This window comes from Mycolicibacter senuensis (genome assembly GCF_002101885.1).
GTDB lineage: Bacteria > Actinomycetota > Actinomycetes > Mycobacteriales > Mycobacteriaceae > Mycobacterium > Mycobacterium senuense.
In genome coordinates, this window is sequence record NZ_LQPS01000039.1 from 285,012 (window position 1) to 341,658 (window position 56,647).

Below are 56,647 nucleotides of genomic sequence, written 5' to 3' on the forward strand. Positions count from 1 at the left end.
GGTCCCAGCCGGCCAGCGGCAGCCCGATCCGGATCGGCCCGGACTCGCCCAGCTGCGCCGCGCAGGCCACCACGGTAGTTTCGGTGGGACCGTAGGTGTTCCACACCTCGCGGCCGTCCATCGCCAGCCGGGCCGCCAGTTCCGGCGGGCACGCCTCACCGCCGAAGATCAGCAGCCGCACCGCTTCCAGCGCCTCGGCCGGCCACAGCGCGGCCAGCGAGGGCACGGTCGACACCACGGTCACGTCCCGAGACACCAGCCACGGCCCCAGGTCCATGCCGCTGCGCACCAGCGAGCGTGGTGCGGGAACCAGGCAGGCGCCGTACCGCCACGCCAGCCACATCTCCTCGCAGGATGCGTCGAAGGCGACCGACAACCCGGCCAGCACTCGGTCGCCGGGGCCGATCGGGCTGTCCTGCAAGAACAGTCGCGCTTCGGCGTCGACGAACGCCGCCGCGTTGCGGTGGGTGATCGCCACGCCCTTGGGGGTGCCGGTGGATCCCGAGGTGAAGATGATCCAGGCGTCGTCGTCCGGCGACGGCGCCGACGCGCGCCCACCGCGAGACGCGCCGGGGCCGCGGCCCAAGCCCTGTTCGGTGAGTATCGCCGCCACCTGCGCCTCGGTGAACACCAGGTCGGCCCGTTCGGCGGGATCGTCGGCGTCGACCGGGACGTAGGCGGCGCCGGTGGCCAGGGTGGCCAGGATCGCCACGTAGAGCGCGTAGCTTCCCGAGGGCATCCGGATGCCGATGCGGTCGCCGCGGCCGAGACCGCGGGCGGCCAGCCAGGCGACGCTCTCCTCGATGTCGGCGATCAGCTCGCCGTAGGTCAACACCACCTCGCCGTCGTCGATCGCGGCGGCGTCGGGATAGCGGGCCGCGGTCTCCTGCAGGATGTCGATCAGGGTGCGCGGTCCGGGGGCCGAGGAGGCGCGCAGGTACTGCGTCGGGACTTGCACCGGGGGCACGTCTGTAGAACGTACCCAGCACCCGGACGTCGTGCAGCGCGCCGCGCGGTCACTTCGGTGCGACGTAGCCGAGCGGCCCCGCCGCGATGCACACCGACAGTGCCGCGGTGTCGGCGCGGGCGGTGAGGTTGTGACCGCTGCCGGGAAGCCGCACGAACACCCGATTGAGCCCCGGTCGCACCCGGACCCGGACGTCGGGTCCGTCTGACAATGACAGCGTGATGGCGCCGTCGACGTTGGCCAGGTAGTTGATCTCGGCAGTCCAGTCGGCCGGCAGCAGCGGACCGTCTAAGCCGAGCGTGACGGGCAGCTCCGGCTGCACCAGATAGCCGCACTGCGGCACCGGCCCGGCAATGATGGACCGTACCCAGGTCACCTGCGCGTCGGTCAGCGTTCCGGCGCTGGTGAGCATCCGCAATCGCGTTGTCGCCGAATCGAACTCGGGCCGGTCGCGAACCAGTGCGAACAGGTGGCCGGCCAGGTTCTCCGGATGGACCACCCGCTGCAACACCAGCGGGTCGACCTCCTGATCGAGCAGCGGCGCGTCGGATTGCGCGCGGGCGGCGGCCAGCGCCGGCAGGGCGTTGTGCAGATACGGCCGGGCCGGGTCGTCGCGCCAGCGGGCCAGGAACGTCGCCGTCGAATACAGGCTGCTGGCGGTGAAGGCCACCGCCAGGCAGCCCACCACCGCGGTGCGCCACGGTGCGGCGTCCAGCCACCGCGACGAGTCCCGGTTGGGGGCGCACAACCCGACGGCGCCCAGGATCGCCAGCACCACGACCAGATCGGCCAGGTACCGCAGGGTCTGGGCAAGTTCCAGCGCGGTGAACGCCGAGGACCGCATGAGATAGATCGGCACCTGGCAGGCCGCCGCGTAGCCGGCCGCGGCCAGCCACACCGGCAGCAGTCGGCGTTTGCGCGCCAGCGACACCGCCAGCAGACCCGCCAGCACCAACCAGCCCAGCGTCATCACCGCCGCGCCCGGCAGCGCCCACGGCGAGGCCGGTGCCCACCGGGCCCACGTCCAGGGGCCGCCGGCCAGGCTCGGCACGATGCCGTGGGTGACCGAGCGCCACAACAGCGCGCGGGTCATGTCCGGGTCCAGGCTCCACCGCTGCTGATCGACCACCGCCAGATAGACCGCGATCCACCCACCGGTCACCGCCAGGCTCGCCGTCCACAACCGGGCCCCGGCCCGCCATGCCTGCGCGAGCGCGTCGGGCACCGTTGCGCCGGAGACATGGCGCAGCAGCGCCGCGGCGGTGAACGCCACGAACGGGATCACCGCGGCCTTCTCGAAGAACAGCAGACCCCCCGCATAGGCCAGCGTGCCGGTCAGCGCGTAGCGCCGATTCCCGGTGCGCGCCAGCAGGATCGCATCGGCGCACACCCAGGCCAGCGCCGCGCACATTGGCAGCGAGTTCAGCGCCGCCGCCCACCACGCGAACGCCGGCAGGCCCAGCGTGCAGAACAGCGCGAACACCAGCGGCACCAGCAGTACCGGCCGCCAACCCAGGATCACCCGCAGCGCCCGCAGCAGCGCCAATGATGCCAGCAGCTGCAACACCACCAGGCTGACCGCCGGGGCGGCCCACTGCAACGGCCACAGCCGGCTCAGCACGCCGGCGAGCAGAAACGCGCCGGGCATCACGTGACCGTCGTGGTCGTCGAACAGATACGACGGCGAGAGCAGATCGTGGGTGCCGGCCCGGCCGATCAGGATCAGATCGTCCCAGTAGAAGAAACCGCCGAACGCCACCACCGCCCGGACCGCCAGCTGCGCGGCGATCAGGGCGAGCGCCGCCCAACAGACCCAGGGCAGGGTCGCCAGTCGGGTGCGCATGCGTCTTTCTTACCGGTCGGTATGGTGGGCCGGTGCGAGCACTGGTCACCGGAGCAGCCGGATTCATCGGATCGACGCTGGTCGACCGCCTGCGGGCGGATGGGCATCCGGTGGTCGGACTGGACAATTTCGCGACCGGGCGGGCCACCAACATCGAGCATCTGGCCGGTGACGCCGATTTCAGCTTCGTCGAGGCCGACATCGTCACCGCCGATCTGGGCGACGTGTTGGCGCAGTACCGCCCGGAGGTCATCTTCCACCTGGCCGCCCAGATCGACGTGCGGCACTCGGTCGCCGACCCCCAGTTCGACGCCTCGGTCAACGTCGTCGGGACGATCCGGCTCGCCGAGGCGGCGCGTGCCGCCGGGGTGCGCAAGATCGTGCACACCTCCTCGGGTGGGTCGATCTACGGCACCCCGCCGCGCTATCCGACCACGGAGGACGACCCCACCGACCCGGCTTCGCCCTACGCCGCCGGCAAGGTGGCCGGTGAGATCTACCTCAACACCTTCCGGCACCTCTACGGCCTGCAGTGCTCGGCCATCGCCCCGGCCAACGTCTACGGCCCGCGGCAGGATCCGCACGGCGAGGCCGGCGTGGTGGCGATCTTCGCCCAGGCGCTGTTGCAGGGCACCACGACCAAGGTGTTCGGCGACGGATCCAACACCCGCGACTACGTGTTCGTCGACGACGTGGTCGACGCCTTCGTGCGGGCGTCGGGTGCGGCCGGCGACGGCCAGCGGTTCAATGTGGGCACCGGCGTGGAAACCTCGGACCGGCAACTGCATTCGGCGGTCGCCACCGCCGTGGGAGCGCCCGACGACCCGGAATTCCATCCGCCCCGGCTGGGCGATCTGAAACGTTCCTGCCTGGACGTCTCCCGGGCGCGGGAGGTGCTGGGCTGGCACCCGCAAGTCGGCCTGGCCGACGGCGTGGCCCGCACCGTGTCGTATTTCCGCCAGGTGAAATCGGCCTGAACGATGTGGCATACTTCCTCGACGGAGGGGAGTATTCCTTCGTCGCAGTGTCGTCATCTCGTCGCCCGTCATCGGACGACCGGTGCTGTGGGCCGGCTACCGGCGGAAGAGACCTCCAGCGCATCACAGACGCTGGAGGCAATCAATGGACGTGTTCTCGATCGGCCGCTTCGGTCTGGAGACCGTCGGCGCGGCGGCATCGTCGGTTCTCGGGGCCAGCCTGGACCTCGCCGCCATCCCGCTGCGCGAAAGCGCCCGAATCCTCGGCGGTGAGCGCTCCGATCTGACCAGCCGGCGCAGCTGGCGCGGTGCCGGACGGGCCTGGATCGAGGTCCGCGGACTCGACGAGGACGGCGGGGCCGACATCGGCGCCGAGGTGCTCGACGCGCTGCGGGCCCGCCCGGACGTGGCCTCGGTGCGGCTGAACCGCCCGCTGTCCCGGGTGATCGTCGAGATCGGTGACGACGCGTCGTTGGCCGAACTGTGCGCCACGGTGGAAGCGGTCGAGAAGTCCGCAGCGCTCAGCGTCAACGAGACCGCCGCACTGCCCGGCGACGGGCTGTTGTTGGCCGCCAAGGGCGCGATGGTGGGCGCGAACGCGGTGGGCTTGGCGATCGCGACGGCGGGCAGCGTGCTGCGCTGGCCGGCGGCGCCCAAGATCTTCGACGCCGCAGCATCGGTAGCGCGCTACCAGCCGTTGGTCCGGAACGCGCTGGAAAGCCGGATCGGGCCCACCCGAACCGATGCGGTGCTGTCGCTGGCCTCGCTCGGCTCACACATCATCACCATGTCGCCGGCGATCCTGGCGGTGGACCTGATGGTGGAGGGCTTGAAAGCGTCCGAGGCCCGCGCCGGGGCGCTGGCCTGGAACCGCTACGAGCCGGAGCTGGCCCGCTGGGCCGAGCACCCGGAAGTGCACCGCGCGCCGCGTCCGGTGCCACGGCCGCACGGGCCGGCCGAACGCTATCTGCGACGGACCGCGGTCGCCCAGGTGCTCGCCACCGGCGTGGTCGGCGCCATCACCCGCAACCTGGACATGACCTCCAGCGCGATCCTGGCGACCTCGCCGAAAGCGGTACGCACCAGCTGCGAGTCGTTCGCCGCGACGCTCGGGCAGGGACTGGCGGACGCGCACGAGGTGCTGCCGCTGCGGCCGGACAGCCTGCGCCGCCTGGACAAGATCGACACCGTGGTCATAGACCCGCGGGTGCTGGCCGGCGAACAGCGCCGGGTGGTGCAGATCCGCGGCGCCACCGAGCACGAGCTGCCGCAGGCCTGGAACAACGCGCAGCGCTTGCTGGACAAGCCCGGACTGCGTCCGGGCTGGCATCGGGTCCGCATGACGGCACGCGACCGCGCCGAAGCGGTGGAGGCGCTGATCCTGCCCACCCACCACGCCCTGGCCTCGGCGGTGGTGCTCGAGGGCCGGGCCTCCGGAGCGGACCTGGTCACCGTGGACACCGACATCCTCGGCGAGCTGCGTCCCGGCTTCGACGACGTCCGCCCGGCGCCGGGCGTGCGTGACCCGGGCGGGATGGACGCCGCACTGGCTGCCGTCGTGACCGATCTGCAACAGTCCGGCCGCACCGTCGCCGTGCTGTCGAGCGCGGCGGCGCAGGCGCTGGCGGCGTCGGACCTGGCGCTCGGGGTCATGCCGGATTCGGAAACCGCCGCGCCGCCTTTTCATGCCGACCTGCTGCTGGCCGATCTGGGTGCGGCATGGCAGCTGCTGCGCGCGCTGCCGGCCGCCCGCGACGCCACCGAGCGCGGTGTGGCGATCTCGATCGGCGCTTCGACCATCGCCGGGCTGCTGCTGGTGCGCGGCGTCCGGGCGACCATTCCCGGGCTCGGGGCGTCACCGGGCCGCGGTCCCGGCCCGGTGACGGTCGGTGCGGGCGCCGGGATGCTGTCGGGGTATCTGCTCGCCCGTCGGGTACTGGGGGCTCGTGCTCCCCAGCCGGCGCCGGCCTATGAGTGGCACGCCATGTCGGTCGAGCAGGTGCGCGAGTTGTTGGGTCCGGATGCGGTGACGCCGCTGGCCGAGCGGGCACCGGTCGACACCGGTCCGCAGGGCATGTTCTGGCCGTACTTCCACGCCGTGCGCGCCGAACTTTCCGACCCGATGACCCCGATCCTGGCGCTGTGCTCGGCGGCGACCGCCATGCTGGGCTCGCCGATCGATGCCGTGATGGTGGGCACCGTGCTCACCGGCAACGCCATGCTGGCCGCCTACCAGCGGCTGCGCGCCGAGAGCCGGCTGAACACGCTGCTGGCGCAGCAGGCCCCGCCGGCCCGGGTGGCCTTGACCGGCGCCGACGGGTCGCGGACCTACCGAGAGATCGTGGCCGAACAACTGCTGCCCGGCGACGTGATCGAGGTGCGCAGCAACGAGGTGGTGCCGGCCGATGCCCGGCTGATCGAGCAGTGCGATGTCGAGGTCGACGAGTCGTCGTTGACCGGTGAGTCGTTGTCGGTCGGCAAGCAACTGGACCCGACGCCCGGTGCGGAACTGGCCGAGCGCAGCTCCATGCTCTATGCGGGCACCACGGTGATCGCCGGGACGGCGCTGGCCATCGTGACCGCGGTGGGCGGCGACACCCAGTCCCGTCGGGCCTCCGAACTGGCCTCCGGGGAGCTGCCCGAGGTGGGCCTGCAGCATCACTTGTCGCAGCTGATGCACCGGACGTTCCCCTACAGCGCCGCCGGCGGTGTGGCCGTCGGCGCGCTCGGCCTGCTGCGGCAGGGCGGCCTGCGGGTGGCACTGGGCAACGCGATCGCGGTCGCGATCGCCGCGGTCCCGGAGGGGATGCCGCTGATGGCGACCCTGGCCCAGCACGCGTCGTCGCAGCGGTTGAGCAAATCGGGTGCGCTGGTACGGATCCCACGATCGGTGGAGGCGCTGGGCCGGGTCGACGTGGTCTGCTTCGACAAGACCGGAACGCTGTCCGAGAACCGGTTGCGGGTCACCACGGTGCACCCGGTCGGGGGATACTCCGACGACGACGTGCTCGGCACTGCGGCGCAGGCGGCACCGGCTCCCGGCGGTGCGGCGTACGCGCACGCCACCGACCAGGCGATCGTCGAGGGCGCGGCCGCCGCTGCCGGCGCCCGGCCGTGGACCGAACCGGACGCGCACCTGCCGTTCCGGTCCGGTCGCGCGTTCTCGGCCTCGGCGCTGGGATCGGAGCTGGTGGTAAAGGGCGCACCGGAAGTGGTGCTCGAGGCCTGCAAGAACGCCGGCGCGGCCGAGGAACAACAGGTTGCCGAGATGGCCGCTCGCGGGTTGCGGGTCATCGCGGTAGCGCAGCGCAAGCTGACCGCGGCGCAGCAGCGAGCGGTTCGGGAGGACCCCGAAGGCACCGAGCGGATCACCGAGGTGGCCTGCTCCGGGTTGACGCTGATTGGGTTCCTCGGCCTGGCGGACACGCCCCGCGCCGACGCCCCGCGGCTGCTGTCCGATCTGGCGGCCCGCGGCATCGACATCCGGATGATCACCGGCGACCACCCGATCACGGCCACCGCGATCGCGGCCGAGATGGGCGTCACCGTCGGCGCCGAGCAGGTCATCACCGGCTCGGAGTGGAATGCGTTGAACCGCAAGGACCAAGAGCGGGTGGTCTGCGAGCGGGTGATCTTCGCGCGCATGTCGCCGGAGAACAAGGTGCAGATCGTGCAGACCCTCGAGCGGGCCGGGCGCGTCTCGGCGATGGTCGGTGACGGCGCCAACGACGCCGCCGCGATCCGGGCCGCCACGGTGGGGCTGGGGGTGGTGGCGCACGGCAGCGACTCGGCGCACGCCACCGCCGACGTGGTGCTGACCGACGGGAAGATCGGCGCGCTGGTCGACGCGATCGACGAGGGCAGGCGGCTGTGGCGGGGCGTGCAACTCGCCATCTCCGGACTGCTGGGCGGCAATGCCGGCGAGGTGATGTTCTCCGTCATCGGGACGGCGGTCACCGGTGATTCGCCCCTGAACACCCGGCAGTTGCTGCTGATGAACACCTTGACCGACGCGTTGCCGGCCACCGCGGTCGCGGTCAGCACCCCGGCGGGCCCGATCGGCGGCGCCGTGCCCGGCCTCGATGAGAAGAAACTGTGGCGCGCGGTGGCATTCCGGGGCGGGGTTACCGCGGCGGCGGGCACCGCAGCCTGGGTCATGGGGAGGGCGAGCGGCACGCCGCAGCGGGCCTCGACGGTGGCGCTGATCTCGCTGGTGACCACCGAGCTCGGTCAGACCGTGGTCGACTCGCGGGCGCCGTTGGTGCTGGCGACCGCGGCCGGATCCTTCGTGTTGTTCGCCGCGATGGTGTCCACGCCCGGGGTCAGCCAGTTGCTGGGCTGCACTCCGGTCGGCCCGATCGGCTGGGCGCAGGGGGTGGGCACCGCTGCGGTGGCCACCGCAGCGGTGGCCGTGGCGGACCGACGCCCGGCCGCCCTCAAGGAGATCGCTGCGGCCGAGCCCGAGCCGGCGACGGTGGTGGCGCTTCCGGCGGGCAAAGAGGTGGCGGCCAGCAAAGTTCCGGCGAAGAAAGGTCCGGCGGCCAAGAAGCCGGCTGGCAAGAAGCCGGCGGCCAAGAAGGCCCCGGTGAAGAAAGCGCCGGTGAAGAAAGCCTCGGCGAAGAAAGCCCCGGTGAAGAAAGCCCCGGCGAAGAAAGCCCCGGTGAAGAAAGCCCCGGCGAAGAAAGTTTCGGCGGAGAAAGGTCCGGCGGCCAAGAAAGCCTCGGCCAAGAAAGCCGCCGCGAAGAAGCCGGCCCGGAGACTCGAAGTGGTGCGCTGAGGCGGAGCTTCATCACGCCGACCTGAGGAGCTTCGCCGCCGTGGCCGCCGGGGGCGTTGAGCGGCGTTGCTCGACCTCGATCACGCCGGCACGCCAGAGCACCGCGTACAACTCGACGATCGGCACGGTCAGGGCCGTGGCTGTGACTTCGACCAGCGGCTCCGCGAGGACTTCGGTCGCCTTCATAGGCCCCAGGGTGACCGCCGCAGCGAGACGACCGGGAAACCGACTGTTACGAGTCGGCCAACTGTCGCCGAACTACTGTGTTTTTTGCGGCGGTTACAGCTTCGCCTCTCCTTCGTCGAGCCTCGCTGAACCGCGGTGTTGATGCGGCGGTTACAGCTTCGCCTCTCCTTCGTCGAGCCTCGCTGAACCGCCGGGTCCGGGGGGTTGGGCCTGGGCGAGCGCTACTACCCGCGCCAGCCGCGCGTAGCGCAACTCCAGGTCGCGGAACCGCATATAGGTGCTCAAGGTGGTGAACGCGAACACCATGATCAGCACATACAGCATCAGATCGGTGCCGCGGCGCACGCCGAGCCAGTTGGCCAACACGGTGGTGTCATCGGGGCGCAGCACCGCGTAGATGCCGGCCACCACGAACCCCAGATAGCCGACCTTGACCCAGGCCCGGGACTGGGCGGATCCCCGCGACAGCAGCAGGTAGATCAACAATGCCAGCACCGCCGCGATCAGCAGCACTTTGATCCAGTTCACGAGGCGATCCCGGTCATCGCGACATCCTTTTGCGCAGTAGCCCGTCGAACAGGATGTTGACGCCGTTGAGTAACGGCTGGCCCTTCGACTTGGAGTAGTCGGTGTAGAGCACCTCGACCGGCTCTTCGCCTACCCGCCAATGGTTTTCGGCGATCAGAGCGATGAACTCCCCGGCGTGGCTCATCCCGGTCATGGTCAGGTCGAGACGGTCGGCGACCCGCCGGTTGAACACCCGCAGGCCGTTGTGGGCATCGGAGAGCCCGAGGCGGCGGATCCGCGGGTTCAGCCACACCGCGGCCCGCAGCACCAGCCGTTTGAGGGGCGGTACGGCGGCCGCCGCCTCGGCCGCGGCGAACCGCGTGCCGATGACGATGTCGAGGTCGTCGTCATCGAGGCGCTCGATCATGCGTACCACGTCGGCCACCCGGTGCTGACCGTCGGCGTCGAAGGTGGCGAACAGTCGGGCGCCGGGTCGGTTGCGGGCGAACTCGACCCCGGTCTGGATGGCCGCGCCCTGGCCGAGGTTGACCGGATGCCGCACGACATGGGCGCCGGCGCGCCGGGCGATCGCGGCGGTGTCGTCGGCGCTTCCGTCGTCCACGCAGACCACCGCCTCGAAAACGGCGCGGATTCCGGCGATCACGTCGCCGATGACGGCCGCCTCGCCGAAGGCCGGGACGATGATCCAGACGTCGGGGTAGGGCGTTGACCTGGTAGCGATGTCTAAAAAATACACCTGGGCGCGCCGCCGTCGGCGCAGCCGGGCCGGTCGGCGGGTCAGGGAGCGGCGCGCAGCGCGGTCAGGTGAGCCGCGATTCCCACCAGCGGCCCGCACAGCAGTGCCACCACGGTTCGGGTCGGCAGTTCCAGCGGCAGCATCAGCAGCAACGTGGAGGCGACGGTGGCCCCCACCCAGCCCAGCGCGTAGGCGCGATGCAGTGCCGCGGCCACCGTGGCCGCGCCGGTGAGCGTGAGCAGTGCGATCGCGGTCGCCCCCGCCGTCAGCCCGGCCAGCAATGCCCCGCCGGTGTGGTAGTCCGGGCCGAAGACGGTGCGCAGCAGCCACGGGCCGACCAGGCCGGCGGCCACCGCTCCGGCCGCGCCCACCGCGGCGACGGTTGCGGCCGGGATGCTCAGCGCCCGCAGTCGCCGGCCGCGTTGGTCGACGAAGTGGGCGATCAGGTTGCCCTGCAGGGCGGTCAGTGGCACCAGTAGGGGCGCGCGGGTCACGGTCACCGCCAGGATCACCACGCCGCCCTCGGCGCCGAGCTCGCCGTAGGTGGCCTGCAGCAGCACCGGGAAACCCATCACCAGGACGGCGCTGGCACCGGCCGCGGTGATCGAATGCGCGGCGCCGCGCAGGAAGTCGGTGGTGCCCACCGGGGTCAGCAGCCGGGCTGCCGACCGGGCCGCGGGGGAGGCGGCCAGCAGCAGCAGCCAGGCCATCGCGCCGGCGACGGTGGCCCACAGGAACCCGACCAGGCCCCAGCCGACGGCGAACGTCGCGGTGGCCACCGCCACCCGGATGCCGGCGTCGGTCACCATCAACGCCCCGTACTGGGTCCACCGGTTGGTGCCGGCCAGCGTTCCGAGCAGGGTGGCGTGCACCGCGAAGTTGGCCAGCCCGAAGCACAGCAACCCGACGGACAACCAGCGCGCCTCGACGAACACGTGGCCGCTCCACAGCGGCGAGGTCCCCGCCACCAGCCCGGCGGCCACCACGCCGGCCAGCCCGGCCACCCACAGCGGGCGGGTGTGCCGAGGCCGAGTCGATGGGCGGCCCGCGCCGGCCTCGCTGCCGAACCGGACCTCCCGGGTGGTTTCCTGCAGCAAGCCGTTGGTGGCCCCGGCGACCAGGCCGAATGCCCCCCAGAACACGCTGAACACCGAGAAACCGGCCGGATCCAGGTCACGCGCCGCCAGGTAGAGCACCGCATAGCCGCACAGCGCGCTGAGCAGGGTTGCGGTGCCGACCCGGGCCACACTGGCCCGGGTGACGGGACCGGCGGGCAGCCCGCCGCCGGATCGGCGGGGTCCGGTACCACCGATTTCGGTCACCACGGCGAAAATACTAAGCGGGCCGCGCGGTAGGTTCGGGCGGCCCGCTCAACACTGTTGACTTGCCGACCGGAGGCCCACCTTGGACCCGTCGCTGTTGGAATGGCTGGTGACGGTCGCGGGACTGTCCGTGGTGCTCGGATTCGACCTGTTCCTGGTCGCCCGCCGGCTCCACGAGCCGACGATCCGCGAGGTCGCGACGCGGTTGACGTTCTACATCGGTCTGGCGGTGGCGTTCGGCGTCTGGGTGTGGGCGCATCACGGCCCGAAGTACGGCATGCAGTTCTTCGCGGGCTGGCTCACCGAGTACAGCCTGTCGGTGGACAACCTGTTCGTCTTCGTGATCATCATGAACAGCTTCAACGTGCCCAAGAAGTACCGGCAAGAGGCCCTGTTCGTCGGCATCGTGCTGGCGTTGTCGTTCCGCTCGGTGTTCATCGCGGTGGGCGGGGTTGCCGCGCAACGTCTCTCGTGGACGTTCTACCTGTTCGGCGCGTTCATGGCCTACACCGCGATCAAACTGCTGCGACACGGCGACCACGTCGGCGACGGCGGCCAGGGCAACAACGTCGTGGTGCGGTTCGCCCGCACCCACTTCAATGTCACGAATCGCTGGGCCGGTGTGCGGTTCTTCACCCGGGACGATGCCGGAGCCTGGGCCATCACCCCGATGTTCCTGGTGGCGCTGGCGCTGGGCACCACCGACCTGGTGTTCGCCATGGATTCCATCCCGGCCATCTACGGCCTGACCCGCGAGCCCTACCTGGTGTTCGCCGCCACCGTGTTCGCCCTGATGGGTTTGCGGCAGCTCTACTTCATCCTTGGCAAACTGTTGAACCGGTTCGTGTATCTGTCCCGCGGGCTGGCCCTGATCCTGGGCTTCATCGGGGTGCGGATGGTGTTGCACGCGCTGCGCACCAACGAGGTGTGGTTCATCAACTCCGGCCGCAACTTCAACGTCCCGGAGATTCCCACGCCGGTGAGTCTGGCGGTCGTCGCCGGGGTGCTGGTGCTGACGACGATGGCCAGCCTGTACCGGACCCGCGGCGGCGCCGAGACCGTCGGGTCACCCGAGTGAGAAGACCGGGATCGCCGGTGCCGCGGACCGCAGTTCGTCGTCGCCGGAGTCCGGTGTCACCCCGGACATGAACCCCTTGACCTGCCAGTGCCACCGTCGCAGGTACTGGCGCAGCACCACCGGTTTGTCGTCGTGGGAGACTTCGGTGACCCGGGTCGGGGTCCGGCGCCAACGCGGTCCGAGCAGCACCTCCCCGGCGGCTCGTGCGTTGCGTACCCACTCGGTTTCGCCGCGGGGCGCCACCAGGTAGTCCACCCCGTCGACGGACAGCAGATTGATCACGACGCCGCGCAGTTCGCCGCTCTTGCGGCCCCGCACGGCGAGTGCGCGGGTGCCGGCGATGCTGATGCCGGCCTCGGCGAGCCGGCGGATCAGCGCATTGCCGAACCGGGCGGGTGCGCTCGGTCGGTCGTATCGGGTGGTCATGCCGCACCCCTTCCGTTATGAGAGCACTGCTCTCGCTTAAAGGTGATCCTGACACGGCGTGCCGGCAAAAGCAAGAGCGGTGCTCTCGAATCTGTCAGACTCACCGCATGGGCAAACGGCAGGAGTCGCGGGAACGCATCGAGGCGAAGATCATCGAGGTCGGCCGGCGCCATCTGCTGGCGCACGGGGGCGCAGGGCTGTCACTGCGTGCCGTCGCCCGAGACCTCGGGATGGTCTCCTCGGCGGTCTACCGCTATGTGGCCGGCCGCGACGAGTTGCTCACCCTGCTGGTAGTCGACGCCTATTCCGACCTCGCCGACACGGTGGACCGGGCCCGCGCGCCGGCGACCTCGTGGCGCGGCGAGTTCCGGGTTATCGCCCATGCGGTGCGCGACTGGGCGTTGGCGCACCCGGCCCGGTGGGCATTGCTGTACGGCAGTCCGGTGCCGGGCTATCACGCGCCCGCCGAACGGACCGTCGTCCCCGGCACCCGGGTGATCGCGGCAACACTGGAGGTGGTCGCGGCGGGGATCGCTGCCGGCGACATCGCTGTCACCGAACAGCTTGCCCCGCAGCCGGTCTCGTCGGACTCCGATCGTGTTCGCGAGGAGTTCGGTTTCACCGGCGACGACGGCGTCGTCGCGAAATGCTTCCTGGTGTGGGCCGCCGTGGTCGGCGCGATCAGCCTGGAAGTCTTCGGCGGCTACGGCGCAGACACCTTGTCGGCGCCCCGGCAGATGTTCGATCTGCAGCTCGGCCTGCTGCTGGAGCTGCTGTCCGGCGGCGTCAGTGACCGGAGGTCTTGAACCGCTCGATCGACCGGGTGATCTCGGCCTCGGCCTCGGCGCGGCCCACCCAGTCGGCGGCCTTGACGAACTTGCCCGGCTCCAGGTCCTTGTAGTGCACGAAGAAGTGCTTGATGGCTTCCAGTTCGTGGTCCGGCACGTCGCCGATGTCGGCGATGTGGTCCCAGCGGTGGTCGCCGGCCGGCACGCACAGCACCTTGTCGTCGCCGCCGGCCTCGTCGGTCATCCGGAACATCCCCACCGCGCGGGCCTCGACGAGCACGCCGGGGAACACCGACTGCGGCAGCAGCACCATCGCGTCCAGCGGGTCGCCGTCCTCGCCGAGAGTGTCCTCGATGAAGCCGTAGTCGGCGGGGTAGCCCATCGGCGTGTAGAGGTAGCGGTCGAGCTTGACCCGCCCGGTGGCGTGGTCGATCTCGTACTTGTTGCGCTGGCCCTTGGGGATTTCGATGGTCACGTCGAATTGCACGCCGCACAGTCTAAGGCGGCCGGAGTCATGCCCCGACCCCGCCCTTCCGGCACAATTGGCCCCGACAGGCAGGGAGGGACATGGACTCCACTCGGTGGCGGCACAGCAGCACCCATCTGGGGATCGCGGGAGCGGTACTGGCATTGGCCGCCGCCGTGGTGGTGGTGGCCGCGGTGGTGCTCCCCGACGAGTCCGGCGCAGGTGCCCACGTCGTCGCGCCGGCGCCGACGGCGACCGCCGAGCCGGGGGTCGTCCCGGTCGCCGACGACGCCCCGGTTCCCACCGGCAGCGCCCTGGCCGCCGCCATGTCGGCCGCGCTGGCCGACCCCAACCTGGGCCGCCTCACCGGGCGCATCACCGACGCGCTGACGGGCAAGGCGCTGTGGACGCAGCAGGAAGATCTGCCGATGCAGCCGGCGTCGACCAACAAGGTGCTCACCGCGGCCGCCGCACTGCTGGCGCTGGATCTGAGCACCCGCGTCACCACCCGGGTGACCGCCGGTGATCAGCCCGGCGTGGTGGTGCTGGTCGGCGCGGGTGACCCGACGCTGTCGACGGCCGAGGTCGGCCAGGACACCTGGTACCGCGACGCCGCCCGGATCAGCGACCTGGCCGACCAGGTCCGCCGCAGCGGTGTGACGCCCACCGAGGTCCGGGTCGACGTGTCGGCGTTCAGCGGCCCGGCCATGGCGCCGGGCTGGGACCCGGACGACATCGAAGGCGGCGACATCGCCCCGATCGAGGCGGTGATGGTCGACGGCGGCCGGATCCAGCCGACCACCGTCGAGTCCCGGCGGTCGCGGACCCCGGCCCTGGACGCCGGCGAGGCGCTGGCCGCCGAACTGGGGGTCGATGCCGACAAGGTCAGCATCGCGACCGCGTCGGTGACCGGACGGGAACTGGGCGCGGTCTCCTCGGCGCCGCTGGTGGTGCGCCTGGCCGAGATGATGAACGCCTCGGACAACGTGATGGCCGAATGCATCGGCCGGGAGGTGGCCGCGGCGATGGGCCGGCCGCGATCCTTCGCCGGCGCGGTCGACGCGGTGACCAACCGGCTGGCCACCGCCCACATCGCGGTCAGCGGCGCCACCCTGTACGACTCCAGCGGGCTGTCCGTCGACAACCGGTTGTCCGCCCGCAACCTCGACGCGGTGGTGCAGGCGGCCGCCGGTCCGGATCAGCCGGAGTTGCGGCCGCTGTTGGACATGCTGCCGGTTGCCGGTGGCAGCGGCACGCTGTCCGATCGTTTCCTCAACCCCAAGACGGGGCGCGGTGCGGCCGGCTGGCTGCGCGCCAAGACGGGTTCGCTGACCCGCACCAATGCGCTGGCCGGCATCGTCACCGACCGGGACCGCCGGGTGCTGACGTTCGCGCTCATCTCCAATGACGCCGGGCCGACCGGCCGGACCTCGATCGATGCGCTGGCCGCGGTGCTGCGGACGTGCGGATGCGGATGACCGAGCTCGATGTCGGCCGCGCGGTGGACTGGGGGTTCGCCGCCACGGTCGGCGGCTGGCTGGTGCGCCCGGCGCCGCCGATGACCGACTACACCCGACGCCAGGTGATCGACGATCTGCACCGCAGCGCCCGGGCCGCCGAACCACTGGTGCGGGAGGTCACCGGGTTGGGCCCTGAAGTCTCGGACGGGTCGGTGCCCGAAGCGCGCGTCATCGACCGGCCGCAGTGGATCGCCGCCGCCGCCGACTCGATGCGGGTGATGACGGGCGGCACCGAGAAGCCGGTCGGGTTCCTCAGCGGCCGGCTGGCCGGGGCGCAGACCGGCGCGCTGCTGGCCTTCGTCTCCGCCGGCATCCTGGGCCAGTACGACCCGTTCTGCGCCGACGACGGGCACGGGACGGGGCAGCTGCTGCTGGTCTACCCCAACGTGGTTGCCGTCGAGCGGCAACTGCGGGTCTCACCGGCCGACTTCCGGCTCTGGGTGTGCCTGCACGAGGTGACTCACCGGGTGCAGTTCTCCGTCAACCCCTGGCTGGCCGACTACATGTCGACGTCGCTGGCGGTGCTCACCGGCGACAGCAGCCCGGATCTCACCCAGGTGGTGGGCAGGTTGGCCGATTACGTGCGGGGCCGCCACGCCGCCGACGTTTCAGCCGGACCCTCGGGAATCCTGGGTCTGGTGCGGGCGGTGCAGTCCGAGGAGCAGCGCACCGCGCTGGACCAACTGCTGACGCTGGGCACGCTGCTCGAGGGCCACGCCGACCACGTGATGGACGCGGTCGGGCCGGTGGCGGTGCCCTCGGTGGCGACGATCCGGAACCGCTTCGAGGAACGTCGCCAGCGCAGCCAGCCGCCGCTGCAACGGTTGTTGCGCGCGCTGATGGGCCTCGACGCCAAGCTCAGCCAGTACACCCGCGGCAAGGCGTTCGTCGACGCCGTGGTCGGCCGGGTCGGCATGGACCGGTTCAACGCGGTGTGGTCGAGCCCGCAGCATCTGCCGTTGCCCGCCGAGATCGAAGAGCCGCAGCAGTGGATCGATCGGGTGCTGTAGCCCGGCTGCGCGCCGCGCTGTCGGTGTTCGCCGAGCACCATCTGCCCGAGGCGGCGCCGTGGTGCGTGGCGCTGTCGGGCGGTCCGGACTCGCTGGCCCTGACCGCCGTCGCGGCGCGGCTGCGGCCCACCACGGCGCTGATCGTCGACCACGGCCTGCAAGCCGGCTCGGCGCAGGTCGCGGATCGTGCGCGCAGCCAGGCAATCGAGCTGGGATGCGTTGATGCGCAGGTCATCCCGGTGACGGTCGGCAGCAAAGGTTTTCGAGGCGGCCCCGAGGCGGCGGCCCGCAGCGCCCGTTACGCCGCGCTGGACGTGGCCCGCGATCAGGCCTCGGTGCTACTGGGTCACACCCTTGACGACCAGGCGGAGACCGTGCTGCTGGGGCTGGGGCGCGGATCGGGGCCCCGGTCGCTGGCCGGGATGCGGCCCCATGACCCGCCGTGGTGCCGGCCGCTGCTCGGGGTGCGGCGCGCGGCGACCCGGGAGGCCTGCACCGAGCTGGCACTGACGCCCTGGATCGATCCGCACAACAGTGATAAGCGCTTCACCCGGGTGCGGCTGCGCTCCGAGGTGCTGCCACTGCTGGAGGACGTGCTGGGCGGCGGGGTGGCCGAGGCGCTGGCCCGCAGCGCGATCGCACTGCGGGAGAACACCGAGCTGATCGACGCCCTGGCCGACCAAGCCGCGCCGGAGCTCGCGGACGCCCCCGGTGCGGCCGACGCCGGGCTGGACACCGCGCATCTTGCCGGGCTGGCCGGCCCGGTCCGGCGGACGCTGATCCGCCGCTGGCTGCTCGCCGGTGGCGGCCGCGGGCTGACCGACCTGCAGATTCGCGCGGTGGAACGGCTGGTCACCCAGTGGCGCGGCCAGGGCGGGGTGGCGGTCGGATCGGAGCTGCGCGGTGAGCGGCTCTTCGCCGTCCGCGGCGATGGCGTGCTGCGGCTGCGCCGCGAGCCGGTCTGAGCATCGGGGGTGATTTGTGCGTTGGGAGTTGGTTGTCGAACATCGCGCATGGCACGCTGTGCTGGTGGCTGCGTTCTCGCCGGGAGAGACACCCGAGTCGTACGCGGGGGACATCAAATCGGTGCTGCTGACCGAGCAGCAGATTCGTGCCCGCACCGCCGAACTGGGCGCGCAGATCGCGGCCGACTACACCGACGGCTCGAAGCCGGCCGTGCAGGGTGAGAGCGCAGATCTGCTGCTGATCACCGTGCTCAAGGGCGCGGTGCTGTTCGTCACCGACCTGGCCCGGGCGATCCCGCTGCCCACCCAGTTCGAGTTCATGGCGGTCAGCTCCTACGGCTCCTCCACGTCGTCGTCGGGGGTGGTGCGCATCCTCAAGGACCTGGACCGCGACATCAGCGACCGCGACGTGCTGATCGTCGAGGACGTCGTCGACTCCGGCCTGACCCTGTCATGGCTGCTGCGCAATCTGGCCGCCCGCCGGCCCCGGTCACTGCGGGTCTGCACGCTGTTGCGCAAACCCGACGCGGTTCGCGCCGGAGTCGACATCGCCTACGTGGGCTTCGACATCCCGAATGACTTCGTGGTCGGCTACGGGCTGGACTACATCGAGCGCTACCGCGACCTGCCCTACATCGGCACCCTGGATCCGCGGATCTATCAGAGCTGATCGCCGTCAGCTCAGCTCCCACACCGCGGTCACCGAGAAACCCACCGTCTGCTGGCCGGGCTCCACCGGGGGCGGGGCGGCCATCGCGCGGGGCATCGGCATCCCCCCCGCCTCCCGGTGCTCGGTTGCGCCGGCCACCTCGGAAATCGACAGCACGCGGCCCAGGTTCAGGCCGGACAGCTGTGCGTACTGCTCCGCGCGGTCCTTGGCGTCGTTGAAGGCCCTTTCCCGGGCGTCGCGCACCAGCTGCGAATCGTCCTCGATGGAGTAGCTGACCCCGTTGATCCGGGTGGCGTCGCCGCCGGCCCGCACGATCACGGCCAGTACCTGGGAGGCGGAATCCCGTTCGACCTTGACCCGGATCGTGTTGCCGGCCCGGTACCCGGTGATGTTCGCCGAACCGCCGGGCTCGGCGTTGCTGTACTGCGGCTGCAGGCTGACTCCGGTGGTGCTGATGTCCTTGCGGTCCACCCCGGCGTCGATCAGCGCGTCGATCACCGCCTGCTGGCGCTCGCTGGTCTGATTCATCGCGGTGGTGACGTCGGCGGCGACGAACTCGATGCCCGCCTCGGTGGTCAAGGTGTCCGGGATGCCTTGCACCTCACCGGATCCGATGACAGTCACCTGTCGGGGCAGGTCCGCGCCGTCGGTGCCGGGCACGGCGTCGCAGCCGGCCAGCGCGGCGGTGGTCAGGCCCGCCAGGGCCAGCGTCGTCGACCAGCGGAGCATGACCCGGGCGCGGCGTGTCGGCATGACTGGCACCCTATCGGAGTCAAGGACCGGGGCTTGTCAAAAGCCGGATGCGGCACACTGGGGTGATGACCGTTGCGCCCTCGAGAGCATTGTCCAACGCCATCGAAGCCTTCGCCGGGCAGGTGTATTTCGCGCCGGAATGTCACCGCGGTTACGCGGCGCTCGGTTTCGGGCCCAGTCCGGCGACCTCCGGCGGCGTCGAAATGCCCGACGGGCCGGCCTACTTCTGCAGTCGCGGCTCGGCGCTCGGGCAGGCCTCCGGGCAGGTGATCGCCGCGACCTTCGGGGTGTTCAACCCGGCGGTGGTGGTTCCGGCGGTCGACTACGGCTGGACGCTCACCGACGCCCCGGCCATCCGCACGGCCCGCACCGAGGGCTCGGTGGCCCAACTGCGACGCGTCCTCGGCGACGCACCGGACGGCCTCGATCGGGCGGTGGGACTGCTGGGCCGGGCCGCCGACGGGCTGTCGGTGGCGGGCAAGCCGCTGTTCGCCGGGCTGGTCGCCGACGGGTTGGTGGGCGACCCGCTCACCGACGCCTGGCTGCTGGCCGACCAGTTGCGGGAGTTCCGCGGTGACGCGCACGTGAACGCCTGGGTCGCAGCGGGTTTCGATGCCGTCGAGATCGGCTTGATCACCGAGCTGTACCGCGGGTTGCCGCCGCGCAGCTATGTGCGCAGCAGGGCCTGGAGTGAGGACGAGCTGAGTGCCGGCGAGGCCCGGCTCGCCGAGCGGGGTCTGGCCCGCCAGGGCGTACTCAGTGACGCCGGGCGCGCGGCCCGTGAGTCGGTCGAGACGGCGACCGATGCGGCGTGTGAACCGATCGTGGCCCGGCTCGGCGACGAGTTGGCCGACTTGGTCGAGCTGGTGGGCGGCTGGTCCAAGCGGCTGCGCGAGGCCGGCGCCTTCCCCTCCTGAACCTGGTTCAGGGCGTGACCAGGATCTTGCAGTGCCGGTCCGGGTCGGCCAGATCGTCGAATGCCGCCCCCACGCCATCGAGTCCGACTTCGCCGGTGATCAGCGGTGCCACGTCGATGCGGCCCTCGGCGATCGCCTGTAGTGAGGCGGTGAACTCCGCGGGCTCGTAGGCCAACACGAACTGCACGTTGATCTCCTTGGCGACGCCGAAGAACGGGTGCACGGTGTCGGGCTGCATGCACACCCCGGCGACCACCAGTCGGCTGCCGGCCGGTGCGCGCCGCAGCACGTCGTCGATGATCCCGGGCACGCCGACCGCTTCGAAGATCACCTTCGGGGTGGCCGCGTCGAACGGGGAACCAGCGGCCGGGTCCAGTGACCGATGCGCGCCCATCGCCGTCGCGAGATCGCGCCGGGCATGTGAATAGTCAGCTGCCACAATGTGTTCCACACCGCACATTCGCAGCGCCGCGATGATCGCGATCCCGATCGGGCCGCAGCCCAGCACCAGTGCCGTATCGCCGGGCGCGATGCCGGACTTGTTGACCGCGTGCAGACCCACCGCCATCGGCTCGGTCAGCGCGGCGTACCGGGGGTCCAGCCCGTTCGGGATCGGCAGCAGCAACGGGGCCGACAACAACATCTTCTCGGCGTAGCCGCCCATGGTGGTGTTGGAGTAGACGATCGGTTCGATGCCTTTGGCGGCCAGCAGAACCGGAATCGACGTGACCGGCGTGCCGGCGGGAAAGGTATCGGTGCCGGGTCCGCCCTGCAGCACCCGGGCGCTGAACTCGTGGCCCATGAAGATGTCGGCGCCCAGATCGACTGCGGTCTCGGCGGCGGGAGTCCCGGCCATCGACCTCGTCGCGGCCAGTACCTGTTCACCGTGCGCGGCGAAGTGCAGATCGGATCCGCAGATGCCGCAGGCCAACACCTCGACCAGCACCTGACCCGGGCCGGGCGTCGGCTCCGGCACGTCGTCGCGGTAGACCATCCGCCCGTCGCGCAGCACTGCGGCGCGCATCACCGCGGTCCGGTTTCGCCCGCGTGCTCGGCGGCGTGCTCCACCACGGCGTTCTTGATCGCCTCGCCGGCCCGGCCGAACAAGGTGTCGCGCATGCCCTTGGCCCACTCGTGTGACGCCCGCGGCGCGACGAGTTGCCCCTTGAAGTGAGGAATCACCTTGCGGGCCAACAACTCATAGCTGTGGTAGGTCGCCTCCGGCGATGCCCAGTCGTGCCCCAGGAACAGCAGGGTGCCGAACCCGCCGGAGCGCTCCAGCAGGTCGGTGATGTGCTCGATCGCATCGTCGGGGGTGCCGATGCAGCAGCTGCCCGCCGCGGCGTAGGCCTCGACGAACTCGGTCGGGGTCTGCGGCGAGCCCTCGACCTCGCTGGCCAGCGGGACGAACCCGGCCGCGCCGAAGTAGTTCGCGAAATCCTGCAGGCCGTAAGTGCAGTCGGCTACCGCCTGTTCGCGGGTGTCGGCGATGTGCATGATGCTCAACACCCGCCAGCCGGCACGATCGGGCTCGTCGCGGCCGGCCTTGGCGGCTTGGCCGCAAACCACCTGCCAGGCGGTTTCCAGCGCGGCGAAGCCGCCCGGCACCGACATCGACAGCGACAGCAGCGAGGTGCCCAGGGTGCCGGCCAGGCGCGGTCCGGACGGCGAGATCATCGCCGCTGTCGAGATCTCCGGATAGGGCCAGGTGTAGGGCCGGATGTGCAACGAGGCGTCCCGCAGGGTGAACCAGTCCGAGTGGCGGGTGACCAATTCGCCGGGCTCGGCGCGGAACAGCGCGAGGATCGCCTCCAGCGACTCCTGCATCATCCGGCGCTGCTCGACGGGATCGATGCCCATCATGTGGGCGTCGGTGGGCAGCGCACCCGGCCCGGTGCCGAACATCACCCGGCCCCGGGTCAGGTGGTCGAGCAGCACCCAGCGGTCGGCCACCATCAGCGGGTGGTGATAGGGCAGCGAGACCACGCCGGTGCCCAGCCGGATGTGCTTGGTGCGTTCGGCGGCCGCCGCGATGAACACCTCGGGGCAGGCGATCAGCTCGTAGCCACCCGAGTGGTGCTCGCCGAACCAGGCCTCGTCGAACCCCAGCCGGTCCAGCGCGACCACCCGTTCCAGGTCGTACTCCAGTGCGACCGTCGGGGACTGGCCCAGCGCGTGAAACGGCGTGATGAACACCCCGAAGCGCAGCGGCGCGGCCATCACGACCACCGCTCGGCCGGCAGGGTCGCCAGGAACTCCAGCAGCGCCGCGTTGACCTCGTCGGGCCGCTCCTGTTGCAGCCAGTGGCCGGCGCCGTCGATCATCACCTCGCGGTAGGGGCCGGTCACCAGTTCGGTGGCCCGGTCGCGTCGGGTGAAGCTCAGCACCGGGTCGGCGGTTCCGGCGACGAACAGTGCTGGAACGTCGATGGTGGCGGCGGGTGGATTGGCCATGATCTCCCAATTGCGGTCGAGGTTGCGGTACCAGTTGAGCCCGCCGGTGAAACCGGTACGGGTGAACTCGGCGATGTAGTGGTCGAGTTCGTCGGCGCTGATCCAGTCCGGCCGTGCGGCCGGCTCGGCCAGCCGTTCGATGAAGCCCGCCGGGCCGGGGGCGGTCATCCGCACCGCCGAGTCACGATCGGCCGGACTCAGGCTGCCCATCATCCGGCGCATGGTGCGAGCCGTATCGGAGCCCAATTCCGCGTCGGCGACACCGGGCTGCTGGAAATAGAGCATGTAGAAGAAGTTCTCGCCGAAGATCTTGCCGAACGCCTCGGTGGGAGCGACCTGCGGGCGCGGTACCGGCGGCACGCTGAGGCCCACCACGCCGGCCACCCGCTCGGGGTGTAGTTGCGCGGCGCTCCACACCACCGGCCCACCCCAGTCGTGGCCGATCCAGACCGCGCGCTGCGCCCCGACGTCGTCGAGCAGGCCGACCAGGTCGCCGGTGAGTGCCGCGATGTCGTAGGCCGCGATCTCCTCCGGGCGCGTCGAACCCCCGTAGCCGCGCTGATCGGGGGCCAGCACATGAAAGCCCGCATCGGCCAGCGCCGGGATCTGATGCCGCCACGAATAGGCCAGTTCCGGGAAACCGTGCGCCAATAGAACAACCGGGGCGCCGGGACCGTTGTGGTCGCCCGCCTCGGTGACCCGCAGCGTCACGCCGTTGGTGTCGATGAGGCGTTCGGTTTGGTTGGCCACCGTCTCACCAAAGCACAACCGGACCCGGGCGGAGAAGGGATTGCCGGGTCCGGCCAGCTCCAACCCATGCCGGGCGACCGGGGCGGTAGCCTGAACATGCCCAGCTGCATGTACTGGAAGGATTTGGGCCGAGTTCGGCCGAATGTCTGATGAATCGCAAAAACGTGATCCGCACCGTCACCGCGATCGCCGTGGTGCTGTTGCTCGGTTGGTCGTTCTTCTATTTCAGTGACGACACCCGCGGATACAAACCCGTCGACACCTCGGTCGCGGTGGCCCAGATCCACAGCGGCAACGTCAAGAGCGCCCAGCTCGACGACCGCGAGCAACAGTTGCGGCTGGTCCTGAAGGACCCGCTCCCCGGCGCCGAGCTCTCCGACAAGGACGACAAGACCGCCAAATCGGGCAAGTCCGAGCCGGTCGACAAGCTGATCACGAAGTACCCGACCGGGTACGCGGTGCCGCTCTACACGGCGCTGACCAAGAAGAAGGCGGAGATCAACACCGTCGTCAACCAGGGCAGCATGCTGGGCACGCTGCTGATCTACATGCTGCCGATGCTGCTGCTGATCGGGCTGTTCGTGATGTTCTCCCGGATGCAGGGCGGTGCCCGGATGGGCTTCGGGATGGGCAAATCCCGGGCCAAACAGCTGGGCAAGGACATGCCCAAGACCACCTTCGCCGATGTCGCCGGCGTCGACGAGGCGGTCGAAGAGCTCTACGAGATCAAGGACTTTCTGCAGAACCCGGGCCGCTACCAGGCGCTGGGCGCCAAGATCCCCAAAGGCGTGCTGCTCTACGGCCCGCCGGGCACCGGCAAGACGCTGCTGGCCCGCGCGGTGGCCGGCGAGGCGGGCGTGCCCTTCTTCACCATCTCCGGCTCGGACTTCGTCGAGATGTTCGTCGGGGTCGGCGCCTCCCGGGTGCGGGACCTGTTCGAACAGGCCAAACAGAACAGCCCGTGCATCATCTTCGTCGACGAGATCGACGCCGTCGGACGCCAGCGCGGCGCCGGGATGGGCGGCGGCCACGACGAGCGTGAGCAGACGCTGAACCAATTGCTGGTCGAGATGGACGGCTTCGGTGAACGGGCCGGTGTCATCTTGATCGCAGCCACCAACCGCCCCGACATCCTCGACCCGGCGCTGCTGCGGCCCGGCCGGTTCGACCGTCAGATCCCGGTGACCAACCCCGATATCGCGGGGCGGCGCGCGGTGCTGCGGGTGCATTCGGCGGGCAAACCGATCGGGCCGGACGCCGACCTGGACGGGCTGGCCAAGCGCACTGTCGGCATGTCCGGCGCCGATCTGGCCAACGTGATCAACGAGGCGGCGTTGCTGACCGCTCGCGAGAACGGCACCGTCATCACCGGCGCGGCGCTGGAGGAGGCCGTCGACCGGGTGATCGGCGGGCCGCGGCGCAAGAGCCGGATCATCAGCGAGCACGAGAAGAAGATCACCGCCTACCACGAGGGCGGGCACACCCTGGCGGCGTGGGCGATGCCCGATATCGACCCGGTCTACAAGGTCACCATCCTGGCCCGCGGTCGCACCGGCGGGCATGCGGTGGCGGTGCCCGAAGAGGACAAGGGGTTGCGCACCCGCTCGGAGATGATCGCCCAGCTGGTGTTCGCCATGGGTGGGCGCGCCGCCGAGGAACTGGTGTTCCGCGAGCCGACCACCGGCGCGGTCTCCGACATCGAGAAGGCCACCCAGGTCGCCCGGGCGATGGTCACCGAGTACGGCATGAGCGCCAAGCTCGGCGCGGTGCGCTACGGCAGCGAACACGGCGACCCGTTCGTGGGGCGCACCATGGGCACCCAACCGGACTACTCCCACGAGGTGGCTCGCGACATCGACGACGAGGTGCGCAAGCTCATCGAGGCGGCCCACACCGAGGCCTGGGAGATTCTCACCGAATACCGCGACGTGCTCGACACGCTGGCCGGCGAGCTGCTGGAGAAGGAGACGCTGCACCGCGCCGATCTGGAGAAGATCTTCGGTGACGTGGCCAAGCGGCCGCGGCTGACCATGTTCGACGACTTCGGCGGCCGGGTTCCGTCCGACAAGCCGCCGATCAAGACTCCCGGTGAGCTGGCCATCGAGCGCGGTGAGCCGTGGCCGCAGCCGCGGCCCGAGCCGGCGTTCAAGGCCGCCATCGCCCAGGCGAGCCGAGAGGCGGCGGCCCGGGCGGGGGAATCCGGTACCAACGGCAGCAACGGCGTGCCCGCCGGCGACGGCGGGCCGGGAACCCAGCCGGACTACGGCGCCCCGGCAGGCTGGCATGCACCCGGCTGGCCGCCCCCGCCTGCCCAGCAGCAGCCGCCGCCGCAGTCGCCGCAGCAGCAGTCCGGTTACTGGTACCCGCCGCAGCAGTGGCCGCAGCAGGGCTACCCGCCGGCGCAGCCCTACCCGCCGTATCAGCCGTACCCCGCACCCCCGCCGGCACCGGCGGCGCCGCCCGGCGAGGGCGACGGCCACCAGCGCGGCGCTGAGAAGAACAGGTCCGAACCGCCGTCCGGCGACTGAGAGAGTGGGATCGGCGATGACCTCAACAGGTTTCGATCAAGCGCGCGCCGAAGCCGCGGTGCGCGAACTGCTGTACGCGGTCGGCGAAGACCCGGACCGGGCGGGTCTGATGGACACCCCGGCGCGGGTGGCCCGGGCTTATCAGGAGATGTTCGCCGGGCTCTACACCGACCCGGACACGGTGCTGGAGACCACCTTCGACGAACAGCACGATGAAATGGTGCTGGTCAAGGAGATCCCGCTGTACTCGACCTGCGAGCATCACCTGGTCTCCTTTCACGGTGTCGCTCATGTCGGTTACATCCCCGGCGACGACGGCCGGATCACCGGCTTGTCCAAGCTGGCGCGGGTGGTGGACCTCTACGCCAAGCGGCCGCAGGTGCAGGAGCGGCTGACCGGACAGGTCGCCGACGCCCTGATGCGCAAACTGAACCCGCGCGGGGTCATCGTGGTGGTCGAGGCCGAGCACCTGTGCATGGCGATGCGGGGGGTGCGCAAGCCCGGTGCGATCACCACGACGTCGGCGGTGCGCGGTCAGTTCAAATCCGACAGCGCGTCGCGCGCCGAAGCCCTGGAACTCATCCGGCGCAAGTGAACCCGACATGCGCCCAAGTCGTCGGGGTGGTCAACGTCACCGCCGACTCGTTCTCCGATGGCGGGCGCTACCTGAACCCCGACCGGGCCGTGGAACACGGACTGGAATTGGTGGCCGAGGGGGCGGCGATCATCGACGTCGGGGGTGAATCGACCCGGCCCGGCGCGGTGCGCGCCGATCCGCGGGCTGAAGCGCAACGGGTAGTTCCTGTTGTGAAAGAACTGGCCGCCCACGGTATTACCGTCAGCATCGACACGATGAACGCAGCCGTCGCCGGGGCCGCACTGGACTGCGGAGCCGAGATCGTCAACGACGTCTCCGGCGGGCGGGCCGATCCGGCGATGGCGCCGCTGCTGGCTGCCTCGGGTGCCCGCTGGGTGCTGATGCACTGGCGCCCGGTCGATCCCGAATATTCGCATCGCGTTCCCGGCTACCGTGACGTCGTCGTCGAAGTTCGTGCCGACCTGCTCGCCTCGGTCGACGCTGCGGTCGCCGCCGGTGTGGACCCGGCGAAGTTGATCATCGATCCGGGGTTGGGATTCGCCAAAACGGCGCAACACAATTGGGCCCTGCTGAAGGCACTGCCGGAGCTGGTCGGCATCGGGATGCCGGTGCTCGTCGGGGCCTCCCGAAAGCGGTTCCTCGGTACGCTGCTGTCCGGAGCGGACGGCGCGCCGCGACCGCCCGACGAGCGGGAGACGGCCACCGCGGTCGTCTCGGCGCTCGCCGGTCTGCACGGCGCCTGGGGTGTGCGGGTGCACGACGTGCGGGCCTCGGTCGACGCGCTCCGGGTCGTCGAAGCCTGGACCTCAACCGGGGAACAAGGAGGCACGAGCGATGACTGACCGGATCGAATTGCGCGGCTTGAAGGTTCGCGGCAACCACGGCGTGTTCGCCCACGAGCGGGCCGACGGACAGGACTTCATCGTCGACATCACGGTGTGGATGGACCTGTCGGTGGCGGCGGCTAGCGACGCGCTGGCCGACACCTACGACTACGGGGTACTGGCCCAGCGTGCCGCCGGCATCATCGCCGGGCCGGCCCGCGACCTCATCGAGACCGTCGCCACCGAGATAGCCGACGAGGTCATGGCCGATATGCGGGTGCAGGCGGTGGAGGTGACGCTGCACAAGCCGCACGCCCCGATCCCACTGACCTTCGCCGACGTCGCGGTGGTGGTGCGGCGATCACGGCGCGACCGGCGCGGCACGGTGGTTCCGGCATGACAGCGATGAGGAGGGGGTGGCGCCGATGACTGAAGCGGTGCTTTCCATCGGATCCAACCTGGGTGATCGGCTGGCCAGGTTGCAGTCGGCCGTCGACGGCTTCGGCGCGGCGGTGCGCGAGGTGTCCGGGGTGTACGAGAGCGAGGCGTGGGGCGGGGTCGACCAGGGTCGCTTCCTCAACGCGGTGCTGATCGTGGAGGATCCGGCCGTCGACAAACACGGGTGGCTGCACCGCGCCCAGGAACTGGAGCAGGCGGCGGACCGGGTCCGCGGCGAACGCTGGGGTCCGCGGACCCTCGACGTCGACGTGATCAGCTGCCGCGAACAGCCCGGGGGCACGGAGCTGTTCTCCCGCGACGACGGGCTGACCCTGCCGCATCCGCTGGCGCATCTGCGCGCGTTCGTCATGGTTCCGTGGCTGGCGGTCGAGCCGGATGCGCAGTTGACGGTGGCCGGCCGGCAGTGCGCGGTGGCCGGCCTGCTGGAGGAACTGGAACCCGCCGACCGCACCTCGCTGCGGCTGACCGACCAGGTGCTACAGCGCTGATGGGTCCGACCCGTAAACGAGACGTCTCCGCAGGGGTGGTCGCCGCCGCGGTGCTCAGCTATCTGGCGGTGCAGCTGCTGTACCGCTGGTTCCCGCCGATCACCGCGTGGACCGGGATATCGCTGCTGGTGGTAGCGATCGCCGAGGCGGCCTGGGGCCGGTACGTCCGGGAGAAGATCGACGACGGCCAGATCGGCGACGGGCCCGGGTGGGTGCACCCGCTGGCCGTGGCCCGCACCGTGGTGGTCGCCAAGGCCTCGGCCTGGATGGGTGCGCTGGTGCTGGGCTTCTGGCTCGGTGTGCTGGGTTACCTGTTGCCGCGCCGCGCCACGCTGCACGTCGCCGCCGAGGACACCGGCGGCGCGGTGGTCGCCGCGGCCAGCGCGCTGGCGCTGCTCATCGCCGCACTGTGGTTGCAGAACTGCTGCAAGTCGCCGCAGGACCCCGGACAGCCCGGACAGCTGACCGGAGATCAACCGGGGTGAGAATCGCCGACGCAGCGCGACACGCGGAGTGACCTCGTACAGGTACAGTCGGGCAATGCGTGTCGGCAACGATGCGGACGCGCTGGGGCGCCCCCGCCTGCGTAGCGGCGAGGGGGACGAGGCGACGAGGTGGAGCGGCGCAGATGAATTCGGTCCTGTCCCGCGCCCCGGGTCGGCGCGGCGGTCGCAGGCCGGGCTGGACGCTGATGACGGCCTTGCTGATTCTCGCCATCGCATCGAGTTCGGCGCTGGTGTTCACCAGCCGGGTGGAACTGCTGAAGCTCGCGGTCATCGTGGCGCTGTGGGCCGCGGTCGCGGCGGCGTTCGTGTCGGTGATCTATCGGCGGCAGAGCGACGTCGACCAGGCCCGGGCCCGGGATCTGAAACTGGTCTACGACCTGCAGTTGGACCGCGAGATCTCGGCGCGGCGGGAATACGAACTGACGGTGGAGTCGCAGCTGCGCCGTGAGTTGGCGTCGGAGCTGCGGGCGCAGGCCGCCGACGAGGTCGCCGCGCTGCGAACCGAGTTGGCCGCGCTGCGGACCAACCTGGAAATCCTCTTCGACTCCGATCTGAGTCACCGGCCGGCGCTGGAGACTGATTCCGCTGCGCGCACGACTATTCGCGCCTACAGCGACTGGGCCCGCTCGGGCGGGGAGTCCGTCGGTGCGCGGGCCACACCGGCCGCTGCGGCGTACTACCCCGAGGACCCGGTCACTCAGACCACCGAGAACCCGATCATCGACGTTCCGGAGGTGCGGATTCCGACCGGTGGAATCGCCACGCCGGCGGCGCCGCAGACTCATCAGACCCCTGAGCCGCCCCAGACCTCACAGCCGCCGCACGCCGAGACGGCCTATCGCGGTTCGCATCGCCGTGCCGCCGACGAGACCCCGCGCAGCGCCGCGGAGGACGGCGGCGCCCGCCGTGCCGCGGGGGACATCCGGCGCCCACCGGCGGAGGAAGCCCAGAAACCCGCAGGGCGTTGGGCACAACCGCCGCAACCGTTCGTCCCGCCCGAGCCCCGCAGGGAATCCGAGGCCCGGCGCGAGCCCGAACCGCCGCCGCCACCTCCGAGCGCGCCACCGCCGCCACCCTGGGTCACGGGACCGCCGGCTTCGGCACCGGCTTCGACACCGGGATGGAAACCGGTTGGCGCCGAGGGAGAATGGCTGCCACCGGGCGCGCCGGGCAGCAACTGGGCCGCCGAGACTCCGCCCGCTCCCGCGGGATCGGGCCGGCACGGCGCCACCGAACCCCGGCATTCCGGCGATGACGCGGCGGCCGCAGCCGAACACGGCGCTGAAGCGTCGCGACACGGCCGTCACGCGGGGCCGGGCGCACCGGACGACGGCCCGGTGTACGGCGCCGAGCGGGCCCGCCACGACGGGGAGGGGCGCCGGCGGCGCTCCCGGCACTCGGCGGACCCGGTCGGCAGCCATGCCCAACCGGAGCCGGAGCCCGCGGGCGCCCCCGGTCCGGCGACACGGCATTCCGCCGGTGCCGAGCCGGGAACCGAGGCCGCCCCGAACACCGGCGGGCAGTCGGTCGCCGAACTGCTGGCCCGCCTGCAGGCCACCCCCACCGAGGGGCGCCGGCGCCGCCGCCGCGCGGAATAGCGGTCGCCGCTGCGACCAACGTCACTCTCCGGGCCAGCGGCGGTCGGGATAGAATCTGCCCGACCGTCCGGTACCCGCAACGCGGGACTGGAACGAACCAAGAGAACCTGTGAGGTCGTCTGCATGGTGCAGTTCGACGGACTGCGGCCCGCTCGACTCAAGGTGGGAGTCATCTCGGCTGGCCGGGTCGGCACCGCGTTGGGTGTCGCGCTGGAGCGCGCCGACCACGTCGTGGTGGCATGCAGCGCCATCTCCGAGGCCTCGCGGCAACGCGCCGCCCGGCGACTGCCCGACACCTTGGTGCGTCCGGCCCACGACGTCGCCGGTGATGCCGAATTGCTGCTGCTGGCGGTGCCCGACACCGAACTGGCCGACATCGTGTCCGGCCTCGCGACCACCGGCGCGGTGCGCGCGGGCACCATCGTCGTGCACACCTCCGGTGCCATCGGGATCGGCGTGCTGACGCCGCTGACCGAGCAGGGCTGCCTGCCGCTGGCGATTCACCCCGCGATGACGTTCACCGGCGCCGACGAGGACATCGACCGGCTCACCGACAGCTGTTTCGGCATCACCGCCGCCGACGAGATCGGCTACGCCATCGGCGAGTCGCTGACCCTGGAGATCGGCGCCGAGCCGTTCCGGGTCGACGAAACCGCCCGCACGCTCTATCACGCCGCGCTCTGTCACGGCGGCAATCACGTCGTCACCGTGATCGACGACGCGCTGGCGGCGTTGCGGGCGGCGCTGCCCGGCCGCCTGGGCGCCACCGAGGTGGCCGACCCCGACGGCGTCGCCGAACGGGTGCTGGGGCCGTTGGTGCGGGCCGCGCTGGCCAACACCCTGCGGGACGGCCGGGCCGCGCTGACCGGGCCGGTGGCCCGCGGCGACTCGGCGACCCTGGCCCGCCACCTGGAAGCACTGTCCGGCGTGGATCCCGATCTGGCCGAGGCCTACCGCAGCAATGCGCTGCGCACCGCGCACCGCGCCGGCGCCGCCGAGGACGTGCTGACGGTGCTGGCCCGGTGATCACCAACGCCGCCCGGGGCGGGCAGCCCACCTTCACCGCCGGCGAGCTCAACGTCTACGCCGGGCCGGACGAGATCGCCCGCGTCACCCGGGCGCTGCGCTCGACCGGCCGCCGGGTGATGCTGGTGCCGACCATGGGTGCCCTGCACGACGGCCACCTGGCGCTGGTGCGCGCCGCGCGCAAGGTGCCCGGTGCCGTTGTGGTGGTGTCGATCTTCGTCAACCCGCTGCAGTTCGGCGCCGGCGAGGACCTCGACGCCTACCCGCGCACCCTGGACGACGACCTGGCCCTTTTACGCGCCGCGGGGGTCGAGCTGGCCTTCACTCCGACCGCCGCTGCGATGTATCCCGCCGGGCCGCGCACCGCCGTGCACCCGGGCCCGCTGGGATCCGAGCTCGAAGGCGCCGCGCGCCCGACGCACTTCGCCGGAATGCTCACGGTGGTGGGCAAATTGCTGTCGATCGTGCGCCCCGACCGGGCCTTCTTCGGCGAGAAGGACTACCAGCAGCTGGTGCTGGTGCGCCAGATGGTCGACGACCTCAATCTCGACGTGACCGTGGTGGGTGTGCCCACGGTGCGTGAACCCGACGGCCTGGCGCTGTCGTCGCGCAACCGCTACCTCGACCCGCTGCAGCGCGAGGCCGCGGCGGCCTTGTCGGCGGCGCTGGCCGCCGGCGAGCGGGCCGCATCGGCCGGGGCGACCGCGGTGCTCGACGCCGCGGGCGCGGTGCTCGCCGCGGTCCCGGCGGTCGAGGTCGACTACCTGCAGGTGCGCGGCGTCGGCCTCGGTCCGGCGCCGGCCGAAGGGCCGGCACGGCTGCTGATCGCCGGTCGGCTCGGGGCGACCCGATTGATCGACAACGCCGCCATAACGCTCGGATTTCCCACCGACGACACGTCGGTCGGTTCGGATGGATGTTCCGTATCAACCGCCCCAACCCGGAGGAATTGATGTTTCGGACGATGCTCAAGTCGAAGATTCACCGTGCCACGGTCACCCACGCCGACCTGCACTACGTCGGATCGGTGACCATCGATGCCGATCTGATGGATGCCGCCGACCTGCTCGAGGGCGAGCAGGTGACCATCGTCGACATCGACAACGGCGCTCGACTGGTCACCTACGCCATCACCGGGGAGCGGGGGACCGGCATCATCGGGATCAACGGTGCCGCAGCGCATCTGGTGCACCCGGGCGATCTGGTGATCCTGATCGCCTACGGCACGATGGAGGACGCCGAGGCCCGCCGGTATCGGCCGCGGATCGTGTTCGTCGACTCCGACAACAAGCAGGTGGATCTGGGTGACGACCCTGCCTTCGTGCCGGATGACGTGGCCGACCTGCTCTCACCGAGAAGCGTGGGATAGCTGTGCTGCTGGCGATCGACGTCCGAAACACCCACACCGTGATCGGTCTGCTGACCGGTTCGGGTGAGCACGGAAACGTCGTGCAGCAGTGGCGGATTCGCACCGAGGCGGAGATCACCGCCGACGAGCTGGCGCTGACCCTGGACGGACTGATCGGGGACGACGGTGAACAGCTCACCGGGGCGGCCGCACTGTCCACCGTGCCGTCGGTGCTGCACGAAGTGCGAGTGATGCTCGATCAGTACTGGCCCTCGGTGCCGTCGGTGCTGATCGAGCCGGGTGTGCGTACCGGGATCCCGCTGTTGGTCGACAATCCCAAAGAGGTCGGTGCCGACCGGATCGTCAACTGCCTGGCCGCCTTCCACAAGTTCAACAAGGCGGCGATCATCGTCGACTTCGGTTCGTCGATCTGCGTCGACGTGGTGTCGGCCAAAGGCGAATTCCTGGGGGGCGCGATAGCCCCCGGTGTCCAGATCTCCTCGGATGCCGCCGCGGCCCGCTCTGCGGGGTTGCGTCGGGTCGAGCTCACCCGGCCCCGCTCGGTGATCGGCAAGAACACCGTCGAATGCATGCAGGCCGGCGCCGTGTTCGGCTTCGCCGGGCTGGTCGACGGGTTGGTTCGCCGGGTCCGCGACGATACGCCGGGCTTGGCCGACACCACGGTGGTGGCGACCGGGCACACCGCCCCGCTGTTGCTCGCCGACCTGGAGACGGTCGATCACTACGACGCCAATCTCACCCTGGACGGTTTGCGCTTGGTGTTCGAGCGCAACCGCGACAGTCAGCGGGGCAGGCTGCGGCCGGCGCGCTGAGTGCCCGCCGGTTGATTAAGCTGGCACGTCGTGAGCTCCGCCGATACCCCCCACACCCCAGGTCTGTCGCACACCGAGGACCCCGATCTTCCCGAGCAGTTCCGGATTCGCCGTGACAAGCGCGCGCGGTTGCTGGCCCAGGGGCGCGATCCCTACCCGGTGGCGGTGGGCCGCACCCACTCGCTCGCCCAGATCCGGGCCGGCTACCCCGACCTCGCCGCCGACACCGCCACCGGCGACGTCGTCGGCGTGGCCGGACGGGTGGTCTTCGCCCGCAACTCCGGGAAGCTGTGTTTCGCCACCCTGCAGGAGGGTGACGGTACCCAGTTGCAGGTGATGGTCAGCCTGGCCAGCGTCGGCGAACAGCTGTTGGAGTCCTGGAAGGTCGATGTCGACCTCGGCGACATCGTCTACGTGCACGGCGAGGTGATCAGTTCCCGCCGCGGCGAGCTGTCGGTGCTGGCCGACTCATGGCAGATGGCGTCGAAATCGCTGCGCCCGCTGCCGGTCGCGCACAAGGAGATGAGCGAGGAGTCGCGGGTCCGGCGGCGCTACGTCGACCTGATCCTCCGCCCGGAGGCGCGGATCGTGGCTCGCCAGCGAATCGCGGTGATTCGCGCGCTGCGCAACGCACTGGAGCGTCGCGGATTCCTCGAAGTCGAAACGCCGATGTTGCAGACATTGGCCGGTGGGGCGGCGGCCCGGCCGTTCGTCACGCATTCGAACGCACTCGACGTCGACCTCTACCTGCGAATCGCTCCTGAGCTTTTCCTGAAACGCTGCGTTGTCGGCGGCTTCGAGCGGGTCTTCGAACTCAATCGGGTGTTCCGAAACGAAGGCGCCGATTCTACGCATTCGCCTGAATTCTCGATGCTGGAGACCTACCAGGCCTATGGCACCTACGATGACTCGGCCGTGGCCACGCGGGAGATTATTCAAGAGGTCGCCGACGAGGTGATCGGAACCCGCCGACTACCACTGCCCGACGGCAGCATCTACGACATTGACGGCGAATGGGCGACGGTCGAGATGTATCCGTCGCTGTCGGACGCGATCGGCGAGGAGATCACCCCGGCGACCTCGGCGGATCGGCTGTGGGCGGTGGCCGACCGACTCGGTGTCGAGATTCCCACCGACCGCGGCTACGGGCACGGCAAGCTGGTCGAGGAATTGTGGGAACACGCCGTCGGCAATGCGCTGAGTGCGCCCACGTTCGTGCGGGACTTCCCGGTCGAGACGACTCCGCTCACCCGCCAGCACCGCAGCATCGATGGCGTCACCGAGAAGTGGGATCTCTACATGCGCGGGGTCGAACTGGCCACCGGCTACTCCGAACTCATCGACCCGGTGGTGCAGCGCGCGCGTTTTGAGGACCAGGCGCGGGCCGCGGCGGCCGGCGACGACGAGGCGATGGCGTTGGACGAGGACTTCCTGGTGGCGATGGAACACGCGATGCCACCCTGCACCGGCACCGGAATGGGCATCGACCGCCTGCTGATGGTCTTGACGGGCCTGTCAATTAGAGAGACCGTTTTGTTCCCGATTGTTCGGCGCCACGGCAACTGAACTCCTGACGACACCTGTTGTGTTGAAGCGGCCGTATTTTTATGGCACATTGGTCCGCGAGGTCGATTACGGCTTTGCGCACAGTTTGCGCGCAGGAAAGCTAACTTAGGGGTACCGATGGCGAAAAAAGTGACCGTCACCTTGATCGATGATTTCGATGGTGAGGGTGCCGCCGACGAAACAGTCGAATTCGGGCTGGACGGGGTGACCTATGAGATCGACCTTTCAAGTAAGAATGCCACGAAACTGCGCGGCGACTTGAAGAAGTGGGCGGACGCGGGCCGTCGGGTCGGCGGTCGGCGGCGCGGACGGGCCGGAGCCGGCCGCCGCGGAGCGATCGACCGTGAACAAAGCGCCGCGATCCGCGAATGGGCTCGCCGCAACGGCCACAACGTGTCGACCCGCGGCCGTATCCCGGCCGACATCATCGACGCATTCCACGCCGCCACTTAGAGCCGCCACCTGACCCCGGCGGATTCGGGTTTCGCTGCTGGCGAACCCGGTGACCCGGCGGAACGGATTCGGGGGTCACAGCGTTGCCCCCTTGCATCAGGTGCCAGGCCTTTCGGGGTCTGGCATCCGCAAGTGGTCGATATCGGTACGCATTGCCCGGCAGGTCACAGCGCGCTCGGCCGCCCACTACAGTGGACGGCAGGTACGCGCAGCCGAGCCGAGGCCGACCAAGTACCGATGGTGAGGGAGAGCAGGTAAACGCCGATGTTCGAAAGATTTACCGACCGGGCCCGCAGGGTTGTCGTCCTCGCGCAGGAAGAGGCGCGGATGCTCAACCACAACTACATCGGGACCGAGCACATCCTGCTGGGCTTGATCCACGAGGGTGAGGGCGTGGCCGCCAAGTCGCTGGAGTCGCTGGGCATCTCCCTGGAGGGGGTGCGCAGCCAGGTCGAGGAGATCATCGGGCAGGGCCAGCAGGCGCCGTCCGGACACATCCCGTTCACCCCGCGCGCCAAGAAGGTGCTCGAGCTGAGCCTGCGTGAGGCGTTGCAGCTCGGCCACAACTACATCGGCACCGAGCACATCCTGCTGGGCCTGATCCGCGAGGGCGAGGGCGTTGCGGCACAGGTGCTGGTCAAGTTGGGCGCCGACCTGACCCGGGTGCGCCAGCAGGTCATCCAGTTGCTCAGCGGCTACCAGGGCAAGGAGACCGCCGAGGCCGGCACCGGTGGCCGCGGCGGGGAATCCGGCTCGCCGTCCACGTCGCTGGTGCTCGACCAGTTCGGCCGCAACCTGACCGCCGCGGCCATGGAGGGCAAGCTCGACCCGGTGATCGGCCGGGAGAAGGAAATCGAGCGGGTCATGCAGGTGCTGTCCCGGCGTACCAAGAACAACCCGGTGCTGATCGGTGAGCCCGGCGTCGGCAAGACCGCTGTGGTCGAGGGCCTGGCGCAGGCGATCGTGGCCGGCGAGGTCCCCGAGACGCTGAAGGACAAGCAGCTCTACACCCTGGACCTGGGTTCGCTGGTGGCCGGCAGCCGTTACCGCGGGGACTTCGAGGAGCGCCTGAAGAAGGTGCTCAAGGAGATCAACACCCGCGGCGACATCATCTTGTTCATCGACGAGCTGCACACCCTGGTGGGTGCCGGTGCGGCCGAGGGCGCGATCGATGCGGCCTCGATCCTCAAGCCGAAGCTGGCTCGCGGTGAACTGCAGACCATCGGCGCCACGACCCTCGACGAGTACCGCAAGTACATCGAGAAGGACGCGGCACTGGAGCGCCGGTTCCAGCCGGTGCAGGTCGGTGAGCCCACGGTGGAGCACACCATCGAGATCCTCAAGGGCCTGCGGGACCGCTACGAGGCCCACCACCGGGTCTCGATCAGCGACTCGGCGATTGTGGCGGCAGCCACCCTGGCCGACCGCTACATCAACGACCGGTTCCTGCCGGACAAGGCGATCGACCTGATCGACGAGGCCGGTGCGCGGATGCGGATCCGCCGGATGACCGCGCCGCCGGACCTGCGTGAGTTCGACGAGAAGATCGCCGACGCGCGCCGGGAGAAGGAGTCCGCGATCGACGCGCAGGACTTCGAGAAGGCCGCCAGCCTGCGGGACCGCGAGAAGCAGCTGGTCGCGCAGCGCGCGGAACGCGAGAAGCAGTGGCGTGCCGGGGATCTCGACGTCGTGGCCGAGGTCGATGACGAGCAGATCGCCGAGGTGCTGGGCAACTGGACCGGCATCCCGGTGTTCAAGCTGACCGAGGCCGAGACCACCCGTCTGCTGCGGATGGAAGACGAGCTGCACAAGCGGATCATCGGGCAGAAGGATGCCGTCAACGCGGTCTCGAAGGCGATCCGCCGTACCCGCGCCGGGTTGAAAGACCCCAAGCGGCCGTCCGGCTCGTTCATCTTCGCCGGCCCGTCCGGTGTCGGTAAGACCGAGCTGTCCAAGGCGCTGGCGGAGTTCCTGTTCGGCGACGACGACGCGCTCATCCAGATCGACATGGGCGAGTTCCACGACCGCTTCACCGCGTCGCGGCTGTTCGGGGCCCCTCCGGGCTACGTCGGCTACGAGGAGGGCGGCCAGCTGACCGAGAAGGTGCGGCGCAAGCCGTTCTCGGTGGTGCTGTTCGACGAGATCGAGAAGGCGCACCAGGAGATCTACAACTCGCTGTTGCAGGTTCTCGAGGACGGTCGGCTCACCGACGGCCAGGGACGCACGGTGGACTTCAAGAACTGCGTGCTGATCTTCACCTCCAACCTGGGCACGTCCGACATCTCCAAGGCTGTCGGCCTCGGGTTCACCCAGGGCGGCGGGGAGAACAACTACGAGCGGATGAAGCTGAAGGTCAACGACGAGCTCAAGAAGCACTTCCGCCCGGAGTTCCTCAACCGCATCGACGACATCATCGTCTTCCACCAGCTCAGCAGGGAAGAGATCATCCAGATGGTCGACTTGATGATCGGTCGGGTGGCCAAGCAGCTCAAGGCCAAGGACATGGACATCGCGATGTCCGACAAGGCCAAGTCACTGCTGGCCAAGCGCGGCTTCGACCCGGTGCTGGGCGCGCGTCCGCTGCGGCGCACCATCCAGCGCGAGATCGAGGACCAGCTGTCGGAGAAGATCCTGTTCGAGGAGATCGGCCCCGGCCAGCTGGTCACCGTCGACGTCGACAACTGGGACGGCGAGGGCGCGACCGAGAACGCGGTGTTCACCTTCGTCGGTAGCCAGAAGCCGACGGAGGAGCCGGCCGACCTGGCTCAGGCGGGCGCACCGACCGCGGAGTAGTCCCGGCGAGAAGGAATCTGGCGACGTCGACCCAGCCAGCGGGTCACGTCGCCAGATTCAGTTTCGCGGCCTAGTGGCGCACCGGCAGGAGTCCGAATGCCTGCTTGGCGACCTGCAGCATCCAGCTGCCGACGCTCTTGCCGTGATCACGCGGCCAGTTGAGCTGGAAGCTGAGCACCCACGGCTGGCCGCTCTTGTCCACGGCGTACCAGCTGAAGGTCAGGTCGCCGGGCAGGCCGCCGGCTTTCGCGCCGATGTAGGGCCACTCGGCGCGGGGCAGGTCGATGCCGCGGACCGCGGACAGGATCTCGCGGACCGGTGCCGCCTCGCCCACCGCACCGGCCTGCAGCGCCACATGCACCCGGCAGATGTCCTCGGCGCTGCCGTACCACTCCGCGCCGTAGGCCGACGCCGGAACGTGCGCGCGGATCGGGTCCGGCTCGTAGGGGCGAGAGTTGGCCTGCTGTAACAGCTTTGCCCGCTCCTGGGGGGAGCCGTGCTGCCACTGCTCGCGCAGGTCGGGTTTGCCCCAGCCCACCGAGAACAACTCGTACATGGTGGGAAACGGCGTCATGCTGGCAGGGTCGTGGTGGCCGGCTGCGACCAGCGCCCGCTCGACGGCATGGGTTCCCACGTGGTCGATCAGCAAGTCGGTCGCCATGTTGTCGCTGGTGGCGATCATCTTCGCGGCGGCCTTGCGCACCGATACGTGCGCGCCGTCGGGCAGCTCCTCCAGACCGGACGAGCCGACCACCTTCGCCCGGCCGGTGATGATCAGCGGGTCGTCCCAGGACACCCGGCCGGCCTTCACCTCGTTGGCGACGGCCAGCAGCACATACAGCTTGAAGATCGATGCCAGCGGCAGCGACTGCCGGGCATTGGTGCCGGCCACCGGTTTGCAGGCGCCGTCCTCGATGCGCGACGCCTGGTAGGAGTAGCGTGCGCCGGTCCGGCTCAGCACCGCGTCGACGTCACCCCAGGAGCGGATCGTGGGTGCCTCGGTGGTCGGTTTGAACAGATCCACCATCCCGTTGTCGTCGGTGCGGATCCGGATGTCCTGGCGGGCACCATAGGAGGTGGTCAGGTGCAGGGTGGCCGCGCCGGCGCGAATGTCGACGCTGTCCAGCTGAAACGGCCGGTCCCACCACAGCGACTCCATGGTGGTGACCACCTGATCGACCTTGTCCGGTGCGGCCAGGGTGGCCACTCCGATCGGGCCGATCGGCCAGTCGGAGTTGAGCATGTCCATGGTCTGCTTGGCGCGCAGACCCGGCGGCGTCTTGGTGGAGATCACCACCTCACCGGTGTCGGCCGGTGAGGCAGGCGAGGGGGCGCAGCCGGCGGCCAGGCTCGCCAGGGCCACGGCGGTCGTGCATGCCGCCAGTCGGCGCCGCACCGAGCTAGGCCTGGGTGGCGGTTCCGGCCACGTCCAGCACGACCTCGAACTCCAGCAACGACGCACCGGTCGCCACCGGCTTGGCCCGCTGTCCGGCATGGGCTTCGACGGCGGGGCCCTGCGCCCACGCCTGGAAGGCCTCGTCGGACTCCCAGTGCGTCACCACGAAGTAGCGGTCCTCACCCTTGACCGGGCGCAGCAGCTGGAAGCCGAGGAAACCGGGCTGGTTCTCCACCGCATGCGCGCGGTTGGCGAACCGGTTCTCCAGCTCGGGGCCGGCGTCGGCGGGCACCTCGATTGCATTGATCTTGACCACGGACATGTGGCCTAGGCTACCGTGCCCCGGGTGGACACCGCGTCGAGCGAGCTGCTGGCCTATCGCGGCGGACACGGTGCCCCGCTGGTCCTGGTGCACGGCCTGATGGGTCGTGGCAGCACCTGGTCGCGGCAACTGCCCTGGCTCACCCGGTTCGGGGCGGTTTACACCTACGACGCGCCGTGGCATCGCGGCCGCGATGTCGCCGACCCGCACCCGATCGCCACCGAACGGTTCGTTTCCGACCTCGCCTCCGCGGTCGAGCAACTGCCCTGCCCGGTCCGCCTGGTCGGCCACTCGATGGGCGCGCTGCACGGCTGGTGCCTGGCGGCCAGCCGGCCCGAGCTGATCTCGGCGCTGGTGGTCGAAGACATGGCGCCGGACTTCCGGGGCCGCACCACCGGGCCGTGGGAACCGTGGGTGCATGCCCTGCCGGTCGAATACACCCGTGCCGAGCAGGTGATCGACGAGTTCGGTGAGATCGCCGGGCGGTATTTTCTGGAGGCCTTCGACCGCACCGAGACCGGCTGGCGGCTGCACGGCCGGCCCGAGCGGTGGGTGCAGATCGCCGCCGAGTGGGGCACCCGCGACTACTGGGAGCAGTGGCGGGAGGTGCGCTGCCCGACCTTGTTGATCGAAGCCGGCAACTCGGTGACACCCGCCGGACAGATGCGTGAGATGCACCGCATCGCCGCCCAGAGCAGCTATCTGCACGTCCCGGACGCCGGGCACCTGGTGCACGATGATGCGCCGCAGGCCTACCGCGAGGCCGTCGAGTCGTTTCTGTCCTGACCGGGCAGCGCAAAGCGGCCGTCGGCGAGCTGTTCCACCAGGCCGTCGTCCAGCAGTGAGGCCAGCGCGCGTTCGCGCTGCACCGCATCCATCGGCCACGCCACGTCGATTTCGGCACGCGTTACCGAAAACTCCTTGTCCCGCAACACATCCAGCAGGCGTCCACGCACCTGCCGATCAGTGCCGGCATAGCGTTGGGCGGGTCGCCTCGGGCCGTCGGCGGACGGTGAGCCGGCCAGCCGCCAGCGGCAGCGCTCGCGCAGCGGACAGCTGTCGCAGCGCGGGCTGCGGGCCGTGCACACAATGGCCCCCAGTTCCATCAGGGCCGCCGAGAACCGGGCTGCCCGAGCGGAATCGGGCAGCAGCGCGGTGACATCGGCGTGGTCACGCTTCGCCGACGGGCCGGCCGCATCGGCACGTCCGTGCACGGCCCTGGCCACCACCCGACGCACGTTGGTGTCGACCACCGGGACCGGTTTGCGGTAGGCGAAACAGGCCACCGCCCGCGCGGTGTAGCTGCCGATCCCGGGCAGTTGCTCCAAGGTCTCGACATCGTCGGGTACCACGTCGGCGAAGTCACGAGCGATCACCGTCGCGCATTCATGGAGCCGTTTGGCCCGGCGCGGATAGCCCAGCTTTCCCCAGGCCCGCAACACATCAGCGGGGGTTGCGGCGGCTGTCGCCGACGGCGTCGGCCAGCGGGCGACCCAGTCTGTCCAGAGCGGCAGCACCCGCGCCACCGGGGTCTGCTGCAACATGAACTCGCTGACCAGGATCTGCCACGGCGTCACACCGGCCGCCCGCCACGGCAGATCGCGTTCGGCGTTGTCGAACCAGCCCAGCAGGTCGCCGGCGTCGATGCTCATCGGCCGACCGTGCACAATGTCGGGTATGCCGAACTCGAACCCGATATCCGCGTGGAAGGCACTCAAGGAGGGTAACGAGCGCTTCGTCGCCGGCGAACCCCTCCATCCCAGCCAGGACGTCGCGCGCCGCGCTGCGCTGGCCGACGGCCAGAAGCCGACCGCGGTGGTGTTCGGTTGCGGTGACAGCCGGGTCGCGGCCGAAATCATCTTCGATCAGGGCCTCGGTGACATGTTCGTGGTCCGCACCGCCGGCCATGTGATCGATGCAGCGGTGCTGGGTTCGATCGAGTTCGGGGTGGCGGTGCTCGACGTGCCGCTGATCGTGGTGCTGGGCCACGACAGCTGCGGGGCGGTCAAGGCCGCGCTGGCCGCTCTCGACGACGGTGCCGTACCAGGCGGCTACCTGCGTGATATCGCCGAACGGGTGGCCTCGTCGATCCTGGTCGGCCGGCGCGAAGGCCTGCGCAGCATCGATGAGTTTGAGACCTTCCACGTCAACGAGACCGTGCGGCAACTAGCGACCCGGTCGACCGTCATCGCCGAGCAGGTCGAGGCCGGGACGCTGGCGATCGTGGGCGCCACCTACCACCTGGCCGACGGGCGGGTGCAGGCCCGCGAGCACCTCGGCGACATCGGCGAAGAGTCGTAGCTCAGCCGGGGACATCTCGGTCGGGCGGGCCACCGGCGGGGCCCGAATACTCGGGCGAGGTCACAATGCGGCAACGACACGCCGTGAAGGGTCGGACAACTCGCGGTGAGCTCGTCCTACCGTGAGAACGTGCTCGATTTAGAACCGCAGGGTCCGCTGCCTTCGCAGATCTACTGGCGACGCCGGGGACTGGCGCTGGGCATCGCGGTCGCGGTGATCGCGGTGGTGGCGGCCATCGTCTTCGCTGTCGTGAACAGCAGCGCGGGCGCCGAGAACGCCGACGGGAAGAAGACGACCGCTACGCAGCACGCCAAGCCACCGGGCGCGCCCGCCGAAGAGGTCAAGACACCCGTGGTGCCGCCCGCCGAGGAGGCGCCCCCGCCGGCGCCGACCCCGACCGCGGCGGTGCTCCCGCCGCCGGTGCTCAAGGAGGGCGACGACTGCCCCGACTCGACGCTGGCCGTCAAGGGCATCACCGGGCCGCAGTACACGCTGGGTGAGCAGCCGCAGTTCACCATGGTGGTCACCAACATCGGGCTGGTCGCCTGCAAGCGGGACGTGGGGGCGGCGGTGCTGGCCGCCTACGTCTACTCGCTGGACAACCAGCGACTGTGGTCGAACCTGGACTGCGCGCCGTCGAACGAGACCCTGGTCAAGACCTTCGATCCCGGTGAGCAGGTGACGACCACAGTGACCTGGACCGGAATGGGTTCGGCGCCGCAATGTCCGCTGCCGCGACAGCCGATCGGTCCGGGCACCTACAACCTGGTGGTCCAACTGGGCAATCTGCGGTCCGCGACGGTGCCGTTCATGCTGACCGAACCCGCACCGGACGCCCCGCCACCGCCGGTCGAACACCTCCCGATGCCGGAAGCGCCACCGGGCAACTAGATCGCGCCGTCGGGCGTCAGGGCCGAAGCAACCGTGGCGGTGCCGGCCGGCTCGCACCCCGGTCGGCGATGTCGACCAGGTGGTGAAGCGCCGCAACGATGTTGGCCGCCGCCACTGTGCGCAGCCCGCCCACGGTGGCCGGGGCGCCGGGAGGTGTCAGCGCGATGGTGAACCCCAGCCGGGCCGCCTCGGCCAGCCGGCGGTCCATCCCGCTGATCGGGCGCAGGTCGCCGGCCAGGCCCACCTCACCGACCACCACCGTGGTCCCCGGCAGCGGCAGCCCCGCGTAGGCCGACGCCAGCGCGATGGCGACGGCCAGATCCGTGGACGGGTCGGTCAGTCGCATACCGCCGACCGTGGACAGGTAGATGTCGGCCGCCCCGACCGGCAGCTTCGCGTGTTTGTCGAGCACCGCGGTGATCATGGCGGCGCGGGCGTGGTCGATGCCGCTGACCGCCCGGCGCGGCGATCCGCCGGCCGGGTTCGCCAGCAGCGCCTGCACCTCGCCGATCAACGGCCGCTTGCCGTCCAGCGCGACGGTGATCGCGGTGCCGGGCACCGGTTCGCTGCGCTGTTCCAGAAATAGCCCGGACGGGTCGGTGACCCCTTCGATGCCGCTGTCTCGCAGCAGAAAACAGCCCACTTCGTCGGTGGCTCCGAAGCGGTTCTTCACGGCCCGCACCATCCGTAGCGCCGAGTTGCGGTCGCCGTCGAAGTGCAGCACCACGTCGACGAGGTGTTCCAGTGAACGCGGGCCGGCGATCGCCCCGTCCTTGGTCACGTGACCGACCAGGATCAGCGCCACGTCACCGGCTTTGGCGGCCGCGGTCAGTGCGGCCGTGACGGCACGCACCTGGGTGACCCCGCCGGCCACCCCGTCGGTGTCGGCGGCGGCGATGGTCTGCACCGAATCGACCACCACCAGCGTCGGCCGGACCGCCTCGATGTGGCCCAGCACGGTCTGCAGGTCTGACTCGGCGGCCAGGTAGATCTCGTCGTGACTGCAGCCGGTGCGTTCGGCACGCAACCGGATCTGTCCGCCGGATTCCTCGCCGGAGACGTACAGTGCCCGCCGCCCCGTGAGCGCCCAGCGGTGGGCGACCTCGAGCAGCAGCGTGGACTTGCCGACGCCGGGGTCACCGGCCAGCAATGTGACCGAGCCGGAGACCACCCCGCCGCCGAGCACCCGGTCGAGTTCGGCCACACCGGTCTGTTGGTGGCGTGCGCTACCGGGTGCGATGGAGCTGATCGGGACCGCGGGCCGGGCCGGTGCGGCCGGTTTCAGGCCGTTCGGCGGCGCCGTCGACTCCGCCACCGGGTCGATGCCGCCCCAGCTACCGCATTCGGGGCAGCGGCCCAACCATTTCGCGCAGGTGTTCCCGCACTCTGAACAGCGATACAGCGAACGCGCCTTGGAGGTTCTGGCCACCCGCTGACGGTATCCGCTGGGTCCGACAGCCAGCGGCGGCGACGCGGTGGGTCAGTGGTGCAACAGCACGCCGGCCGAGATCGGCACGGCCAGGCGGACCGGGCCCGCGTTCTTGAAGTCGAACGTGAAGTCGTAGGTCAGTCCGTTGGAGATCGCCTTGTCGAGTGTCACCGTGGCCGCTGCGGTGCCGGCGTTGCTGACCTCCGACAGTGCCTTGGAGGCGGGCGCCGTGGGCAGATCCGGACCGGCCGGGGCGCTGACCACCAGGACGCCGCCGGCGGGGACCGACCTGCTGCCGATCACCGACACCTTGCCGACCGAGCTGTTGATCCCGGTGAGCTCCTCGCCGGTGTCCGTCGACTGGTTGGTGGCGACGAACACCAGGTCGACCGTCTGGCCGGCCTCGAGCGTGTCACCGGTCTGCACCGCTTGGATGCGCACGTCGCGCAGTGCCAGATCCCCGACGGTGGCCGAGGAGCCGTTGACCGCCGGCGCCTGGTCGGCGGACTGGGAGATCTGCCCGGTGCCGCACCCGGCGAGTGCCGCGGCGACGGCCAACGCGGTGACGACCCTGTTGAACCGGTTCACTTGAGGCCTCCTGCTCGGCGCGGCGGTTTGTGACTATGCACTGTAGTAGCACGCCGATAGCGGCGGTAGTTCAGGGTTGGGGCTCGGCTCAGCGGATACCCCGGGGCGTGATCGAGCGCCCCGAACCGGCCCGTCGTGGCCCACGTCATGCATGGTTTGATCTTGCTGTCAAGCCCCCGCCGGGTGCTGCGATTGCCCCTGACCTGCACCGTTGATCGTCCGGTGTCTGAGCGACGTGTTAGCATGGGGTAGCGAAAGGGGCTCAAATCAGATGATCTTTAAGGTCGGAGACACCGTCGTATATCCACACCACGGTGCAGCGTTAATCGAGGCGATTGAAACCCGGACCATCAAAGGCGAGCAGAAGGAATATTTGGTCCTGAAGGTGGCGCAGGGCGACCTCACCGTTCGAGTTCCCGCTGAGAATGCAGAATATGTCGGCGTGCGCGACGTGGTCGGGCAGGAGGGCCTCGACAAGGTCTTCCAGGTACTGCGCGCCCCGCACACCGAGGAGCCGACCAACTGGTCGCGCCGTTACAAGGCCAACCTGGAAAAACTCGCCTCCGGCGACGTTCACAAGGTAGCTGAAGTCGTTCGCGATCTGTGGCGTCGCGACCAGGAGCGCGGTCTGTCCGCCGGTGAGAAGCGGATGCTGGCCAAGGCACGTCAGATCCTGGTCGGTGAGCTGGCGCTGGCCGAGAACACCGACGACGCCAAGGCGGAGACCATCCTCGACGAGGTGCTGGCCGCGGCCTCCTGACCACCGGAGTATCGGTGGCAAGCACAGTTGCCGTGGTTCCGGCCGCGGGTTCGGGTGTTCGGCTCGGCGCCGGCATCCCCAAGGGGTTTTTTCTGCTCGGCGGGCAGACTCTGGTCGAGCGCACCGTGGCGGTCTTGCGGGAATCCGGCGTCGTCGATCAGGTGGTGGTCGCGGTCCCGCCGGATCGCACCGACGAGGCCAAGCTGATCCTGGGCAGTAAGGCGACCATCGTCGCCGGCGGCGAGAACCGCGTCGATTCGGTTCGGCTGGCGCTGGCCAGTGCCGGCGATCCCGACTTCGTATTGGTCCACGATGCCGCACGACCGTTGACCCCGGTGGCCCTGGTGGTCCGGGTGGTCGAGGCGCTGCACGGCGGCCACCGGGCGGTGGTTCCCGCGCTGCCGGTGCCCGACACCATCAAGGCGGTCGACGCCAACGGGGTGGTGCTGGGAACCCCGGAGCGGGCCGGCCTGCGGGCGGTGCAGACACCGCAGGGATTCGCCGCGGACCTGCTGTTGCGCGCCTATCAACGGGCTGGCGCGGGCACCCAGTTCACCGACGACGCTTCGATGGTCGAGCACATCGGCGGCCAGGTCCAGACCGTCGACGGTGATCCGCTGGCCTTCAAGATCACCACCGCATTGGACGCGGTGCTCGCCGAGGCGGTGCTGAACCGGTGAGCGGGCTGCCGCGGGTCGGGCTGGCCACCGATGTGCATCCGATCGAGCCGGGGCGGCCTTGCTGGCTGCTGGGGTTGCTCTTTGCCGACGCCGACGGCTGCGCCGGGCACTCCGACGGCGATGTGGCCGTACACGCGCTGTGCGACGCGCTGCTGTCGGCGGCAGGGCTGGGGGACCTGGGCGCGGTTTTCGGCGTCGACGAGCCACGCTGGGCAGGGGTAACCGGGGCTGTGATGCTCGGCCACGTGCGCAACCTGCTCGACGGCAGCGGATTCACGGTCGGTAATGCCGCGGTGCAGGTCATCGGGAACCGGCCGAAAGTGGGGCCGCGGCGCGCCGAGGCGCAACAACTGCTGTCGGAACTGCTGGGTGCACCGGTGTCGGTCTCGGCGACCACCACCGACGGGCTCGGGCTGACCGGCCGGGGCGAGGGGCTGGCGGCGGTCGCTACCGCGCTGGTGGTGCCGGGCTAAATAACGCGCAGACGGGTTTCAGCAGACGCCGAAGATGCCGCCGATGATGCCGCAGGCGATCTCGCCACCGACGTTCACGCCGGTTTCGGCGGCGATTCCCGGCAGCTCGCCACCCAGGCTGGCGGCAAGGTCGCCCGCGGTGTCGGCCGCGGCCTGGCCGGCCAAGTCGGCGGCCGCCTGGCCGGCGGCATCGGCCGTAGCGTCGGCAACGTCGGCGCCCAGCATGGCACCGGCGTCCGTGAACGTACCCGTCAGCAAGTCAGGGTCGAGGGTCAGGTCGAGATTGGCCAGGTCACTGGCAACCGGAGCCGCCAGGCCCCAGGCGTCGGTGGCCGCGGCCGAACCGGCGAAATCCGTAGCCGCGGCCGAAGCGGCCTCCGCGCCGGTGGCCGGAGCTCCCCCGGCGAGACTGGTCAGACCCGACATCAGCATCGGCGCGAGCATCATGGGCGCGTACATCGCCATCATCGGGCCCATCATCGCCATCGAGCTGCCGATAGAGGCGCCCATCCCGCCGGCGCCGGCGGTCGTGGCACCCGCCGTGGTGGCCTGGTCGGCCTGGTGCTCAACCTGCTCCCGCTGCTGCTCGGCCTGGGCTTCTTGCATTACCGCCTGCTGCTCGGCGGTCAGCGACGGATCATCGGCGTACGCCACCCCGGTGCCCGCGATTGTGGCCGCAGCCAGGAGCGCACCGGAGACTGCCACCAGACGTTTACTCACTGCCGCAATATATGCCACCCGTAACCACCTGTCCACCGATGCGGTCATGAGTGTCCGTTTCTGGGAAATACCTGGTAGAGGCGGTCGCTCGGGTAGCCCGCCACCGGCCCGGTAAGCTGGCCCGTCGTGACCGATCGCCCCAGCCTGCGACTGCACGACACGGCAACCGGCGCCGTGCGTGACTTTGTGCCGCTGCGGCCCGGTCAGGTGTCGATCTACCTGTGCGGCGCAACCGTTCAAGCGCCGCCGCACATCGGCCACGTCCGCAGCGGAGTCGCGTTCGATGTGCTGCGCCGGTGGCTGACCGCCCGAGGCTACGACGTCGCCTTCGTTCGCAACGTGACCGACATCGACGACAAGATCCTCACCAAGGCCGCCGCGGCCGGTCGGCCCTGGTGGGAGTGGGCCGCCACCCACGAGCGGGCCTTCACTGCCGCCTACGACGCGCTCGGTGTGCTGCCGCCCTCGGTCGAGCCGCGCGCCACCGGGCACATCACCCAGATGGTCGAGCTGATCGAGCGGCTGATCGACTCGAGGCACGCCTATCCCGGCGACGGCGACGTCTATTTCGACGTGCTCAGCTATCCCGAATACGGCCAACTGTCCGGTCACAAGATCGACGACGTGCACCAGGGTGAGGGTGCGGCCACCGGCAAACGTGATCCGCGCGACTTCACGCTGTGGAAGGGCGCCAAGCCCGGCGAACCCAGCTGGCCGACGCCGTGGGGCCCGGGTCGCCCCGGCTGGCACCTGGAGTGCTCGGCGATGGCCCGGACCTACCTCGGTCCCGAGTTCGACATCCATTGCGGGGGCATGGATCTCGTCTTCCCGCACCACGAGAACGAAATCGCCCAGAGTCGTGCCGCCGGTGACGGGTTCGCCAACTATTGGCTGCACAACGGCTGGGTCACGCTCGGTGGCGAGAAGATGAGCAAGTCGCTGGGCAACGTATTGTCGATGTCTGCGGTGCTGCAACGGGTTCGGCCCGCCGAACTGCGCTACTACCTGGGCAGCGCGCACTACCGCTCGATGCTGGAGTTCTCCGAGAACGCCCTGCAGGACGCCGTCAACGCCTACGTCGGCATCGAGGACTTCCTGCACCGGGTGCGCAGCCGGGTGGGCGCGGTGGCCGTCGGCGCCTGGACGCCACGGTTCGCCGCCGCGCTCGACGACGATCTCTCGGTGCCGATCGCGCTGGCCGAGGTACACCGGGCCCGTGCGGAGGGCAACCGGGCCCTCGACGCCGGCGATCACGACGGCGCGCTCGCGTCCGCCGGCGAGATCCGCGCGATGATGGACGTGCTGGGCTGCGACCCGCTCGACGAACGCTGGGAATCGCGCGACGAGACCTCCGCGGCGCTGGCAGCGGTGGACGTGCTGGTGCGTGCCGAACTGCAACGCCGGGAAACCGCCCGCACTGAACGGGATTGGCAGCTGGCCGACGAGATCCGCGGCCGGCTCAAAGACGCCGGCATCGACGTCACCGACACCGGCGACGGCCCGCAGTGGTCGCTGCTGCTCGACGGGGCGGGCTAGATGGCCGGCAACTCCAAGCGCAAGGGTGCGGTGCGCAAGCCCGGCACCAAGAAGGGCCCGACCGTCGGTTCCGGGGGACAGCGTCGTCGCGGGCTCGAGGGCCGCGGCGCCACGCCACCGGCGCACCTGCGCGAGTACCACCCGGCCGCCAAGGCCGCCAAGCGCGCCGCCAAACAGCGCGCCTATCGGACCGCGAAGCGCACCGACGAGAACGAAACCGTGCTGGGCCGCAACCCGGTGCTGGAATGCCTGCGGGCCGGTATCCCGGCCACCGCGCTCTATGTCGCACTCGGCGCTGAAGCAGACGAGCGCTTCACCGAATCGGTAACCCGGGCAGCCGATTCCGGGCTGCCGATCCTGGAGGTCCCGCGGTCAGACCTGGACAAGATGACGACCAACGGTCTGCACCAGGGCATCGCATTGCAGGTTCCGCCGTACGACTACGCCCACCCCGACGACTTGCTGGCCGCGGCGCGGGCGGATGTCGCGCCCGCGCTGCTGGTCGCGTTGGACAACATCTCCGATCCGCGTAACCTCGGCGCCATCGTGCGGTCGGTGGCGGCATTCGGTGGCCACGGCGTGCTCATCCCGCAGCGCCGGTCCGCGTCGGTCACGGCGGTGGCCTGGCGGACCAGTGCCGGTGCGGCAGCTCGTATCCCGGTGGGCCGCGCACCCAACTTGACGCAAACCCTCAAGGGATGGGCCGGTCGCGGCCTGCAGGTGGTCGGTCTGGACGCCGGCGGCGACACCGTGGTCGACGAGTTGGACGGGACCGGGCCGATGGTCCTGGTCGTCGGCTCCGAGGGCAAGGGCTTGTCCCGGCTGGTCCGGCAGAACTGCGATGCGATCGTGTCGATTCCGATGGCCGGTCCCACCGAGTCGCTCAACGCGTCGGTGGCCGCCGGGGTGGTACTGGCCGAGATCGCCCGCCAGCGACGGTGATCCGCCGCGCTGCGATCGCGGTGATGGCGGTGGTCGCGGTGTTTGCCGGCTCTCCGGTTGCGGCGCAGTCGGCAGGTTTTGATCTGCAGGCGCATCGCGGCGGCCGCGGCGAGACCACCGAGGGGTCGCTGCGCGCGTTCGCCAAGTCGATTCGAGCAGGGGTCACCACGCTGGAATTGGATATCGTGCTGACCCGGGATGCCCAGCCGCTGGTCTGGCACGATCGGGTGATCGAGCCCGCCAAGTGCGCCGACACCGGCCCGCTGGTCGCCGCGGACCCCGACTACCCGTACGTCGGCAAGCGGGTGGCCGACCTCTCACTGGCGCAGCTGCGCACCCTGGACTGTGGCCAACCGCTGCCGGAGTTCCCCGAGGCAGAAGTGGTGCGCGGCAACGTGATCGCGACACTGCCGGAGGTGTTCGCGCTGGCCGGACACGCCGACGTGCGCTACAACATCGAGACCAAGGTCGATGGCGACAACCAGCGCCAGATCGTGACGGTGATCCTGGCGACGGTACGGGCCGGCGGCAAGCTCGACGCCGTCGAGATCCAGAGCTTCGACTGGCGCACCCTGTCGCTGGTGCGCGCCGCCGAGCCGGCCATTCCGCTTGTCGCGCTGTGGGACCGGGGACCGGACCCGATCGCCGGCGCCGTTGCAATCGGTGCCGAGGTGGTATCCCCGGAGCACCGCATCGTCGACCGGGCCTTCGTCGAGCGCGCCCATGCCGCCGGGCTGAGGGTGGTTCCGTGGACTGTCAACGATGCCGACGCGATGCGCGAACAGATCGCCGCCGGGGTCGACGGATTCATCACCGACTACCCGTCGCGGGCACGCGAGGTGCTGGCCGAGTGCGGCATACCGCTGCCGCCGGCGACCGGTTAGACGGCGGTTAGACGCCCACCAGCCGCGCACCGGCCCACAGTGCCAGCACCGCGGCCAGCAGACTCACCGGAACCGTGCACAACCCCAACCGGGTGTACTCGCCGACACCGGCCGGCACGCCGTACCGGCGCAGCACTCGCCGCCACAACAGGTTCGAAAGTGAGCCGGCATAGGTCAGGTTGGGACCGATGTTGACCCCGATCAGTACCGCCAGTACGGCCACCGGGCCGGCGGGTGCCACCAGCGGCGCCAGCACCAGCGTGGCGGGCAGGTTGTTGACCAGGTTGGCCAGCACCGCGGCCACCGCTGCCACGCCCAGCAGCGCAGCCAGCCCGGAGCCCGCCGGCAGCAGCGCACTCATCCGATCGCCCAGACCGTTGTCCACGACGGCGCGCACCACCACACCGAGGGCCAGGACGAACACCAGAAAGCCCACGTTGGCCGCCCGCAGGATGCCGGCGGGGGTACTGCGCCGCAGCGCCAGCCCGCGTCCGGCCAGCACGGTGGCGCCGGCCACCGCCGCCCACGCCGGCGCTACGCCGAACGTCTCGGCGACCAGGAACCCGGCCAGCGTCAGGCCCAGCACCACGAGTGCGAACAGCGGAACCGGTGGCGGCGGGCCGGCCCGCAGGTGCACCGGCGTCGCCCGCAGATCGGCGCGGAAGAACCACCTGAAGATCAAGTAGATCACCGCCGTCGCGGCGAGCCACGGCGCCGCCATCAGCGCGGTGAACCTCGCGAACGACAGCCCGGTCGCATGGAAGGCCAGCAGGTTGGTCAGGTTGGACACCGGTAGCAGCAGTGAGGCGCTATTGGCCAGGTGCGCGGTCGCATAGGTGTGGGGACGCATCGGCGCGCCGCGGCGCCGGGCCATCGTCAACACCACCGGGGTCAGCAGCAGCACCGTCGCGTCCAGGCTCAATGCCGCGGTCAGGCAGGACGCGATGACGAAGACCCGGCGCAACAGGTGCTGCGGCGGCCCGACATCGGCGCGGGCCATCGCCGCCCCCGCGGCCTCGAACAACCCCTCGTCGTCGCAGAGTTGTGCCAGCACCAGCACCGCACCCAGGAACGCGACGACAGGCAGCAGAGTGGCGGCTTCGGCTACCGCGTCATGCACCGAGATCGCACCGGTCGCAACCAGGATGGCCGCGGCCGGCACCGCCGCGAACAATTCCGGCCAGCCCCGCGGACGGGCCACCGCGAACCCCAGCACCACGGCGAGCAGCAGCAGGGCCAGTATCGAATTCAGCGCCACGGGTCTTCGCGCCGCCACACCGTGGGGAGGTGCAGCGCGACGCCGTCGGCCTCAGCCAGCTCGGTGAGGACCCGCATTGAGAAATCGAGATCGTCGCCGGCATACGGCAAGGCGCGCAACGGCTTTGACAGTGGTCGGAAGAAATCGTCCCAGTGGGTCAACACCACCGTCTTCGCGCCGACCGCGCGCACCGTCTCCGACCAGTAGTCAACGAGATACTGGCGGGGCTGCAGACCGAGCTGGCCCACGCCCAGGTACACCACCTCGGCGCGGTGCCCGGCCAGCGCGCCCGGAACGAACCCGGCGCTGCCGATGATCAGCAGTCGCCGGCCCGACGGACGGTGACGCACGACGGCCGACCAGGCCTCTCCGCACCGGTAGGCCGTCACCCGCACCGGAGGAGTGACCGGGGCGGTGATCGGTCCCGGGAAGCGGTCCGGGGGGCAATGCTCCGACTCGACCAATGTGACCTCGTAGGAACCCAGCGTGATCGGCTGACCGGGCGCCGCGACGACGAGCCGGTCCTCGGCCAGGCCGTGACCGCGACCCACGTTGGCCGCCGACTCACCGCCGACCAGCACCGCACCGGTGCGTTCGGCGACCAACGCCGAATCCAGCACGTGGTCGATGTGCGTGTGTACCGCGATGACCGCGGCCAGGCCCTGCACCCCGGCGCGGGCCAGGCAGCCGTCGACGCGGGCCGGTACGGGGGCCACCTTGCCGAACTGCACCCGCGCCAGGCCGGGCCGGGAGAAATAACCGTCGGTCAGCAGCGTCGAGGATCCGTCGTCGATCAGCAGTGTCGACACTCCCAGCCAGGTCGCCCACAACGGTGCGTCCGGTGCGGCCGGCGCGACGGTGAACCGGTGCGCGTACCTGCCGAGGTCGGGACGGCCGGGCTTGAGGCGCATCGGCGGGTGGGTCAGACCTTGGGGCTGTCGTCGTCGCCGATCAGCAGCCGCACCGCCAAGTCCAGTCGCGTGGTGAAGTCGGTCGCCGACGCCCGCCGGGTCAGCCAGGCGAGCAGGTTGGACAACCACACATCGGAGATGACCCGGGAGATGTGGTACTGCTCCTCGGTCGGCTCGCCGTCGCTCATCGCCCCGGCGAACATCGAGTCGATCAGCTTCTGGACGTGATCGACCTCACCGGCGGCCGATGCGTCGGCGAAGACGTACGCCCGGGTCATGGCTTCGGTGAGCAGCGGATTGCGCTGCATGGCGCGGTTGAGTTTGTTGACCACGAGGTTGAGGCGCTGATGCCGGGTGGTTTCGGCATAGGCGGCGGGGTCGGGTCGGGTCTCGACGCGCGCGATCTCCCGGCCCATCGCCGAGACCAGCAGGTGGACCTTCGAGGGGAAATACCGGTAGAGGGTGCCCACCGCGACGTCGGCCCGGTCGGCGACCGCCCGCATCTGCACCGCGTCGTAGCCGCCCTTGGAGGCGATCGCCAACGTGGCGTCCAGGATGCGTTTGCGCCGTTCCCGCTGCGCCTCGGAACCGAGATCGGACTCGGTCAGCACGGCCACGCTGGTGACCTCGCGGGGCTGGGTGCTCGCTCCGCGACCTGGCTTGCTGTCGGCTGGTGACGACATGAGAGGGGCAGCTCCTTCAGTTGGCCTACTCGCCAGTAACGATACGCACGGCGTAGCTGAATCTCGCACTCCCAACCCCGGCGGGACGTGACATGTCCTGCCACAATGGTTCGACTTGACGTTTGGACGCTGGCACTATTAGAACACGTTCTAGTGAGCGTGGTGGTCTTCTCACCACGGAAGTTCCAGACCGTCATGACCCCGAGGAGCCCAGCGTGTCAGCGAATACCACGGAGACCAGTGCCGCCGACCAGCTTGCCGCCCGCGAGCTGGTCCGTGACTGGGCCGCCGCTGCGGGCACCGCGGAGGCGATTCGCGCCGTGGAACTCGGCGAAACTGACGCCTGGAAACCGGTTTTCGCCCGGCTGGCCGAGTTGGGCCTGTTCGGGGTGGCCGTCCCCGAGGAGTGCGGGGGCGCCGGCGGCCGGCTGGAAGACCTGTGCGCGATGGTCGACGAGGCCGCCAAGGCACTGGTTCCAGGTCCGGTGGCGACCACCGCGCTGGCCACCCTGGTGGTCGCCGACCCCCAGCTGACCGAAGCCCTGGCGGGCGGTGAGCGGGTGGCGGCGGTTGCGATCGACGCCGACCTGCACTTCGATGCCGCGACCGGGAAGGTCTCCGGCACCGCCGAGCGGGTGCTGGGAGCGACCGCCGACGCGCTGCTGGTGTTGCCGACCGGGCAGGACTGGGTGCTGGTGGACGCCCGCGCCGACGGGGCCGATGTCGAGCCGCTGGTCGCGACCGACTTCTCCCGGCCGCTGGCGAAGGCGACGTTGTCGGCCGCGCCGGCGGTACTGCTCGAGGCGGGCGGTCGCGTGGAGAATCTGGCGGTCACGGTGCTGTCCGCCGAGGCGGCCGGTGTCGCTCGCTGGGCACTGGACACCGCCGTCGCCTATGCGAAGGTCCGCGAGCAGTTCGGCAAGCCGATCGGCAGCTTCCAGGCCGTCAAGCACTTGTGCGCCGAGATGCTGTGCCGTGCTGAACAGGCGGCGGTGGCGGCCGCCGACGCGGTTCGCGCCGCCTCGGACTCCGATGAGCAGCAGTTCGCGATCGCGGCCGCGGTAGCCGCCGCGATCTGCATCGATGCCGCCAAGGCCAACGCCAAGGACTGCATCCAGGTGCTCGGCGGCATCGGCATCACCTGGGAACACGACGCCCACTTGTACCTGCGCCGGGCCTACGGCATCGGTCAGGCGTTGGGCGGACAGGAGCGCTGGCTGCGCCGTACCACCGCGCTGACCCGGGCCGGGGTGCGCCGCCGGCTGGAGGTCGACCTCGACCGGCACGACACGGCGAGCGACATCCGGCCTGAGATCGCCGCGGCAGCGGCCCGAATCGCTGCGCTACCCGACGAGCAGCGCCAGGTGGCGCTGGCCGAATCGGGTCTGCTGGCCCCGCACTGGCCGGCGCCCTACGGGCGCGCCGCCGGCCCGGCCGAGCAGTTGGTGATCGACCAGGAGCTCGCCGCGGCCGGTGTCGCTCGCCCGGACCTGGTGATCGGCTGGTGGGCGGCGCCCACCATCCTCGAGCACGGCACCGCCGAGCAGATCGAGCGGTTCATCCCGGCCACCCTGACCGGTGAGATCTTCTGGTGCCAGCTGTTCTCCGAGCCGGGCGCCGGCTCGGACCTGGCCGCGCTGCGCACCAAGGCGGTCAAGGTCGACGGCGGCTGGCGACTGACCGGGCAGAAGGTGTGGACCTCGCGGGCGGACGACTCGCAGTGGGGCATCTGTCTGGCCCGCACCGACGCCGACGCGCCGAAACACAAGGGAATCACCTATTTCCTGCTCGACATGAGCGCCGAGGGCATCGACATCCGGCCGCTGCGCGAGATCACCGGTGATGCGCTGTTCAACGAGGTCTTCCTCGACGACGTGTTCGTGCCCGACGAGATGGTGGTCGGCAACGTCAATGACGGCTGGCGGCTGGCCCGCACCACGCTGGCCAACGAGCGGATCGCGATCGCCGGCGGCACCGCGCTGGGCAACCCGATGGAGGAACTGCTGAACGCCCTGTTCGGTGGGCAGGACGATCGGGAACCGGACACCGCCACCGCCGACCGGCTGGCTCGGCTGATCATCGCCGCCCAGGCGGGCTCGCTGCTGGACCAACGTATTGCCCAGCTCGCCGTCGGTGGTCAGGATCCCGGCTCGGAGTCCTCGGTCCGCAAGCTGATCGGGGTGCGCTACCGCCAGGACCTGGCCGAGTACCGGATGGAGGTGACCGACGGGGCCGGTGCCGTGGCCGGGCGCCCGGTGCACGACTTCCTCAACACCCGCTGCCTGTCGATCGCCGGTGGCACCGAACAGATTCTGCTGACCCTGGCCGCTGAGCGGTTGCTGGGGTTGCCGCGCGGGTAGCTTCCCGGCGCTGCGGGTACCCCCCTTGTCGGAAACGCAGCCGACGAACGGAGTGGTGGGTGCCGGGCCGAATCGAGGTCGATGGCGTTACGCCGGTTGTGTCCTGCGGCAGATACCCCGCCAAGGCCGTGGTGGGAGAGGTGGTGCCGGTCGAGGCCACCGTGTGGCGCGACGGACACGATGCGGTCGCGGCGACCTTGGTGGTGAGCTATCTCGGCCGCGACTATCCGGCATCCCCGGGTGCGGCTGGGCTGGACCACGACGCCCCGCAGCGGCGTGCCGGATGCCCGCGAACCGAACCACGGCTGGTCGCGATGACGGCCGGTGCGCAGCCGTACGTCTTTCACGGTCAGTTCGTCCC

The 56,647-nt window shown here is 70.2% G+C and carries 55 protein-coding genes (2 of these 55 only partly in view); 34 read left to right on the forward strand and 21 right to left on the reverse strand.

The genetic code is table 11. The annotated features are described in order from the left end of the window. Together AWC24_RS13555 and AWC24_RS13560 are read right to left on the reverse strand one after the other, a co-directional pair. Nucleotides 1-958, reverse strand: partial view of a Pls/PosA family non-ribosomal peptide synthetase gene (locus AWC24_RS13555; RefSeq protein ID WP_085085649.1) — the 5' end (the start) only. Its footprint begins 2,951 nt before the window's first position; 958 of the gene's 3,909 nt are visible here — the first part of the coding sequence; the start codon lies at nt 956-958; its stop codon lies off the left edge, out of view. Between the two features lie 58 nt (nt 959-1,016). Then, nucleotides 1,017-2,810, reverse strand: a complete 1,794-nt coding sequence (locus AWC24_RS13560; RefSeq protein ID WP_085085651.1) for a hypothetical protein — start codon at nt 2,808-2,810, stop codon at nt 1,017-1,019. A 32-nt stretch (nt 2,811-2,842) separates the two neighbouring features. Here AWC24_RS13560 and AWC24_RS13565 point away from each other — a divergent pair, with 32 nt between their 5' ends. Together AWC24_RS13565 and AWC24_RS13570 are read left to right on the forward strand one after the other, a co-directional pair. Continuing rightward, nucleotides 2,843-3,787, forward strand: a complete 945-nt coding sequence (locus AWC24_RS13565; RefSeq protein ID WP_085085653.1) for an NAD-dependent epimerase/dehydratase family protein — start codon at nt 2,843-2,845, stop codon at nt 3,785-3,787. 145 nt (nt 3,788-3,932) lie between these two features. Continuing rightward, a complete protein-coding gene (locus AWC24_RS13570; protein ID WP_085085655.1) occupies nt 3,933-8,564 on the forward strand; it encodes an HAD-IC family P-type ATPase in 4,632 nt (1,543 codons plus the stop codon). A 12-nt stretch (nt 8,565-8,576) separates the two neighbouring features. On the opposite strand, the gene AWC24_RS22525 is transcribed toward AWC24_RS13570, so the two are convergent. The 4 genes from AWC24_RS22525 to AWC24_RS13585 form a co-directional block, all read right to left on the reverse strand. After that, the gene (locus AWC24_RS22525; protein WP_165757744.1) at nt 8,577-8,750 is read right to left on the reverse strand and encodes an Rv1535 domain-containing protein; all 174 of its coding nucleotides are present in this window, start codon (nt 8,748-8,750) and stop codon (nt 8,577-8,579) included. A gap of 150 nt (nt 8,751-8,900) precedes the next feature. Beyond that, on the reverse strand, nt 8,901-9,278 hold the full coding sequence (locus AWC24_RS13575) for a DUF2304 domain-containing protein (RefSeq protein ID WP_085085657.1): 378 nt from the start codon (nt 9,276-9,278) through the stop codon (nt 8,901-8,903). A gap of 13 nt (nt 9,279-9,291) precedes the next feature. Further along, nucleotides 9,292-10,014 carry a polyprenyl-phospho-N-acetylgalactosaminyl synthase PpgS gene (ppgS, locus tag AWC24_RS13580; protein WP_174813656.1) on the reverse strand — a complete coding sequence of 241 codons (723 nt, stop codon included), beginning with the start codon at nt 10,012-10,014 and terminating at the stop codon, nt 9,292-9,294. Between the two features lie 41 nt (nt 10,015-10,055). After that, nucleotides 10,056-11,339: a polysaccharide biosynthesis protein gene (locus AWC24_RS13585; protein WP_109560451.1), complete on the reverse strand. Its 1,284-nt coding sequence runs from the start codon at nt 11,337-11,339 to the stop codon at nt 10,056-10,058. Between the two features lie 79 nt (nt 11,340-11,418). Between AWC24_RS13585 and AWC24_RS13590 the strand changes: the two genes are divergently transcribed. After that, complete coding sequence (locus AWC24_RS13590; RefSeq protein WP_085085659.1) at nt 11,419-12,414, forward strand: TerC/Alx family metal homeostasis membrane protein; 996 nt, start codon at nt 11,419-11,421, stop codon at nt 12,412-12,414. Here the strand turns inward: AWC24_RS13590 and AWC24_RS13595 are convergent. Continuing rightward, complete coding sequence (locus tag AWC24_RS13595; protein WP_085085661.1) at nt 12,403-12,840, reverse strand: PNPOx family protein; 438 nt, start codon at nt 12,838-12,840, stop codon at nt 12,403-12,405. The two genes, AWC24_RS13590 and AWC24_RS13595, sit on opposite strands and share 12 nt — an antisense overlap. Before the next feature lie 107 nt (nt 12,841-12,947). On the opposite strand from AWC24_RS13595, the gene AWC24_RS13600 reads away from it, so the two are divergent. Continuing rightward, nucleotides 12,948-13,646 (forward strand): TetR/AcrR family transcriptional regulator, encoded by a 699-nt coding sequence (locus AWC24_RS13600; RefSeq protein WP_109560452.1) that lies wholly within the window; start codon nt 12,948-12,950, stop codon nt 13,644-13,646. Here the strand turns inward: AWC24_RS13600 and AWC24_RS13605 are convergent. Beyond that, nucleotides 13,627-14,115, reverse strand: a complete 489-nt coding sequence (locus tag AWC24_RS13605; protein WP_085085663.1) for an inorganic diphosphatase — start codon at nt 14,113-14,115, stop codon at nt 13,627-13,629. The genes AWC24_RS13600 and AWC24_RS13605 overlap by 20 nt on opposite strands. A gap of 80 nt (nt 14,116-14,195) precedes the next feature. On the opposite strand from AWC24_RS13605, the gene dacB reads away from it, so the two are divergent. The 4 genes from dacB to hpt are packed head-to-tail and all read left to right on the forward strand — an operon-like array spanning nt 14,196 to nt 18,259. Next, nucleotides 14,196-15,572 carry a D-alanyl-D-alanine carboxypeptidase/D-alanyl-D-alanine endopeptidase gene (gene dacB, locus AWC24_RS13610; protein ID WP_085085665.1) on the forward strand — a complete coding sequence of 459 codons (1,377 nt, stop codon included), beginning with the start codon at nt 14,196-14,198 and terminating at the stop codon, nt 15,570-15,572. After that, entirely contained in the window at nt 15,569-16,624 is a 1,056-nt protein-coding gene (locus AWC24_RS13615; protein WP_085085781.1) for an Rv3626c family coenzyme F420 biosynthesis-associated protein, read from the forward strand. The genes dacB and AWC24_RS13615 overlap by 4 nt, the downstream gene beginning before the upstream one ends. Further along, nucleotides 16,603-17,589: a tRNA lysidine(34) synthetase TilS gene (tilS, locus tag AWC24_RS13620; RefSeq protein WP_085085667.1), complete on the forward strand. Its 987-nt coding sequence runs from the start codon at nt 16,603-16,605 to the stop codon at nt 17,587-17,589. The genes AWC24_RS13615 and tilS overlap by 22 nt, the downstream gene beginning before the upstream one ends. 16 nt (nt 17,590-17,605) lie before the next feature. Beyond that, nucleotides 17,606-18,259, forward strand: a complete 654-nt coding sequence (gene hpt / locus AWC24_RS13625; protein ID WP_109560453.1) for a hypoxanthine phosphoribosyltransferase — start codon at nt 17,606-17,608, stop codon at nt 18,257-18,259. A 6-nt stretch (nt 18,260-18,265) separates the two neighbouring features. Here hpt and AWC24_RS13630 read toward each other — a convergent pair whose 3' ends face one another. Further along, on the reverse strand, nt 18,266-19,012 hold the full coding sequence (locus tag AWC24_RS13630) for an SIMPL domain-containing protein (protein ID WP_085085671.1): 747 nt from the start codon (nt 19,010-19,012) through the stop codon (nt 18,266-18,268). Between the two features lie 65 nt (nt 19,013-19,077). Here AWC24_RS13630 and AWC24_RS13635 point away from each other — a divergent pair, with 65 nt between their 5' ends. Beyond that, nucleotides 19,078-19,929, forward strand: a complete 852-nt coding sequence (locus AWC24_RS13635; RefSeq protein WP_085085783.1) for an SCO6745 family protein — start codon at nt 19,078-19,080, stop codon at nt 19,927-19,929. 7 nt (nt 19,930-19,936) lie between these two features. On the opposite strand, the gene AWC24_RS13640 is transcribed toward AWC24_RS13635, so the two are convergent. The 3 genes from AWC24_RS13640 to AWC24_RS13650 are packed head-to-tail and all read right to left on the reverse strand — an operon-like array spanning nt 19,937 to nt 23,132. Further along, the gene (locus AWC24_RS13640; protein WP_085085673.1) at nt 19,937-20,953 is read right to left on the reverse strand and encodes a zinc-binding dehydrogenase; all 1,017 of its coding nucleotides are present in this window, start codon (nt 20,951-20,953) and stop codon (nt 19,937-19,939) included. Beyond that, nucleotides 20,953-22,149 (reverse strand): LLM class flavin-dependent oxidoreductase, encoded by a 1,197-nt coding sequence (locus AWC24_RS13645; RefSeq protein ID WP_085085785.1) that lies wholly within the window; start codon nt 22,147-22,149, stop codon nt 20,953-20,955. Before AWC24_RS13645 ends, AWC24_RS13640 begins: the two co-directional genes overlap by 1 nt. Next, nucleotides 22,149-23,132, reverse strand: a complete 984-nt coding sequence (locus AWC24_RS13650) for an alpha/beta fold hydrolase (protein ID WP_109560471.1) — start codon at nt 23,130-23,132, stop codon at nt 22,149-22,151. The genes AWC24_RS13645 and AWC24_RS13650 overlap by 1 nt, the downstream gene beginning before the upstream one ends. A 149-nt stretch (nt 23,133-23,281) precedes the next feature. On the opposite strand from AWC24_RS13650, the gene ftsH reads away from it, so the two are divergent. The 14 genes from ftsH (at nt 23,282) to clpC1 (ending at nt 38,152) form a co-directional block, all read left to right on the forward strand. Further along, nucleotides 23,282-25,660, forward strand: a complete 2,379-nt coding sequence (gene ftsH / locus AWC24_RS13655) for an ATP-dependent zinc metalloprotease FtsH (protein ID WP_085085675.1) — start codon at nt 23,282-23,284, stop codon at nt 25,658-25,660. A gap of 16 nt (nt 25,661-25,676) precedes the next feature. Further along, nucleotides 25,677-26,255, forward strand: a complete 579-nt coding sequence (gene folE / locus AWC24_RS13660; RefSeq protein WP_085085677.1) for a GTP cyclohydrolase I FolE — start codon at nt 25,677-25,679, stop codon at nt 26,253-26,255. Next, nucleotides 26,252-27,100 carry a dihydropteroate synthase gene (folP, locus tag AWC24_RS13665; protein WP_085085679.1) on the forward strand — a complete coding sequence of 283 codons (849 nt, stop codon included), beginning with the start codon at nt 26,252-26,254 and terminating at the stop codon, nt 27,098-27,100. Before folE ends, folP begins: the two co-directional genes overlap by 4 nt. After that, on the forward strand, nt 27,093-27,482 hold the full coding sequence (gene folB, locus AWC24_RS13670; protein WP_085085681.1) for a dihydroneopterin aldolase: 390 nt from the start codon (nt 27,093-27,095) through the stop codon (nt 27,480-27,482). Before folP ends, folB begins: the two co-directional genes overlap by 8 nt. A 25-nt stretch (nt 27,483-27,507) precedes the next feature. Then, entirely contained in the window at nt 27,508-28,029 is a 522-nt protein-coding gene (gene folK / locus AWC24_RS13675; RefSeq protein ID WP_085085789.1) for a 2-amino-4-hydroxy-6-hydroxymethyldihydropteridine diphosphokinase, read from the forward strand. After that, on the forward strand, nt 28,029-28,514 hold the full coding sequence (locus tag AWC24_RS13680) for a DUF3180 domain-containing protein (protein ID WP_085085683.1): 486 nt from the start codon (nt 28,029-28,031) through the stop codon (nt 28,512-28,514). The genes folK and AWC24_RS13680 overlap by 1 nt, the downstream gene beginning before the upstream one ends. Nucleotides 28,515-28,657: 143 nt before the next feature. Continuing rightward, the gene (locus AWC24_RS13685) at nt 28,658-30,133 is read left to right on the forward strand and encodes a DUF6779 domain-containing protein (protein WP_085085685.1); all 1,476 of its coding nucleotides are present in this window, start codon (nt 28,658-28,660) and stop codon (nt 30,131-30,133) included. A gap of 123 nt (nt 30,134-30,256) precedes the next feature. Next, entirely contained in the window at nt 30,257-31,159 is a 903-nt protein-coding gene (locus AWC24_RS13690) for a Rossmann-like and DUF2520 domain-containing protein (RefSeq protein ID WP_085085687.1), read from the forward strand. Beyond that, nucleotides 31,156-32,112, forward strand: a complete 957-nt coding sequence (gene panC / locus AWC24_RS13695) for a pantoate--beta-alanine ligase (protein ID WP_085085689.1) — start codon at nt 31,156-31,158, stop codon at nt 32,110-32,112. The genes AWC24_RS13690 and panC overlap by 4 nt, the downstream gene beginning before the upstream one ends. Then, nucleotides 32,112-32,528 carry an aspartate 1-decarboxylase gene (panD, locus tag AWC24_RS13700; RefSeq protein ID WP_085085791.1) on the forward strand — a complete coding sequence of 139 codons (417 nt, stop codon included), beginning with the start codon at nt 32,112-32,114 and terminating at the stop codon, nt 32,526-32,528. Before panC ends, panD begins: the two co-directional genes overlap by 1 nt. 2 nt (nt 32,529-32,530) lie before the next feature. Then, nucleotides 32,531-33,340 (forward strand): type III pantothenate kinase, encoded by an 810-nt coding sequence (locus AWC24_RS13705; RefSeq protein ID WP_085085691.1) that lies wholly within the window; start codon nt 32,531-32,533, stop codon nt 33,338-33,340. Nucleotides 33,341-33,370: 30 nt separating this feature from the next. Continuing rightward, complete coding sequence (gene lysS / locus AWC24_RS13710) at nt 33,371-34,906, forward strand: lysine--tRNA ligase (protein ID WP_174813655.1); 1,536 nt, start codon at nt 33,371-33,373, stop codon at nt 34,904-34,906. 117 nt (nt 34,907-35,023) lie between these two features. Beyond that, on the forward strand, nt 35,024-35,359 hold the full coding sequence (lsr2, locus tag AWC24_RS13715) for a histone-like nucleoid-structuring protein Lsr2 (protein WP_085085693.1): 336 nt from the start codon (nt 35,024-35,026) through the stop codon (nt 35,357-35,359). Between the two features lie 264 nt (nt 35,360-35,623). Beyond that, complete coding sequence (gene clpC1, locus AWC24_RS13720) at nt 35,624-38,152, forward strand: ATP-dependent protease ATP-binding subunit ClpC (protein WP_085085695.1); 2,529 nt, start codon at nt 35,624-35,626, stop codon at nt 38,150-38,152. Nucleotides 38,153-38,222: 70 nt separating this feature from the next. On the opposite strand, the gene AWC24_RS13725 is transcribed toward clpC1, so the two are convergent. Both AWC24_RS13725 and mhuD read right to left on the reverse strand, forming a co-directional pair. Then, nucleotides 38,223-39,647 (reverse strand): serine hydrolase, encoded by a 1,425-nt coding sequence (locus tag AWC24_RS13725; RefSeq protein ID WP_207568326.1) that lies wholly within the window; start codon nt 39,645-39,647, stop codon nt 38,223-38,225. Next, the gene (mhuD, locus tag AWC24_RS13730; protein ID WP_109560454.1) at nt 39,553-39,870 is read right to left on the reverse strand and encodes a mycobilin-forming heme oxygenase MhuD; all 318 of its coding nucleotides are present in this window, start codon (nt 39,868-39,870) and stop codon (nt 39,553-39,555) included. Before mhuD ends, AWC24_RS13725 begins: the two co-directional genes overlap by 95 nt. A gap of 24 nt (nt 39,871-39,894) precedes the next feature. Between mhuD and AWC24_RS13735 the strand changes: the two genes are divergently transcribed. Beyond that, nucleotides 39,895-40,656 carry an alpha/beta fold hydrolase gene (locus AWC24_RS13735; RefSeq protein WP_085085797.1) on the forward strand — a complete coding sequence of 254 codons (762 nt, stop codon included), beginning with the start codon at nt 39,895-39,897 and terminating at the stop codon, nt 40,654-40,656. Here AWC24_RS13735 and AWC24_RS13740 read toward each other — a convergent pair. Further along, entirely contained in the window at nt 40,623-41,522 is a 900-nt protein-coding gene (locus AWC24_RS13740; RefSeq protein WP_085085699.1) for an iron-sulfur binding domain-containing protein, read from the reverse strand. The genes AWC24_RS13735 and AWC24_RS13740 overlap by 34 nt on opposite strands. A gap of 25 nt (nt 41,523-41,547) precedes the next feature. Here AWC24_RS13740 and AWC24_RS13745 point away from each other — a divergent pair, with 25 nt between their 5' ends. Both AWC24_RS13745 and AWC24_RS13750 read left to right on the forward strand, forming a co-directional pair. Continuing rightward, nucleotides 41,548-42,171, forward strand: a complete 624-nt coding sequence (locus AWC24_RS13745; protein WP_085085701.1) for a carbonic anhydrase — start codon at nt 41,548-41,550, stop codon at nt 42,169-42,171. A 129-nt stretch (nt 42,172-42,300) separates the two neighbouring features. Then, complete coding sequence (locus AWC24_RS13750; protein WP_085085799.1) at nt 42,301-43,062, forward strand: hypothetical protein; 762 nt, start codon at nt 42,301-42,303, stop codon at nt 43,060-43,062. Nucleotides 43,063-43,078: 16 nt separating this feature from the next. Here the strand turns inward: AWC24_RS13750 and radA are convergent, their stop codons facing one another. Next, entirely contained in the window at nt 43,079-44,491 is a 1,413-nt protein-coding gene (radA, locus tag AWC24_RS13755; protein ID WP_085085703.1) for a DNA repair protein RadA, read from the reverse strand. Between the two features lie 51 nt (nt 44,492-44,542). Beyond that, nucleotides 44,543-45,079 carry a copper chaperone PCu(A)C domain-containing protein gene (locus tag AWC24_RS13760; RefSeq protein WP_085085705.1) on the reverse strand — a complete coding sequence of 179 codons (537 nt, stop codon included), beginning with the start codon at nt 45,077-45,079 and terminating at the stop codon, nt 44,543-44,545. A 271-nt stretch (nt 45,080-45,350) separates the two neighbouring features. Between AWC24_RS13760 and carD the strand changes: the two genes are divergently transcribed. The 3 genes from carD to ispF are packed head-to-tail and all read left to right on the forward strand — an operon-like array spanning nt 45,351 to nt 46,992. After that, nucleotides 45,351-45,839 (forward strand): RNA polymerase-binding transcription factor CarD, encoded by a 489-nt coding sequence (gene carD, locus AWC24_RS13765; protein ID WP_085085707.1) that lies wholly within the window; start codon nt 45,351-45,353, stop codon nt 45,837-45,839. A gap of 14 nt (nt 45,840-45,853) precedes the next feature. Next, a complete protein-coding gene (ispD, locus tag AWC24_RS13770) occupies nt 45,854-46,519 on the forward strand; it encodes a 2-C-methyl-D-erythritol 4-phosphate cytidylyltransferase (RefSeq protein WP_085085709.1) in 666 nt (221 codons plus the stop codon). Further along, nucleotides 46,516-46,992, forward strand: coding sequence for a 2-C-methyl-D-erythritol 2,4-cyclodiphosphate synthase (ispF, locus tag AWC24_RS13775; RefSeq protein ID WP_085085711.1), 477 nt, complete (start codon nt 46,516-46,518; stop codon nt 46,990-46,992). Before ispD ends, ispF begins: the two co-directional genes overlap by 4 nt. 18 nt (nt 46,993-47,010) lie before the next feature. Here the strand turns inward: ispF and AWC24_RS13780 are convergent, their stop codons facing one another. Further along, entirely contained in the window at nt 47,011-47,712 is a 702-nt protein-coding gene (locus AWC24_RS13780; protein ID WP_085085713.1) for a hypothetical protein, read from the reverse strand. A 126-nt stretch (nt 47,713-47,838) separates the two neighbouring features. Here AWC24_RS13780 and cysS point away from each other — a divergent pair, with 126 nt between their 5' ends. From cysS to AWC24_RS13795, 3 genes are read left to right on the forward strand one after another with little or no spacing between them, the layout of a single operon-like run. Continuing rightward, nucleotides 47,839-49,248 (forward strand): cysteine--tRNA ligase, encoded by a 1,410-nt coding sequence (gene cysS, locus AWC24_RS13785; protein WP_085085715.1) that lies wholly within the window; start codon nt 47,839-47,841, stop codon nt 49,246-49,248. After that, nucleotides 49,249-50,190: a 23S rRNA (guanosine(2251)-2'-O)-methyltransferase RlmB gene (rlmB, locus tag AWC24_RS13790; RefSeq protein WP_085085717.1), complete on the forward strand. Its 942-nt coding sequence runs from the start codon at nt 49,249-49,251 to the stop codon at nt 50,188-50,190. 23 nt (nt 50,191-50,213) lie between these two features. Beyond that, nucleotides 50,214-51,074, forward strand: a complete 861-nt coding sequence (locus AWC24_RS13795; protein WP_109560473.1) for a glycerophosphodiester phosphodiesterase family protein — start codon at nt 50,214-50,216, stop codon at nt 51,072-51,074. A 7-nt stretch (nt 51,075-51,081) separates the two neighbouring features. Here the strand turns inward: AWC24_RS13795 and AWC24_RS13800 are convergent, their stop codons facing one another. Genes AWC24_RS13800 through kstR form a run of 3 tightly spaced genes read right to left on the reverse strand, consistent with a single transcriptional unit; the run spans nt 51,082 to nt 53,926 of the window. Further along, nucleotides 51,082-52,326 carry an SLC13 family permease gene (locus tag AWC24_RS13800; protein ID WP_085085801.1) on the reverse strand — a complete coding sequence of 415 codons (1,245 nt, stop codon included), beginning with the start codon at nt 52,324-52,326 and terminating at the stop codon, nt 51,082-51,084. Continuing rightward, nucleotides 52,323-53,243, reverse strand: a complete 921-nt coding sequence (locus AWC24_RS13805; RefSeq protein ID WP_085085721.1) for an MBL fold metallo-hydrolase — start codon at nt 53,241-53,243, stop codon at nt 52,323-52,325. Before AWC24_RS13805 ends, AWC24_RS13800 begins: the two co-directional genes overlap by 4 nt. Nucleotides 53,244-53,254: 11 nt before the next feature. After that, complete coding sequence (gene kstR, locus AWC24_RS13810) at nt 53,255-53,926, reverse strand: cholesterol catabolism transcriptional regulator KstR (RefSeq protein WP_085085723.1); 672 nt, start codon at nt 53,924-53,926, stop codon at nt 53,255-53,257. A gap of 215 nt (nt 53,927-54,141) precedes the next feature. Between kstR and AWC24_RS13815 the strand changes: the two genes are divergently transcribed. Together AWC24_RS13815 and AWC24_RS13820 are read left to right on the forward strand one after the other, a co-directional pair. Further along, nucleotides 54,142-56,286 carry an acyl-CoA dehydrogenase family protein gene (locus AWC24_RS13815; protein ID WP_085085724.1) on the forward strand — a complete coding sequence of 715 codons (2,145 nt, stop codon included), beginning with the start codon at nt 54,142-54,144 and terminating at the stop codon, nt 56,284-56,286. Nucleotides 56,287-56,345: 59 nt separating this feature from the next. Beyond that, the coding region annotated (locus AWC24_RS13820) for a maltotransferase domain-containing protein (protein WP_133055725.1) crosses the window boundary (this coding region is incomplete at its 3' end): on the forward strand, nt 56,346-56,647 show 302 of its 706 nt. The annotated region continues 404 nt past the right edge of the window.

What these genes read in the sequence shown, in the direction of transcription:
- lsr2 (WP_085085693.1), top strand. Translation starts at nt 35,024, where the DNA reads ATGGCGAAAAAAGTGACCGTCACCTTGATCGATGATTTCGATGGTGAG.
- carD (WP_085085707.1), top strand. Translation starts at nt 45,351, where the DNA reads ATGATCTTTAAGGTCGGAGACACCGTCGTATATCCACACCACGGTGCA.
- panD (WP_085085791.1), top strand. Translation starts at nt 32,112, where the DNA reads ATGTTTCGGACGATGCTCAAGTCGAAGATTCACCGTGCCACGGTCACC.
- AWC24_RS13595 (WP_085085661.1), bottom strand. Translation starts at nt 12,840, where the DNA reads ATGACCACCCGATACGACCGACCGAGCGCACCCGCCCGGTTCGGCAAT.
- AWC24_RS13570 (WP_085085655.1), top strand. Translation starts at nt 3,933, where the DNA reads ATGGACGTGTTCTCGATCGGCCGCTTCGGTCTGGAGACCGTCGGCGCG.
- AWC24_RS13685 (WP_085085685.1), top strand. Translation starts at nt 28,658, where the DNA reads ATGAATTCGGTCCTGTCCCGCGCCCCGGGTCGGCGCGGCGGTCGCAGG.
- folB (WP_085085681.1), top strand. Translation starts at nt 27,093, where the DNA reads ATGACTGACCGGATCGAATTGCGCGGCTTGAAGGTTCGCGGCAACCAC.
- AWC24_RS13640 (WP_085085673.1), bottom strand. Translation starts at nt 20,953, where the DNA reads ATGCGCGCCGCAGTGCTGCGCGACGGGCGGATGGTCTACCGCGACGAC.
- AWC24_RS13745 (WP_085085701.1), top strand. Translation starts at nt 41,548, where the DNA reads ATGCCGAACTCGAACCCGATATCCGCGTGGAAGGCACTCAAGGAGGGT.
- mhuD (WP_109560454.1), bottom strand. Translation starts at nt 39,870, where the DNA reads ATGTCCGTGGTCAAGATCAATGCAATCGAGGTGCCCGCCGACGCCGGC.
- AWC24_RS13630 (WP_085085671.1), bottom strand. Translation starts at nt 19,012, where the DNA reads ATGCCGACACGCCGCGCCCGGGTCATGCTCCGCTGGTCGACGACGCTG.
- AWC24_RS22525 (WP_165757744.1), bottom strand. Translation starts at nt 8,750, where the DNA reads ATGAAGGCGACCGAAGTCCTCGCGGAGCCGCTGGTCGAAGTCACAGCC.
- clpC1 (WP_085085695.1), top strand. Translation starts at nt 35,624, where the DNA reads ATGTTCGAAAGATTTACCGACCGGGCCCGCAGGGTTGTCGTCCTCGCG.
- kstR (WP_085085723.1), bottom strand. Translation starts at nt 53,926, where the DNA reads ATGTCGTCACCAGCCGACAGCAAGCCAGGTCGCGGAGCGAGCACCCAG.
- AWC24_RS13645 (WP_085085785.1), bottom strand. Translation starts at nt 22,149, where the DNA reads ATGGCCGCGCCGCTGCGCTTCGGGGTGTTCATCACGCCGTTTCACGCG.
- dacB (WP_085085665.1), top strand. Translation starts at nt 14,196, where the DNA reads ATGGACTCCACTCGGTGGCGGCACAGCAGCACCCATCTGGGGATCGCG.
- rlmB (WP_085085717.1), top strand. Translation starts at nt 49,249, where the DNA reads ATGGCCGGCAACTCCAAGCGCAAGGGTGCGGTGCGCAAGCCCGGCACC.
- folK (WP_085085789.1), top strand. Translation starts at nt 27,508, where the DNA reads ATGACTGAAGCGGTGCTTTCCATCGGATCCAACCTGGGTGATCGGCTG.
- AWC24_RS13635 (WP_085085783.1), top strand. Translation starts at nt 19,078, where the DNA reads ATGACCGTTGCGCCCTCGAGAGCATTGTCCAACGCCATCGAAGCCTTC.
- AWC24_RS13795 (WP_109560473.1), top strand. Translation starts at nt 50,214, where the DNA reads ATGGCGGTGGTCGCGGTGTTTGCCGGCTCTCCGGTTGCGGCGCAGTCG.
- AWC24_RS13560 (WP_085085651.1), bottom strand. Translation starts at nt 2,810, where the DNA reads ATGCGCACCCGACTGGCGACCCTGCCCTGGGTCTGTTGGGCGGCGCTC.
- ftsH (WP_085085675.1), top strand. Translation starts at nt 23,282, where the DNA reads ATGAATCGCAAAAACGTGATCCGCACCGTCACCGCGATCGCCGTGGTG.
- AWC24_RS13600 (WP_109560452.1), top strand. Translation starts at nt 12,948, where the DNA reads ATGGGCAAACGGCAGGAGTCGCGGGAACGCATCGAGGCGAAGATCATC.
- AWC24_RS13615 (WP_085085781.1), top strand. Translation starts at nt 15,569, where the DNA reads ATGACCGAGCTCGATGTCGGCCGCGCGGTGGACTGGGGGTTCGCCGCC.
- folE (WP_085085677.1), top strand. Translation starts at nt 25,677, where the DNA reads ATGACCTCAACAGGTTTCGATCAAGCGCGCGCCGAAGCCGCGGTGCGC.
- AWC24_RS13690 (WP_085085687.1), top strand. Translation starts at nt 30,257, where the DNA reads ATGGTGCAGTTCGACGGACTGCGGCCCGCTCGACTCAAGGTGGGAGTC.
- AWC24_RS13805 (WP_085085721.1), bottom strand. Translation starts at nt 53,243, where the DNA reads ATGCGCCTCAAGCCCGGCCGTCCCGACCTCGGCAGGTACGCGCACCGG.
- AWC24_RS13725 (WP_207568326.1), bottom strand. Translation starts at nt 39,647, where the DNA reads ATGCCGGACAGCGGGCCAAGCCGGTGGCGACCGGTGCGTCGTTGCTGG.
- AWC24_RS13680 (WP_085085683.1), top strand. Translation starts at nt 28,029, where the DNA reads ATGGGTCCGACCCGTAAACGAGACGTCTCCGCAGGGGTGGTCGCCGCC.
- AWC24_RS13740 (WP_085085699.1), bottom strand. Translation starts at nt 41,522, where the DNA reads ATGAGCATCGACGCCGGCGACCTGCTGGGCTGGTTCGACAACGCCGAA.